At 62.6% G+C, this 57,671-nt stretch carries 49 protein-coding genes, 1 tRNA gene and 1 pseudogene (1 of these 51 only partly in view); 10 read left to right on the top strand and 41 right to left on the bottom strand.

Translation table 11 applies throughout. The features are described 5' to 3' along the window. Positions 1–283: 283 nt before the first annotated feature. From EIH27_RS03760 to dusB, 13 genes and pseudogenes are all read right to left on the bottom strand, one after another. On the bottom strand, positions 284–520 hold the full coding sequence (locus EIH27_RS03760; RefSeq protein WP_124039613.1) for a hypothetical protein: 237 nt from the start codon (positions 518–520) through the stop codon (positions 284–286). Between the two features lie 1,600 nt (positions 521–2,120). Then, positions 2,121–3,413 (bottom strand): hypothetical protein, encoded by a 1,293-nt coding sequence (locus EIH27_RS03765; RefSeq protein WP_124039614.1) that lies wholly within the window; start codon positions 3,411–3,413, stop codon positions 2,121–2,123. Positions 3,414–3,815: 402 nt separating this feature from the next. Further along, a pseudogene (locus EIH27_RS03770) lies at positions 3,816–5,015 on the bottom strand (IS110 family RNA-guided transposase). 246 nt (positions 5,016–5,261) lie between these two features. Then, a complete protein-coding gene (locus EIH27_RS08130; protein ID WP_420892145.1) occupies positions 5,262–5,531 on the bottom strand; it encodes a DNA methyltransferase in 270 nt (89 codons plus the stop codon). A gap of 418 nt (positions 5,532–5,949) precedes the next feature. Continuing rightward, complete coding sequence (locus tag EIH27_RS03775) at positions 5,950–6,552, bottom strand: type IIL restriction-modification enzyme MmeI (RefSeq protein ID WP_124039615.1); 603 nt, start codon at positions 6,550–6,552, stop codon at positions 5,950–5,952. Positions 6,553–6,946: 394 nt separating this feature from the next. Then, a tRNA-Ile gene (locus EIH27_RS03780) sits at positions 6,947–7,023 on the bottom strand. A 250-nt stretch (positions 7,024–7,273) separates the two neighbouring features. Then, a complete protein-coding gene (locus EIH27_RS03785; protein ID WP_124039616.1) occupies positions 7,274–8,959 on the bottom strand; it encodes a dipeptide ABC transporter ATP-binding protein in 1,686 nt (561 codons plus the stop codon). Between the two features lie 8 nt (positions 8,960–8,967). Further along, positions 8,968–9,933, bottom strand: a complete 966-nt coding sequence (locus EIH27_RS03790; protein ID WP_124039617.1) for an ABC transporter permease — start codon at positions 9,931–9,933, stop codon at positions 8,968–8,970. Next, positions 9,926–10,852: an ABC transporter permease gene (locus EIH27_RS03795; RefSeq protein ID WP_124040134.1), complete on the bottom strand. Its 927-nt coding sequence runs from the start codon at positions 10,850–10,852 to the stop codon at positions 9,926–9,928. The genes EIH27_RS03790 and EIH27_RS03795 overlap by 8 nt, the downstream gene beginning before the upstream one ends. A gap of 400 nt (positions 10,853–11,252) precedes the next feature. Beyond that, on the bottom strand, positions 11,253–12,863 hold the full coding sequence (locus tag EIH27_RS03800) for a peptide ABC transporter substrate-binding protein (RefSeq protein WP_124039618.1): 1,611 nt from the start codon (positions 12,861–12,863) through the stop codon (positions 11,253–11,255). A gap of 100 nt (positions 12,864–12,963) precedes the next feature. Further along, a complete protein-coding gene (gene dnaG, locus EIH27_RS03805) occupies positions 12,964–14,931 on the bottom strand; it encodes a DNA primase (protein WP_124039619.1) in 1,968 nt (655 codons plus the stop codon). 105 nt (positions 14,932–15,036) lie between these two features. Beyond that, positions 15,037–16,317, bottom strand: a complete 1,281-nt coding sequence (locus EIH27_RS03810) for a deoxyguanosinetriphosphate triphosphohydrolase (protein WP_124039620.1) — start codon at positions 16,315–16,317, stop codon at positions 15,037–15,039. A 31-nt stretch (positions 16,318–16,348) separates the two neighbouring features. After that, entirely contained in the window at positions 16,349–17,698 is a 1,350-nt protein-coding gene (gene dusB / locus EIH27_RS03815) for a tRNA dihydrouridine synthase DusB (RefSeq protein ID WP_124039621.1), read from the bottom strand. Positions 17,699–17,961: 263 nt separating this feature from the next. Between dusB and EIH27_RS03820 the strand changes: the two genes are divergently transcribed. Next, positions 17,962–18,330, top strand: a complete 369-nt coding sequence (locus EIH27_RS03820; protein ID WP_164461592.1) for a PRC-barrel domain-containing protein — start codon at positions 17,962–17,964, stop codon at positions 18,328–18,330. Positions 18,331–18,484: 154 nt separating this feature from the next. Here EIH27_RS03820 and EIH27_RS03825 read toward each other — a convergent pair whose 3' ends face one another. Then, positions 18,485–19,882 (bottom strand): glycine--tRNA ligase, encoded by a 1,398-nt coding sequence (locus tag EIH27_RS03825; RefSeq protein WP_124039623.1) that lies wholly within the window; start codon positions 19,880–19,882, stop codon positions 18,485–18,487. A 323-nt stretch (positions 19,883–20,205) separates the two neighbouring features. Between EIH27_RS03825 and EIH27_RS03830 the strand changes: the two genes are divergently transcribed. The 6 genes from EIH27_RS03830 to EIH27_RS03855 all read left to right on the top strand — a co-directional run bounded on the left by EIH27_RS03830 (position 20,206) and on the right by EIH27_RS03855 (position 24,399). Beyond that, positions 20,206–21,135, top strand: a complete 930-nt coding sequence (locus tag EIH27_RS03830; RefSeq protein ID WP_124039624.1) for a metal ABC transporter substrate-binding protein — start codon at positions 20,206–20,208, stop codon at positions 21,133–21,135. After that, on the top strand, positions 21,126–22,037 hold the full coding sequence (locus EIH27_RS03835) for a metal ABC transporter ATP-binding protein (RefSeq protein WP_124039625.1): 912 nt from the start codon (positions 21,126–21,128) through the stop codon (positions 22,035–22,037). The genes EIH27_RS03830 and EIH27_RS03835 overlap by 10 nt, the downstream gene beginning before the upstream one ends. Beyond that, on the top strand, positions 22,030–22,905 hold the full coding sequence (locus EIH27_RS03840; RefSeq protein WP_124039626.1) for a metal ABC transporter permease: 876 nt from the start codon (positions 22,030–22,032) through the stop codon (positions 22,903–22,905). The genes EIH27_RS03835 and EIH27_RS03840 overlap by 8 nt, the downstream gene beginning before the upstream one ends. Before the next feature lie 72 nt (positions 22,906–22,977). Beyond that, positions 22,978–23,391, top strand: a complete 414-nt coding sequence (locus EIH27_RS03845) for a Fur family transcriptional regulator (protein WP_241152955.1) — start codon at positions 22,978–22,980, stop codon at positions 23,389–23,391. Positions 23,392–23,641: 250 nt separating this feature from the next. After that, entirely contained in the window at positions 23,642–24,160 is a 519-nt protein-coding gene (locus tag EIH27_RS03850) for a DedA family protein (RefSeq protein ID WP_124039627.1), read from the top strand. Continuing rightward, complete coding sequence (locus EIH27_RS03855) at positions 24,157–24,399, top strand: RNA-binding S4 domain-containing protein (RefSeq protein ID WP_124039628.1); 243 nt, start codon at positions 24,157–24,159, stop codon at positions 24,397–24,399. The genes EIH27_RS03850 and EIH27_RS03855 overlap by 4 nt, the downstream gene beginning before the upstream one ends. On the opposite strand, the gene dnaE is transcribed toward EIH27_RS03855, so the two are convergent. From dnaE to dinB, 23 genes are all read right to left on the bottom strand, one after another. Then, positions 24,396–27,923 (bottom strand): DNA polymerase III subunit alpha, encoded by a 3,528-nt coding sequence (gene dnaE, locus EIH27_RS03860; RefSeq protein WP_124039629.1) that lies wholly within the window; start codon positions 27,921–27,923, stop codon positions 24,396–24,398. The two genes, EIH27_RS03855 and dnaE, sit on opposite strands and share 4 nt — an antisense overlap. Positions 27,924–28,109: 186 nt before the next feature. Further along, a complete protein-coding gene (locus EIH27_RS03865) occupies positions 28,110–28,550 on the bottom strand; it encodes a GNAT family N-acetyltransferase (protein WP_124039630.1) in 441 nt (146 codons plus the stop codon). Then, positions 28,547–29,473 (bottom strand): RluA family pseudouridine synthase, encoded by a 927-nt coding sequence (locus EIH27_RS03870; RefSeq protein ID WP_124039631.1) that lies wholly within the window; start codon positions 29,471–29,473, stop codon positions 28,547–28,549. The genes EIH27_RS03865 and EIH27_RS03870 overlap by 4 nt, the downstream gene beginning before the upstream one ends. After that, on the bottom strand, positions 29,466–29,942 hold the full coding sequence (lspA, locus tag EIH27_RS03875) for a signal peptidase II (protein ID WP_124039632.1): 477 nt from the start codon (positions 29,940–29,942) through the stop codon (positions 29,466–29,468). The genes EIH27_RS03870 and lspA overlap by 8 nt, the downstream gene beginning before the upstream one ends. A 157-nt stretch (positions 29,943–30,099) precedes the next feature. After that, complete coding sequence (locus EIH27_RS03880; protein ID WP_124039633.1) at positions 30,100–30,720, bottom strand: DivIVA domain-containing protein; 621 nt, start codon at positions 30,718–30,720, stop codon at positions 30,100–30,102. Positions 30,721–30,898: 178 nt separating this feature from the next. After that, positions 30,899–31,180, bottom strand: coding sequence for a YggT family protein (locus tag EIH27_RS03885; RefSeq protein WP_124039634.1), 282 nt, complete (start codon positions 31,178–31,180; stop codon positions 30,899–30,901). Beyond that, positions 31,177–31,590 (bottom strand): cell division protein SepF, encoded by a 414-nt coding sequence (locus EIH27_RS03890; protein WP_124039635.1) that lies wholly within the window; start codon positions 31,588–31,590, stop codon positions 31,177–31,179. Before EIH27_RS03890 ends, EIH27_RS03885 begins: the two co-directional genes overlap by 4 nt. A gap of 54 nt (positions 31,591–31,644) precedes the next feature. Then, positions 31,645–32,430 carry a purine nucleoside phosphorylase YfiH/LACC1 family protein gene (locus EIH27_RS03895; protein WP_124039636.1) on the bottom strand — a complete coding sequence of 262 codons (786 nt, stop codon included), beginning with the start codon at positions 32,428–32,430 and terminating at the stop codon, positions 31,645–31,647. 28 nt (positions 32,431–32,458) lie between these two features. Beyond that, a complete protein-coding gene (ftsZ, locus tag EIH27_RS03900; RefSeq protein WP_124039637.1) occupies positions 32,459–33,625 on the bottom strand; it encodes a cell division protein FtsZ in 1,167 nt (388 codons plus the stop codon). Positions 33,626–33,793: 168 nt separating this feature from the next. Beyond that, positions 33,794–34,822 (bottom strand): cell division protein FtsQ/DivIB, encoded by a 1,029-nt coding sequence (locus EIH27_RS03905; RefSeq protein WP_124039638.1) that lies wholly within the window; start codon positions 34,820–34,822, stop codon positions 33,794–33,796. After that, on the bottom strand, positions 34,819–36,171 hold the full coding sequence (gene murC, locus EIH27_RS03910) for a UDP-N-acetylmuramate--L-alanine ligase (RefSeq protein ID WP_124039639.1): 1,353 nt from the start codon (positions 36,169–36,171) through the stop codon (positions 34,819–34,821). Before murC ends, EIH27_RS03905 begins: the two co-directional genes overlap by 4 nt. Further along, a complete protein-coding gene (murG, locus tag EIH27_RS03915) occupies positions 36,168–37,286 on the bottom strand; it encodes an undecaprenyldiphospho-muramoylpentapeptide beta-N-acetylglucosaminyltransferase (protein ID WP_241152956.1) in 1,119 nt (372 codons plus the stop codon). Before murG ends, murC begins: the two co-directional genes overlap by 4 nt. Next, entirely contained in the window at positions 37,283–38,530 is a 1,248-nt protein-coding gene (locus EIH27_RS03920; protein WP_241152957.1) for an FtsW/RodA/SpoVE family cell cycle protein, read from the bottom strand. The genes murG and EIH27_RS03920 overlap by 4 nt, the downstream gene beginning before the upstream one ends. Then, entirely contained in the window at positions 38,527–39,969 is a 1,443-nt protein-coding gene (gene murD, locus EIH27_RS03925; protein ID WP_241152958.1) for a UDP-N-acetylmuramoyl-L-alanine--D-glutamate ligase, read from the bottom strand. Before murD ends, EIH27_RS03920 begins: the two co-directional genes overlap by 4 nt. Next, positions 39,966–41,054 (bottom strand): phospho-N-acetylmuramoyl-pentapeptide-transferase, encoded by a 1,089-nt coding sequence (gene mraY / locus EIH27_RS03930; protein ID WP_124039641.1) that lies wholly within the window; start codon positions 41,052–41,054, stop codon positions 39,966–39,968. The genes murD and mraY overlap by 4 nt, the downstream gene beginning before the upstream one ends. Continuing rightward, a complete protein-coding gene (locus tag EIH27_RS03935; RefSeq protein ID WP_124039642.1) occupies positions 41,054–42,457 on the bottom strand; it encodes a UDP-N-acetylmuramoyl-tripeptide--D-alanyl-D-alanine ligase in 1,404 nt (467 codons plus the stop codon). The genes mraY and EIH27_RS03935 overlap by 1 nt, the downstream gene beginning before the upstream one ends. Positions 42,458–42,460: 3 nt before the next feature. Then, positions 42,461–43,969, bottom strand: coding sequence for a UDP-N-acetylmuramoyl-L-alanyl-D-glutamate--2,6-diaminopimelate ligase (locus EIH27_RS03940; protein ID WP_124039643.1), 1,509 nt, complete (start codon positions 43,967–43,969; stop codon positions 42,461–42,463). Continuing rightward, entirely contained in the window at positions 43,962–45,965 is a 2,004-nt protein-coding gene (locus EIH27_RS03945) for a peptidoglycan D,D-transpeptidase FtsI family protein (RefSeq protein ID WP_241152959.1), read from the bottom strand. The genes EIH27_RS03940 and EIH27_RS03945 overlap by 8 nt, the downstream gene beginning before the upstream one ends. Beyond that, the gene (ftsL, locus tag EIH27_RS03950) at positions 45,966–46,370 is read right to left on the bottom strand and encodes a cell division protein FtsL (protein WP_124039644.1); all 405 of its coding nucleotides are present in this window, start codon (positions 46,368–46,370) and stop codon (positions 45,966–45,968) included. Beyond that, positions 46,367–47,347 carry a 16S rRNA (cytosine(1402)-N(4))-methyltransferase RsmH gene (gene rsmH / locus EIH27_RS03955; protein WP_124039645.1) on the bottom strand — a complete coding sequence of 327 codons (981 nt, stop codon included), beginning with the start codon at positions 47,345–47,347 and terminating at the stop codon, positions 46,367–46,369. Before rsmH ends, ftsL begins: the two co-directional genes overlap by 4 nt. A 114-nt stretch (positions 47,348–47,461) precedes the next feature. Then, complete coding sequence (mraZ, locus tag EIH27_RS03960) at positions 47,462–47,893, bottom strand: division/cell wall cluster transcriptional repressor MraZ (RefSeq protein ID WP_124040139.1); 432 nt, start codon at positions 47,891–47,893, stop codon at positions 47,462–47,464. 228 nt (positions 47,894–48,121) lie between these two features. Next, on the bottom strand, positions 48,122–48,505 hold the full coding sequence (locus tag EIH27_RS03965; RefSeq protein ID WP_124039646.1) for a DUF3040 domain-containing protein: 384 nt from the start codon (positions 48,503–48,505) through the stop codon (positions 48,122–48,124). Positions 48,506–48,681: 176 nt separating this feature from the next. After that, positions 48,682–49,914, bottom strand: coding sequence for a DNA polymerase IV (gene dinB / locus EIH27_RS03970; RefSeq protein ID WP_124039647.1), 1,233 nt, complete (start codon positions 49,912–49,914; stop codon positions 48,682–48,684). A 159-nt stretch (positions 49,915–50,073) separates the two neighbouring features. Between dinB and EIH27_RS03975 the strand changes: the two genes are divergently transcribed. Next, positions 50,074–50,877 carry a spermidine synthase gene (locus EIH27_RS03975; protein WP_124039648.1) on the top strand — a complete coding sequence of 268 codons (804 nt, stop codon included), beginning with the start codon at positions 50,074–50,076 and terminating at the stop codon, positions 50,875–50,877. On the opposite strand, the gene EIH27_RS03980 is transcribed toward EIH27_RS03975, so the two are convergent. Beyond that, positions 50,872–51,951, bottom strand: coding sequence for a PAC2 family protein (locus EIH27_RS03980; RefSeq protein WP_124039649.1), 1,080 nt, complete (start codon positions 51,949–51,951; stop codon positions 50,872–50,874). The two genes, EIH27_RS03975 and EIH27_RS03980, sit on opposite strands and share 6 nt — an antisense overlap. Before the next feature lie 206 nt (positions 51,952–52,157). Here EIH27_RS03980 and EIH27_RS03985 point away from each other — a divergent pair, with 206 nt between their 5' ends. Next, positions 52,158–54,401 carry a HelD family protein gene (locus EIH27_RS03985; RefSeq protein ID WP_124039650.1) on the top strand — a complete coding sequence of 748 codons (2,244 nt, stop codon included), beginning with the start codon at positions 52,158–52,160 and terminating at the stop codon, positions 54,399–54,401. A 146-nt stretch (positions 54,402–54,547) separates the two neighbouring features. Here the strand turns inward: EIH27_RS03985 and nrdR are convergent, their stop codons facing one another. Next, complete coding sequence (gene nrdR / locus EIH27_RS03990) at positions 54,548–55,111, bottom strand: transcriptional regulator NrdR (protein ID WP_420892137.1); 564 nt, start codon at positions 55,109–55,111, stop codon at positions 54,548–54,550. A gap of 162 nt (positions 55,112–55,273) precedes the next feature. Continuing rightward, on the bottom strand, positions 55,274–55,831 hold the full coding sequence (locus EIH27_RS03995) for a LysM peptidoglycan-binding domain-containing protein (RefSeq protein WP_124039651.1): 558 nt from the start codon (positions 55,829–55,831) through the stop codon (positions 55,274–55,276). A 184-nt stretch (positions 55,832–56,015) separates the two neighbouring features. Between EIH27_RS03995 and lexA the strand changes: the two genes are divergently transcribed. Further along, positions 56,016–56,735, top strand: a complete 720-nt coding sequence (lexA, locus tag EIH27_RS04000) for a transcriptional repressor LexA (protein WP_124039652.1) — start codon at positions 56,016–56,018, stop codon at positions 56,733–56,735. A gap of 62 nt (positions 56,736–56,797) precedes the next feature. Here the strand turns inward: lexA and EIH27_RS04005 are convergent, their stop codons facing one another. Continuing rightward, positions 56,798–57,671 carry the 3' end of an ATP-dependent DNA helicase gene (locus EIH27_RS04005; RefSeq protein WP_124039653.1) on the bottom strand. It continues 1,160 nt past the right edge of the window, so only the last 874 of its 2,034 coding nucleotides appear in the window; the start codon falls outside the window, past its right edge; it ends in the stop codon at positions 56,798–56,800.

The following is a 57,671-nucleotide window of genomic DNA, read 5'->3' on the forward strand; positions in this document are numbered from 1 at the left end:
TGAGTATGCAGAGGCCGACGCAACATGGGCCGGCCAACCAGACTCATTAGCCCTCTCTTCGACGTAGGCCTGTCATGGAAAGCATCTGTTTGACGACTACGCATCTTGAGAAGCTCCCGATATCGCCCGAATTGTACTCAGGAACAAACGCCAAACATTCTCACGCTCCATCAAGGCAGTCAAAGTGGTTGATCCACCATAAGACGTAAATCCTGCCTCAATAACGCCGAGGCGAAGCACTTCGGCCGTCCACCGTAATGACTCAACGACCAAGGTTAGCCCGTCATTGCCAGATTGACGCGGCGGCCTTTTCCGCCCGATCCAAGAAACCCGGGTCGTCCGCATTGAAGTACAAGCTTTGATTGACATCGATGGTGTACCCGAACCAGTTAGCTCGAGCCTCAACCTCAAGCTTCCCTGCCAAGATGGTGTTAAGCATCGCACGTCGCACATGACTTCGCGTCGTTTTCAGGACCGGAATATCGAGGTCGTTGGCAAGGAACAGGTAGTGCTTGTGCACCTGCGTCTGCGTAGTATCGCGATCCCATCTAGATCAGGACGACATCGGCAACCCAATTGCGAAGTGAGACGCAGGCGCAGTCCCTTGGTGCGCACGAATCCGACCAACTAATCCTCAGACCCTCGCCGATCCGCAGTTCGGTCGTCGCTTAAGGTAGCGTCAGGTTAATCGTGACCATCCGAACGACCGTCTGCTCTTCGCGTGACCACTTTTCTCGCTTCTGCTCGACTTGAACAAGCTCGTCCCCGTGTGCGAGCAAGCATTTGATGACACCCTGCCACTCCGCCGCGATCAGACTCTGAGCATGGTGAAAGGTCTTCGGTTCGACCCCAATAAGCCGAGCCAAGGTGACTCCCGGGAGAGGACTCGTGTCGATCAACTACTCCTGCGCGAGTTCATCGAATATAACTTCGATAGCAACGCCCTCGCCTGGCGCGCACTCGTGCAACCGTGTTCCTCCGCCGCCCCTCGAGATGCCTCGCAAGCAGTCGCGGACTGACTCGCGTGTCTAAATATCTAGACTACGGAGACTCCAGGACATCTTCGGGTCGAAGAGCTCACGGAGAAGAAGATCGTACGTCGCGAGCATGCTGTGCGCGAGACCAGCCCGCTAACTCAAGTCAGCACTCTCCTTGCGGACATAGTCCTCGAAAGTTGACGCCAGCCGCCAGCCCGCTGGACCAACGACTGCCGTGAGTGCATCTGCGGCCTGGTGGAGCCGGAGTCTGACATCACCGGCATTCTGACCGAGAGTGGTATGCCTGGTGACACCGCCGACCGGATCCGTGATCCTCCACACCAACCGATACTCCCCGCTGCTCACGCGAACAGGCGGGACCTGGTCGATCAAATTTTCGCCTAGATCGAGTTTGCTATTGCTGCTGCAACGCTTCGCCATACACGCAAATTTGTCCACTTGATACCACGAGTACAAGTTCTATTCTTCTGCTGGTATCTCGGCTAAACCTTAACCATCTAGTTCAAGTTAGCCAATGGCTCATGCTAGCTAACAGCGATCATGGCCGAGTCGGCACTTGACCTCTCGTATTGCACGTTTCCTAGAGTGACGGTGGTTGACGCTTAGTTGCTTCTGCTTGATACGGATACGCCGGGCTACCGCCACCACCAGGCGGATCGTTGCTGGAATTACCGGAGAATGCCCCTCGGAAAGGGCATCTGTTGTGGAGTACCGGGGTCATCCGCCTGCTATGGGTGACAAGTTGGCGTCCGACTAAGCGGACTTCAAAAAGGGTGCCACCACGACGGTGTACACCTCGGATGGCGACCAGGAACCACTGGTGACAATACTTCCGTTCACCACCGAGGCCACAATGCTTTCACTCCCCGACGATCAACTACCTGCTCACACGCCGTGAGGCCGCCGCCCTACCTGCCCCCGAGACTCTCTAACTGGGCGGCGCTAGGAATGGGCCCCGATTACGTCAATCTCGGGTCCGAGTCCAGAGCTCGAGTGCGGTACCGACTGAAGCACCTCGAGGACTTTCTCGCACAACTGGCCTCGCTCCAGGCCGCGTAGGCAGTCTAACGCGCGGAATACCGAATGACACCAGCCCTCGGCTTGGACAGACGAACGCTGGGACTACTCATCGTTTCTCGCGTCGGAACCCCTCCTCCCCTCGTCTGTGTCGGTGAAATCATCAGCCCCGGAAGCAACTTCGGTCACGTCTCCTCCGTTATCGCGCGAGAGAGGCCCCGCGGCAATGTGCTTCTTGACATTCATCGCCATCCGGTGAGGTGCTCGGCACCTGTCGAGCACAAATCCGCGGATGTTCTCAGCCTTCTCAGTACTGGCGTCGCGAAAAGCCTCACGCCACGACTTGGCGCTTGCGGGCGTCAGATCGCCTATGGGAATCTCCGCGGCTATCTCGAAACTCTGGAAAATCTCCAGCATGCTGTTGATTGCCCGGTCAATCCCAACGACCTTCTTAGGATGAAGTATACGGGTCGAGTCAGTCACGGACGCTTTGCTATGCACCCCTTCGTACACGGCTGTCACGACGCGCCCGATCTTGTCAATACGCTGCGTGCGTCGATCTTGAATGCTCTGCTGATATTCTGCAATCTTCTCGATCGACTCCGAGTTCACCCGCATGAGCTCCAGAGCATTTAAGCGGTCATCCAGGACGACCGTACGTGCCAACACGGTGAGCCAATAAGCGCTCTCGCGCTCAGTGTTCACAACCGCCTCAAGTATGTTGTCAGGCTTGTCATCGACAGCGTCAAGGGACGTCACAAGATCTTCAAGCGACCGTATCGACATTTCCATGTATGTACGGATGGTCTGATCCGTACCGGCAATCTTCGACCATGAAGTTTGCGGTAGTTCACCATGTGCCGAAACATGCGAGGCTGCATCGCCAAGTAGCGATGCGATGCCACCAAGCTCGGCGAAACGCTCGCGCTTCTTCTCCTCAATGATGCCGTCGATCTTCTTGTCGATGCTCTGAATGCAAACCCTCATCTCATCGATCGAACGCCACATCTGATGCAGCTGGGATTGCAAGGCCAATTGCGCAACGAAGTTCGGGCTTACAGTGACACCCGAGAACTTCAGATGCTTCACTATTTGAGATCCGCCACCCGAAGCGAGATCACGAAAACGAACGACGCCGGAGGTAACCGGAGCAACATGGTTCGCGCGGAGCCACGCGAAAGACTCATCATCGAGCCGGAGCCAACGGCCCCTCCCTTCCATGTAGGCCGCAGCGAGACCACCCAAGGCACCGAGCTTGGACACCGGCTTCTCTAGATCCCACACCCGAGACACAAGGGAGGGCTCCTCGTCAATCCCAGTCATAGCGCTCGACGAGCCGCAGACGAATATTCCAGATTCGAACAGAATGGCCTGTAGTTCCTTGCTCTTGTCACTCACGTGGCCATTATGACACGCACGCGGGTACGCCGCACCGGAACTGCGCCGAGGCCAGCTTTACGAGAACTCGCCAGCTCACCGGAGGGCTTCCCCAGGGCAGGAAGTTTAATAACGGTACTGCGTCACCGATGGAGGCCCCAGCGTCAACGGCGATCCCAAAGTTCCGGATCCTTCTCAACAGCGTGATCCACGAAGTCGCGTCTCTCATCCCCGATGCGAGTGAACCGATAGCTCGGCACAAAGTACTTCCCGCGGGCATCGACCTCATGCTCGTGAGCATGAGGTAAGCTCGGAATTGCCCCCCCCGCATCACGAAACCACCGGTTCCGACTCGCTCCGACGCATCTTGAATAACCGGGCCGTGTTCTATCGCCCGCGTGCCCGAGGGTGCCCCCTATTTGCCTAGGAGGCTAGTTTGATGGGCTGGGTGTCGTAGAATGTACCGTCGCGGACCATGGCGAACAGAACTATGACGCGTCGGTGTACGAGTGCGATGAGCGCTTGGTCGTGCCATTTGCCCGCAAGGCGTTTCTTGTCGTAGTAGTGCCGTGAGGTGGCGTCTGAGCGCAAGGACACGAACGCGGAGAGAAACAAGGCTCGTTTGAGACGTTTGTTGCCCGTGTCGAACACAGCTTCCAACTTGATCGATATTACCGATTGAGGTGTTCATGGTGTGAGCCCGGCATAGGACGCGATATGGGCGGCAGAGGCGAGGTCTTTACCTGCAAGTTCAGTAATGATCACAGTAGAGGTCCTAACCCCGACTCCTGGCATGGACGTAAGCACCAGATAAAGAGGGTGATGTGTCACCAGCGGCGCGATCTGTTCATCAACATCAGCCCGCGGACGATAAAGCCCGTCGAGAGCTGATGAGAGGTGTGGGATGACGATGGCGACCACGTTCGTCCCGGTCACCGTTACCGTCTGGGCGGCCAAAGCACCGATAATCTCCTCAGTCCGTGCTTGTGAGCGCATAGCCGCGTGTTTCTTGAGCTTGATGTCGATACGAGCGCGGCCGGCCTTCTTCAACGCTGCTGGGACAGGTCAAGTATGTAACATCGCCAAAATTGCCGAATGATCCAGGCGAGGCCCAATCGCACGCTCCATGCCGGGATGGATATGGATAAACAGACCGCGGATACGGTTGCGGTTTTGGGTGATCGGACGAGCCAAATCGTCATCAAACCCGGTGAGCATATATCCAACTCGGCCTCGCCCTCATCGGACATGCGAAGAGTGCGGCGCATGTGGAGCATTGTGCGAGTTACTTGGGCGATGATGAACGTATCTAGTTAATCAGTCTTCGCATTGCCCGGATACAAGTCCTCAACCCGACGCATCGCTAACCCTGGTAGATATGCGACCGGGACCCCATTAACTGAGCCACAGCGACCGCTAAAGCGCCTTCGGTTGCGGATTGACCGACCACGACCAACACGAGCCCCTACGCGGCTGGCTCTGTGGAGATCTGGCGTAATTTAGTCTCGTCGTTGGGCGCGGGTGAGAATAGTCCTACTCGCCGACTGAATTCACGACGGTGGCCCAACAATCAGTCTTTCCTACGTCGATCCGCAGCCAGATAGTGGCATCTTCCGATTCCATGATGTTCTCACCTTCGAGGTAGAAACGGTGAAGACTGCTGACCGGTGTGGCACACGCATCTGCCTTACACCCACGTTACGACAAGCATCCTGCGGCACTACACCCCTGATTAGCAATCAGGAACATACCTGTCCAATCCCGATGACAACACCTTGGATCATTAAATTGACGGGGGCAAGCAATCAATGCCGGGATCGTCCAGTCAACACACCGATCATTCCGCACAACCACCAGAATCAGGGCTCTTCAACAGAGTAACGGGATCGCTTCATGTAGAGGCTCACAAGGGCACACCACGCAGCCACGTAGTCGACACTTCCGCGGCTCTTGTTTGCGCCAACCTTCCAGAAGGCGGCGAAAGGTCAGTTTTTCTCTCGATCGTTCCCGAGCACCCTCGAAAGGAGGATCGCCGAGGACGTAGGAGCAACGATCTGCGAGCAGAGTGTCGTTCCAGTCGGTTCGTAGCGCGTTGCCCTCGTGGATCGAGACCGAACCATGTAGCGGGAGATCATCGATGGCGCGCTGGGTTACCTGTTACGACTCGAGGTTGGCTTGGAGTTGGGCGATCCACAACGTCGGGAGGACTACATTGACGGCAAAGCCGTTGATCTCATCAATGCCGTGCAGGCGGTCAAGCCTCACGAACACGCGCTCTTAGTCGCTGACGCCTGTCGTGTCGAGGGAGAAGAAGCCTTGCGTTCCCTCGTCACTCCGAGGAGCGTGTAGAGCTCGGAAAAACCTAGCGCTCGTGCCTACGCAACCAAATGTAGGTCTCGGCCAAGAAGCTCCCTGCCCCACAGCCGGATCTAGGAACGTCAGCGCCGACGGCTTCAAGTGGTACTGGTTGAACCGGTGGCTCCGGATCCACGGAGTGACAGCCCGCTCCTCTATGATGCCGCGAAGCTCGGCGCGCAGATCGTCCGGGAAGAGCGGGTCAATAACTGTATGAATGTTCTCGGGGCTTTGCAATGTATCCCGCCAGCCCTGCGGGTTCAGGATTGAGGGTGCTCTCAAAGATCCCACCGAAGATGGTCGGAGAGATTTCCGACCAGTTCGTTCCCTCCGGCATCGCCTCGAGAAGAACAGTTCTGATCTCGTTGGCAAAGTTCGCGCTCTCCACTTCCTCCGTGAACAGGGCACCGTTCATATACGGGAAAGTCCTGAGGAAATCCGAGATATACTGATCCCTCGCGTCGTCAGAGGCGTCGATCACTCGAAACAGCTCGCGCAGTGCGTTACGAAGCTGTGGCGCGGTGAAAGAACTCGGACACTGCCCGAATGTGCCCTTGTCGAAGAATCCCGCATCCTCCGCGTGCAGGAAGAACACGAGCCGCACCGACAGCACGTTGAGAGCGTGCGCAGCCTCATCGGAGTCAGAACAGCTGTACTGGGCACGCAGCAGATCGTAAAGTTTGCTAATAAGCGCACAGGCCCGGATAGACACGTCTTGTTCACGGGCTTGCCATGAAAAGCACGGGTTCATGAGGAAGTCAATGAGGCGAACCTGTTCAGGAAGCTCGACGAGGCCGAACCTCATGTAGTCGGTAGTGGCGTGAGCTTATTCAGGTCGCGGATGCAGAGCGTGCCGAAGTTGCAGACCACGATGAAACGCGGGCGCTGAAGATTCGTGAGCGAGTCCGCGTAGGCCTTGACCTAGCTTATATGGCGTAACCATGCGGCACTGGCGGAGCTCCGGCTCATACCAGTTGACGCCAAGCAGTTTCTACTCAATCAGAGTCCTCGCCCCTGGAATGATCGCGTCCATGAAGTCGGAACTCCCTGAATGCCCTTCGAAGTGAATCTAGTTGGCCACTCACGGATCGCTATCCATAGCCTACCCGAATGCACCACGGCTACTCTCCGGCGAATAAGTCCCCTGGTGATCCAAGCAGGCGCGTACGTCTCTTCCACCCCGTACAACTGTTATGTTCTGGTGCCCTCGGCAGGACTTGAACCCGCGACCGATGGATTATGAGTCCACTGCTCTAACCAGCTGAGCTACAAGGGCGCACCCGCAAATACTACCAGCGCACTACGCCCACGCGTCCACTCAACGTGACCACAACGTCGTCGTGAATGGACGCGCAGGCGGCCCGCTGGCGCCTACGTACACAGCGCGCCCATACCGGCGGACACGGGAACCGGCAAATTGACTCGCTCACGGCCAGCGGGACCCATCGCCGGTACCTACGCGCATAGTGCGCAGTACCCACGCACACTGCGCGCCCGCACACACCGAAACCCGTGTGCTACTCCCCCTACTGCGCGCTCGCCAACATGATCTCGCGGCCCGGGACGGCCTCAATGAGCTCACGCGTGTAGGGCTGCTGCGGATGGTCGAAGAGGGCGTCGGCGGCGTTGTGCTCCACCAGCTTGCCCTTCTCCATCACCACAACCTCGTCCGCGATCTGACGCACCACCGCCAGGTCATGCGTAATAAACAGGTAGGAAAGATTGAACTCCGCCTGCAGATCATTAATGAGATTGAGGATCTGGTTCTGCACTAGCACGTCCAGGGCGGACACGGCCTCGTCCAGCACCACTACCTCGGGGCCCAGCGCCAGCGCACGCGCGATTGCCACACGCTGTCGCTGGCCACCGGACAGCTCGTTCGGATACCGCCGGGCCGTGGAGCGTGGCAGGGCCACCAGGTCCAGGAGCTCGGCCACCCGCTTGTCGCGAGACTTACGCGTGCCCATGTGGTGCACACGCAGCGGCTCCCCAATCACATCCCGGATGGAGAACATGGGATCCAGCGAACCGTAGGGATCCTGGAACACCACCTGGAGCTGGCGCCGGAGCTTAAACAGGTCCGCCTTGGACATGGCCTCCACGTCGCGGTCCTTGTAGAACACCTTCCCGGAGGTGGGCTCCAGCAGCCGCAAAATCATATTCGCCACGGTGGACTTGCCCGAACCGGATTCGCCCACAATGGCCAGCGTGGTGCCGGCGCGCAGCGCGAAGCTCACGTCATCCACCGCGCGCAACTGCTTCGCTGTCCCCTTCGCCCCGCGCACGTCAAACACCTTGGAGAGGTGCTCCACCCGCACAATCTCCTGTGTGGAGTCATGGCCCTTATGGGCGCCAAGCAGCTCATCCGCGGTGTCCTCACTACCGCGGACACGCGCTGATTCAATACGCGCGGATGCCAACGACGGCGCCGCCGCCACCAGCCGCTGCGTGTACGGGTGCTGGGGGTGCTGCAGAATCTCCAGCGCCGGCCCGGACTCCACAATGCGGCCGCGATGCATCACCACCAGGTGTTCAGCGCGCTCAGCCGCCAGGCCCAAATCATGGGTAATGAACAGCACCGCCGTGCCGGATTCCGCTGTCATCTCCTGCAGATGGTCGAGGATGCGCCGCTGCACGGTCACGTCCAGGGCGGAGGTGGGTTCATCCGCAATGAGCAGGCGCGGATTGGCAGCTACCCCAATCGCGATGAGGGCACGCTGGCGCATACCACCGGAGAATTCGTGCGGGTACTGCTTGGCGCGGCGCTCCGCATCGGGCAGACCCGCCTCCTCCAGCAGGTCCGCCACCTTCCGGCCCATCTCCGACTTCGGCACCACGTTATTTGCCTTAAGCGCTTGCTTCACCTGGGTACCGATGCGCTCCACCGGATTGAGGTTGGTCATCGGGTCCTGGGGCACGTACCCGATCTGGGAGCCGCGAATCTCCACCCACTGCTTCTTGGTCAGGTGAGTAATGTCCCGCCCATCAAATTCGATGGTGCCACCCGTCACCTTTCCGGTGCCCGGGAGCAGACCGATCACGGCGGAGGCAGTGGTGGATTTACCCGAACCGGACTCCCCCACAATGGCCACGGACTGTCCCGGATAGATGGTCAGGTTTGCCCCGCGCACGGCCGGGATCTTGCCCGTGGACGTGTTGAAGGTGACGTGAAGGTCCGTGATCTTCAGTAGCGGTTTAGTTTCTTGCGTCATGTCTCTCACTACTTCCGAGCCTTCGGGTCAAGGGCGTCACGAACGGCGTCGCCCATCATGATGAACGAAAGCACCGTAATCGCCAGCGCTAGAGATGGATAGAACAGCACCATGGGGGCCTGCCGCAACTGGGTACGGGCGGCGGAAATATCCCCGCCCCAGGAAACCACAGAGGATGGCAGGCCTATGCCCATGAAGGACAACGTTGCCTCGGCCACGATGAACGTACCCAGTGCCACCGTGGCATACACGATGATGGGCGCCAAGGAGTTCGGAATGATATGGGAGGCGAGAATCCGCCACCGCGATGCTCCGGTAGCACGCGCGGCCGTCACGTACTCCTCATTCTTCGCGGAAAGCACGGCACCGCGGGTGATTCGCGCAATCTGCGTCCACCCAAACGCCGAGAGCACCAGGATCACCATCCAGATGGTGCGGCCCTGCTTGAACAGCTGCATCACCACGATGGCCGCCAGCATGAGCGGCACGGCGAAGAAGATATCCGTAATACGGGACAGCAGCGAATCCAGCCAGCCGCCAAAGTATCCGGCAAGCGAACCGATGAGCCCACCAAGAATCACCACGAGGACGGTGGAGAACACACCCACAGCTACGGATGGCCGGGCGCCGTACACCAGGCGCGCGTAAATATCGCAGCCCTGGAACGTGTAGCCCAGCGGGTGTCCGGGCTCCCCGCCTTTTAGCGAATTGGATAGTTCGCAGTGCATGGGATCCTGCGAAGTGAACAGGGAGGGAAACAGGCTCACCAGCACGGCCATGAGAATGATGAAGCCAGCCACCCAGAACAGTGGGCGGCGGCGCAGTGCCTTCCACGCCTCACCCCACATGGAGGACGGCGCCGATTCATCGCGCACGGCGTCAACGGCTCCCAGTCCGGTCTCATCAATATCCGATACGTAGTGCTCCTGGCCGGGGCGCCCGGAGGCTGCATTAGTCAAAATGTGCTTACTCATAACGAATCCTCGGATCCAACACGGCGTACAGGAGATCCACCAGCAGGTTAGCGATGATATAGACCAGCACCAGCACGGTGGTGAAGGAGACCACGGTGGACGGTTCGCCCTTAATAATGGCTTGCCACAGCGTGCCGCCCACACCGCTGATGTTAAAAATGCCCTCGGTCACGATAGCGCCGCCCATGAGTGCACCCAGATCCGCGCCCAGGAAAGTCACCACCGGAATCAACGAATTACGCAGGATGTGGTGCCGCATTACCCCGCCGTCGCTCATACCCTTCGCCCGGGCAGTTCGCACAAAATCTGCCGTAGTGTGCTCCGAAACGGACTGACGTGTCAAACGAATCACGTACGCGACGGACTGCGCGGCCAGCACAAAGGCCGGCATGGTGAGGCTGTACAGGTTCACGTGTACGCCCACGGTGGTGGGGAAAATCCCCCATTTCACGCCGAAGAGGAACTGCATGACGAAGCCGATCACGAACGTGGGGACCGAGATCAACAGCAGGGAGAGCACCAGAATGGTGGAATCAAACCAGCCGCCGCGCCGCATGCCAGCGATCACACCGAACAGGATGCCCAGGACGGCTTCAATGACCAGCGAATAGAGGGCCAGTTCAATCGTGATCGGGAAGGCGCGCGCCATGACGGCGGATACCGGTTGCCCGGAGAATGTGGTGCCAAAGTCCAGTGTGAAGACGCCCTTGAGGTAGAGCAGATACTGCAGCCACAGCGGCTTATCCAAGTTATATTCAGCGGTAATACGTGCCACTACCTCGGGAGAGAGACCGCGGTCCCCACCCAGCGCTGCCACCGGATCGCCCGGCATCATATAAACAAGCGCAAAGATGAGGAATGTTGCGCCGAAAAAGACGGGAATCGTCTGTAACAGACGCCGCCCCACGTATCTCCACATGCGCACAGTCTCCTAACGATCGGCAAACTGGGAACCAAGTGTTAACAATACGGCCAGCTCGCCGTCGTGGGCCGGGATGGCCACATGGTGGACATAAGCTTAATCGCTCGGTGATATTCCTCACGACGTCGTTGTACGCACGCGGTATCTCCCAGCGTAGTGAGCACCCGGTATTCCCCACCGTAGTGCGTGGTCACCCGCCCCAACGCCGTGCACACGTGCCCGCCCCGGTACGTTCCGCGGTGACCCACGACGTCGTCCAGCCCACTCGTCATAGCGTGCGGGCGCGAACAGCACCGCGTCACGGACAGCGTCGCAGCAAAACGCGGCGGCCCACGGCGTCGTCGCACGAAAAAGGGCCGGCACCAAGGCCGGCCCTTCCGGGTACTACCGCACCCAATTAGTTCTTAACGATGTCCTCGTAGATGGGCACCGAGTTCCACCCGAAGGCCACGTTGCTCACCGTATCCGCGTAGCCGCCGGTCACATTGGAGTACCAGAGCGGGATCGCGGGCAGATCCTGGAGCAGCAGCTCCTGGGCCTGGTCGAGGATCTTGTTGGACTCGTCAACGGAGGAGGCCGCGGAGGCCTTCGTCAGCAAGCCGTCGAATTCGGCCGAGGAGTACTGGGCGTCATTCGAGCCAGCACCCGTGCCGTACAGCGGCGCCAGGAAGTTGTACTTGCCCGGGTAGTCCGCCTGCCAGCCGGTCCGGAAGCCACTCTCCACCTTGCCGTTCGTGATGTCATCGCGCAGGGACTTGAAGTCCGGGTAGGGCTTGCCGGCGGCATCAATACCGAGCGTGTTCTTGATGGAGTTGCACACCGCATCCACCCAGGCCTGATGATCGCCGTCGGAGTTGTAGGCGATGGAGAACTGGCCGCTCCAGGGCGAGATCGCATCGGCCTTGGCCCACAGTTCCTTCGCCTTGTCCGCGTTGTAGCTGAGTACATCCGAGCCGGAGAGCGCATCGTTGTAGCCGTCAATCACCGGGGAGGTGAAGTCCTTGGCCGGGGTGCGCGTGCCGTAGAAGATCGTCTTCGTCACGGAATCGCGATCAATGGCCATGGAGATGGCCTGGCGCCGCAGCTTGCCCTCTTCACCGGAGAAGTGCGGGGCATTTTCAGAGATGGAGATGGACTGCCAGATGGCCGCGGGCTGGTTCACCGCGCGGTCACCCAGATCATCCTGGAAGGAGCCCAGCGAGGAGGCCGGAATTGCATCCAGCACGTCCAGGTTGCCGGCCAGCAGGTCAGAGTAGGCAGCATCCGTGGAGGAGTAGAAGATCACGGACACGCCGCCGTTCTTCGGCTGCCGGTCACCCTTGTAATCCGGGTTCGGCACCAGGTCAATACGAACGTTATGCTGCCAGGCATTGTCGGAGGCCAGCTTGTAGGGGCCGTTGCCCACCGGATGCTCGCCGCCCGTCTTGGAATCCTTGAGCGTGGAATCCGGGAGCGGGTAGAACGCCGCGTAGCCGAGCTGCAGCGGGAAGTCCGCCTCCGGATCCTTGAGCGCCACGGTGAACGTGTAATCGTCTACTTCCTTGACGCCGGTGAGATCCCCGGTGCCATCATCAGCGGCGCCCTGGATGTGCCCATAGAAGTAGGAGGAGAGCATGGCTTCCTTGGCGCCCGCCTTCCACGCATCCACAAAGTTATGCGCCTGGACCTCAGTGCCGTCGGTGAACTTCTGGCCCTTCTTCAGCTTGATGGTCCAATTCTGGTTATCGCTGGACTCAATGGATTCGGCCATGTCATTATGCGTAGCACCCTTGGCGTCATAGTAGACAAGGCCGGAGAAAATCAGATCCTCAATCTTTCCGCCGCCCACCTCATTGGTGTTCGCCGGAATCAGCGGGTTCTGAGGTTCCGAGCCGTTAACGGTGACAACGCCCGTGGACGTACCGTTGGAATCACTCGTCGCGCTCGACGCACCCGACCCGCCCGAGCATGCGCTCAGTGTCAGCGCCAGTGCCGCCGGAATGGCTAGCAGAGCCTTCTTCAGCTTCATGCCACTCACCTTTCTCGTGGAATAGTCACACGGTAAGCGCAGTATTAACTTCTACGGTAGGACTGTCCATATCGTGGTCACCCCGTGTTCGACGACGCCGTCACCCCAGTTGTGCGTCCACCTCACGGCGCTGAGCCTCTAGTTCCATCAGTCGAGCGAAAAGCTGGTTCGCTTCATCCGTGCCCTGCTCCGTACGCTGGAGCCGTGAGCGCACCTGGCCGATTTGCCGCACCACGCCCTGGCGAATGAGAGACATAACAATGCCCCACGCGTAGCGATCCAGCCGGCTTGCATCCGTTTCCGGCAGGTCCTCCACCGCTAGCTGGTTCACCACGCTTTCCAACGTGGGCCCCGCGTTTTCCGCGATTGTCTGTACGTAGTACTCGGATGCCGCCCGCGCGGCCGCATCCGCATCCTCTCCCTGCGCTATGAGGGCCTCACGGCGTTCAATATAGGTGTGAGCGCCGCCGGCGGCCCGAATGGCGTCATGAATGGCCTGATGAGTGGGATCCAAAAACGTACCGATGGGGAGGCGGTCCATTTCCGCCTTCCACGCCAGTTCGGGCAACTGGATGTACACATCCAGCGCCTCCCGCTCCACGCGTGCCACGGGATTGCGCACCTCTCGCCGCGGTGGGAGCTGCGGGCGCGGGGCCGCCTCCTGCTCCTTGGGCGGAAGAATCCGGTCCGGCTCCGGAAGCGGCGTGCGTGCTGCCTCCCGCACCGCAGCGCGCACCACGATCTCCTCCATCCCCAACCAGCCGGCCAGGCTGCGCGTGTACTCCCCGCGCAGCACACGGTCACGGATATGAGCCACGATCGGGGCGGCCATCCGCAGGCCGGCCGTGCGCCCCTCGGCCGTATCCAGTGGCACGCCCTTGAGCACGGACGTAATGGCGAACTCGAACAGGGGCCGGCGCGATTCGATCACGTTCCGCAGCGCCTCATCCCCCAGTTTCATCCGGACATCACACGGGTCCATACCGTTAGCGGCGACGGCCACAAACGTTTGCGCGGCAAACTGCTGGTCCTCCCCAAACGCGCGGAGGGCAGCTTTCTGGCCGGCGGCATCGCCGTCGAACGTAAAAATCACTTCCCCACCGTAGGACCGCCCGGAGGCAAGCTGGAGGCCCGCCGCGGAGGTAGCCGTATCCCCGATGAGCCGCCGCACAATCTTCACGTGTCCCTCACCAAAGGCGGTGCCGCACGTGGCCACGGCCGTGGTGACACCCGCCAATTGGGCCGCCATCACGTCCGTATACCCCTCCACCACCACCACTTTGGACTGCCGGGTGATGTCCTTCTTGGCAAGATTGAGCCCGTAGAGCACCTGGGATTTCTTGTAGATGGGCGTTTCCGGGGTGTTGAGGTACTTCGGGCCGGAATCATCATTTCCCAGCCGGCGTGCCCCGAAGCCGATCGGGTCATTCGTGATCGAGTAGATGGGCCACATGACGCGGCCCCGAAAACGGTCATAGGGGCCGCGGTTACCCTGGATGGCCAAACCGGACGCAAGGATTTCCGCATCCGTGAACTTGTGACGTCGCAACTCGGTGAGCAGCGCATCCCATGAATCCGGCGAATACCCGATCTGAAAGCGCTCGACGGCGGCCTCATCGAAGCCGCGCTCCCGGATCATGTCCCGGGCCGCCTTGCCCGCCGGACTATCGAATTGCTGCCGGTAGAACTGGACGGCCACCCGGTGGGCGTCGATGAGCCGAGCCTTGGTAGGTTCACCGGGCCGGTGTTCCCGCTGTGTGCCCTGTTCGTAGTGAATTTCAATGCCGGCTTTCTGCGCCAGCATCTCCACGGCCTCCACGAAGGTGATGTTCTCGATCTTCTCCACGAAGGAGATCACGTCCCCGCCCTCGCCGCAGCCAAAGCAGTGGTAGCGGCCCACGTGCGGACGCACGTGAAAAGACGGTGTTTTTTCATCGTGGAATGGGCATAGCCCCTTAAGGGAGTCCACCCCGGCCGGTTTCAACTGGACATACTCCGCCACCACGTCCGCGATGGGCACCTCGGTGCGCACGCGTTCGATGTCTTCACGTTTGATAAGCCCGGCCATAACCCCGATTCTAGGTGCTCCCGGCCGTGTCCTGGCTCTCGCCGCCGTAACAGTCGGTGCGTGCCCGCGGGTGCAGCGCGGACGCGCTTACCGCTCCATGCCCGCCTATCGCAGCATGCCCACCAGCCGGGCGTGCCACTGCCGGGCGCTCTGATCTGTCAGCGAGGCCACCTGATCCACCACCAGCCGAAGCTGCGTCGCCTCGTCGGCGCCCCGCCAGTGCTGGTAGATGTGTGGTTCCAAATTCTCCGGATGCGCCAGCAGTGCGTCCACCAGGTTAAAAATGAGGGTGCGCTGCTCAAGGTACTGGGGCGTGTGAGCACGCGGCTCCATCACATACTCCACCGCAATCCCCTTGAGAATCAGAATCTCCGCAGCGGTCCCCGCCGGCACCACCACATCCCCCGTGTACCGGGTAAGCGGCGCATCCCCGCGGGCCGCCTTTGTCGCGTCCACCACCGCGGAGATGAAGCGCCCGATTAAATCCGAGGTGAGATTCTTGACCTCGGCAAGGTCCTCGTAGGTGCCCGTAAAAGAACCGGGCCACTGCTCCTCACTCACCAGGCGATCGAAGGCGGCATCGAGCGCGGCGACGTCGTCGTACAAATACCACTTCTTCGTCATCTCCACGACTCGGTCACGCTCCTCCCCGTCCTGGAAGCGCCCCAAATCCACGTAACCGCGCACTACCGCATCTTCAACATCGTGCACGGAGTAGGCGATGTCGTCGGAGAGATCCATCATCTGCGCTTCGGCACTTTTCACCGGGCCGTGGCCGTCGCGAATCCACGTGTAGACGGGCCGGTCATCCTCGTACACGTTGAACTTGCGGGTGCGGCTACCGTCGCGGCGCAGCGGCCCCTCCCCCGCACCCCACGGGTACTTGATGGTGGCGTCCAGGGTGGCACGCGTGAGGTTGAGGCCCGCCACCCGGCCCTCTGTGCTCAGGCGCTTGGGTTCCAGACGCGTGAGGATGCGCAGCGTTTGGGCGTTGCCCTCAAATCCGCCGATGCCCTTCGCCACCTCCGCGAGCGCACTCTCGCCGTTATGTCCGAAGGGCGGGTGACCCAGATCGTGGGCGAGGCAGGCTGCCTCCACAATGTCCTGGTCCGCGTGGAAGTTCTTGGCGAGGGAGCGGCCAATTTGCGCCACTTCCAGGGAGTGGGTGAGACGGGTGCGAATAAAATCATCGGACTCTGGGCCCAGCACCTGCGTTTTCGCGCCCAGACGTCTCAGCGCGGAGGAATGCACCACCCGTGCGCGGTCGCGCTCAAAGGAGGTGCGGTTGGGGTTCTTCGCCGGTTCAGCAACCCAGCGTTCCTCATCACTGCCCGTGTAGTTTTCCACGGGGTCCACACTAGCGGGCGCGCCGTTAGGTTGCCGCATGGTTCCGTGACGACGACGCGCCGTCCCGGGCCTAGCCTCCCGAAATACCCAGTTCGGCCTCCCGAATATGCTCGCGCTGCTCTGGTGAGAGCGCGCGGGAATCGAGCCACCCCTCGGGCAGGTGGGCACGCTTGCGTCCACCGCTGCGGCTACGTTTCCCACGAGCACCGGGCGGGTAGGGTGCATCCGCATCAAACTCACCGAGCACAGTATCCAGATCCGCGAGTGTGGACACATGCGAAAGACGCTGCCGGGTATCGCTCCCCACCGGATAACCCTTCACGTACCACACGAGATGTTTGCGCAGTTCGCGCATGGCCCGGCCCTCGTTTCCGAAGTGGGCGACGGATAGTTCCGCATGCCGCCGGATAATTGCCGCTACCTCTCCCAGGGTGGGTTCACGCCGGGCCGTCCCGCCGTGGAGCATGGCGGCCAGGTCATAGAACAGCCACGGACGCCCCTGGCAACCGCGGCCCACGGCAATGCCCGCGCAGCCGGTCTGAGCCATCATGTCCGCGGCATCCTCGGCCTCGAATACGTCCCCGTTGCCGAAAACGGGCAGGTCCGTTTCCTCCACCAGTTCCGCGATGCGCTCCCAGTTTGCGTGACCGGCGTAGTGTTCCTCGAGCGTGCGGCCGTGGAGGGTGAGGCCCGCTACCCCGGCATCCTCGGCAATGCGGGCCGTGTCATGGAAGGTCGTGTGGTCCCCATCTACGCCGATACGGAATTTCACGGTGATGGGCACCGGCGTATCACGGTCCCGGGAGGCCTCTTGTGCGGCCGAGACGGCCGCGTTCACCAGGTCCCGAAACAGATCCAGTTTCCAGGGCAGCGCCGCGCCCCCGCCTTTCTTTGTTACCTTCGGCGCCGGGCAACCAAAGTTCAGGTCAATGTGGTCCGCCCAGCCCTCGCGGACGAGAATCCGCACACCCTCGGCCACCACCTTCGGTTCCACACCGTACAGCTGGATGGAGCGCACCGGATCGAAGGGGTCCGGCTGGATCATGGTCATGGTGAGCGGGACGCGCTCAATCAGCGCCCGAGACGTAATCATTTCGCACACCCACAGTCCTGCCGGCGCCTCGTTCCCCGCACCCCGGTTGGTAGTGTGCCCGGCTGTACCCGCCCCGCTAGCCGAAGGAACGCGCGGGCGCTCGGCGTCGTTCGTTACCGCGTCATTCCCCCGGCCGCGGCGGGCCATGAATCCCGCGCTGGCCGCACCCGCTTCCGCCTGCTCGCGGCACAGCTGCCGGAATGGCGGGTTCGTTACGCCTGCCATGGGCGCAAGCATGACGGGCGTATCGAGGCGAAGTGCACCCAGTTGCACGCCGGGGTAGGCGCGTGCGGGGCTGCCGGGATGCTGTGGGATCGACGTCGTCATGTCCCGAATGGTACCCGGCCGGGAAGCACACCTTTCCCCGGGCGCAGTACTCCACATTTCGGCAGACATCAGAAGCGATGCAACCCGGTGTAGCTTCCGCGCAGCAGTGCCCCGCGAGATACCCGCACCGTCCGCATCGGATTCGCCTGTACAGGCCAGCTGCCGCAACGAGGCACCGTACTCCGGGAACTAGTTCCAGTTTGCAGCGGATGCCCCCGTGCACAATAGAATCGCATAGCAGCTCAAGTTTTCGGAGGGGACCGATGGCAAGCAAGAAGACGGTGCAGGACCTATTTGCCGCTACCGCTGTGGATACCGACGGCGAAAAGCTTGGCGTCATCAAGGAGGTGTTCCTCGACGCGGAATCAGGGGACGCCACGTTTATTGCCCTCGGTGCGGGCCTATTCAATCACAAGTCTCTGTTGGTCCCGCTGCGCGGTGCGCACCTCGAGGATCGCTCGCTACACCTAGCCTTCCCCAAGCACAGTATCGAGGAGGCCCCGCCCCTGGATGTGAGCGCGGGGGTCACCGAGGAGCAGCGCACCCGCATTTTCGAGCACTACGGGCTCACGACCCCGCCCGCCGATGATCGCGTAACGGGCGGATCCACTACAAACGGCGCGCTCGGGTAGTGCCCACTGCTCGTGCCTGGCGCTCGATTGGAGGCCTCATCGGTGGCGAAAATCGACCACTAGGCACTCCCCTAGGTGCTGAGCGTTCCCTCGACTGATCGGGCCCGGCAGAATCCCGGCCACCCGGCCGAAACCGGGTGAGCGGGGCACCGCGTTATGCGCCGATGAGCTTCTCAGCGAGGAAGCCTGCCACCTTCTCCTCCGGGAGGCGCACCTGCTCCATCGTGTCGCGATTGCGGACCGTCACGGCGTGGTCATCGAGCGAATCGAAGTCAACGGTGACGCAGAACGGCGTACCGATCTCGTCCTGCCGACGGTAGCGGCGGCCGATCGCGCCGGCGTCGTCGTACTCAATGTTCCAGCGCTGACGCAGCTTGGCCGCGATCTCCTTGGCGGCGGGCGCCAGCTTCTCATTGCGCGAGAGCGGGAGCACCGCAACCTTGACGGGTGCCAGGCGCGGATCCAACTTGAGGACCGTGCGCTTGTCCACACCACCCTTCGCGTTCGGCGCCTCGTCCTCCACGTAGGCGTCCACCAGGAACGCCATGAGAGACCGGGTGAGGCCCGCCGACGGCTCGATCACGTACGGATAGTAGCGGCGGTTATTCGGCTGGTCGAAGTAGGACAGGTCCTTGCCGGAGTGCTCGGCGTGTGCCTTGAGGTCGAAGTCTGTGCGGTTGGCAATGCCCTCCAGCTCACCCCAATCCGAGCCCTGGAAACCGAACTTGTACTCGATGTCCACCGTGCGCTTCGAGTAGTGGGCCAGCTTCTCCTTCGGATGTTCGTAAAGGCGCAGATTCTCCGGGTTAATGCCCAGATCCACGTACCAGTTCTTGCGTAGATCAATCCAGTACTGATGCCAGTCCGCATCCGTGCCCGGCTCCACGAAGAACTCCATCTCCATCTGCTCGAACTCGCGCGTACGGAAAATGAAGTTGCCCGGCGTGATCTCATTGCGGAACGACTTGCCGATCTGGCCGATGCCAAACGGGATCTTCTTGCGGGAGGTGGTCATCACCTGCTGGAAGTCCACGAAAATGCCCTGCGCGGTTTCGGGGCGCAGGTAGTGGAGGCCGGATTCGTCCTTCACCGGGCCCAGATAGGTTTCCAGCATCATGTTGAATTCTTTGGGCTGCGTCCACTGGCCCGTCACGCCGCAGCTGGGGCACTGGAGATCGGCGAGCTCGATAGAGTCCGGATCGTCAATACCCTTCTTGTGAGCCTGCTCCTCCTGGAGCTGATCCATACGCAGGCGCTTGTGGCAGTTGGTGCACTCGATGAGCGGATCATTGAATGCGGACACGTGCCCGGAACCCACCCATACCTCACGTGGGAGAATGACCGAGGAATCAAGGCCCACTACATCGTCACGGCTATCCACCATGGTGTGCCACCACTGCCGCTTAATGTTGTTCTTCAGGGCGACGCCGTAGGGGCCGTAGTCCCAGGCGGAGCGCGTACCTCCGTAGATTTCCCCCGCGGGGAACACAAACCCGCGCCGCTTGGCGAGGGAAATGACGTTGTCGAGGCGTGATGGTGCCGGCTTGGCCATGAAAATCCTTTCGCTTGCTCCCGCCTGGCTGGAGGGTGCCACACAATCCTAGCCGCGTGGGGCGCCGCGGGGTGGCGGGAGGAGGGTGCCCACTCCCATACGACGGCGTGGTGGTCGCGTACTGGAATTGGCGGTAGGCGGCCCTGCAGGCGCGATGCAATCAGAATCATGCCGTAACTGTGCATCACACCGGTAGCTGCGCCGCGGATGCCGATACCATTCACCCACCCAGCCGAACATGACCTTCTCGGCACCCAAACAGTGCGTCAGCACACAGCCATACAAATTGACAACGATTCTCAAAAAGGCTGAGAATCATTCTCATGAGAAAGCATATGATCAGCGCACTGGCCGCGCTCGCAACACTGACCATTGGCTTGTCCGCCTGTGCGGGTACCGGATCCAGCGCTACAAGCAACGGAGCTGCAACGGCGTCGAACGAAAAAACCTTGAACGTGACCGCCTCCTTCTACCCGATCGCCTGGCTCACCGAGCAGGTGGGCGGTAATCGCGTGACGGTTGCTAGTGCCACGCCTAATAATGTAGAGCCGCATGACTTCGAGCTCGCACCCAAGGCAATCGCCTCGATCGATGCCACCAGCGCCCTGTTCTACGTGGCCGGATTCCAACCGTCCGTGGACGAGGCCGCGGGGTCACTCGCGAAGGCCAAGCCGGTGGATCTCTCCGGTTCAGTTAACCTTGTCAAGCACGCCTCCGCCGGTGGCGCGCACACGGATACCACCCTGGATCCCCACTTCTGGCTGGACCCGCAGCGTATGACGTCCGCGGCGAAGACCATTGCGGCCACCCTGGAAAAGATGGATCCCGCGGGCACCCAGACATACCAGACAAACCTGGCCGCGGTGACCACCAAACTCGAGGCGCTCTCGGCCAAGTTCTCCGCCGGACTCAACCAGTGCGAGCGTAAGGACGTCGTCACCTCGCACGCGGCATTCGGCTATCTCACCGACCGCTACGGCCTGACGCAGGTATCCATTTCCGGCATTGATCCGGATTCGGATCCTTCTCCCGCCGATCTCAAGCGGGTGGCAGCCGCCATGAAGGAAACCGGCGCCACCACCGTGTTCACCGAGGAACTCCTCTCCCCCAAGACGGCGGAGGCACTCGCCTCGCAGGCCGGTGCGCAAACGGATGTCCTGGCCACTCTGGAAGCTAAGCCGGAACACGGGGACTATCTTGACGCTATGGAATCGAATTTGACCGCGCTAAGGAAGGCGCTCGCATGCAAGTAGTCCAGCCTGTGCTGGAAGCGGAGAATCTCGGTGTACGCATGGGCGGCACCGAGATTCTGCGCGATATCAGCCTTTCTGTACAACCCGGCGAAACCGTGGGCATTTTCGGGGCCAACGGTTCGGGAAAGTCCACCCTGGTGAAGGCACTGACCGGCGTGTATCCGTATACGGGACACGCGCGTCTCTTCGGCGCCGAGGTGTCTCGCCCCCGCACGGTCGCGTGGTCCCGGCTAGGCTACGTTCCCCAGCAGATGGCGCACGGCGGCAGCATGCCCGCCTCCGCGCTCGAAGTAGTCCGCTCCGGCCTCATCTCCGGCGGGCACCCCTTCGGCGCCTACGGTCACGCAGCTAAGCGGAAGGCCCTCGCCGCGCTCGACGCCGTTGGGCTCCGGCATCGTGCCAAAGATCCCGTCGCCGTATTCTCTGGCGGGCAACAGCACCGAGTCCTCATTGCCCGGGCCCTGGTTCGCCACCCGGACCTCCTGATCCTCGATGAGCCACTTGCCGGCATTGATCGTGAGTCCCGCGAAGCCCTGGCCAGCGCACTCCACGCCGCCAAGCAGGAGGGCATCACCCTGATCATGGTGCTCCACGAAATCGAGGAACTGGAGCATCTCATCGACCGCAATATTCACATCGAGGACGGCCGCAAGGTGGCGGACGGAGCCTTCCGTGAAGGCACCCACGAAATCGACCACGTTATGCGCCGAATCGCGGGTACAAACGCCACACCGCCAGCCTCAGGCGCAGCGATCACACCACCAGCCTCGAAAACGGCGGACGTAACCGCCACACCGCCAACTTCCGGCACCACAAACACAACCGCCACCCCGCAATCCGCGTACGTAACCGGCGTCGTACAGGGTGGCACACCCAACCGTGCGGAGGAAAACAATGATTAGTGCACTGGCGCAAATGCTCTCCGTGGAGCTCATGCAGCGCTCCCTCGCCGTAGCGCTACTGGTGGGTATCACCGCGCCGATCGTGGGCAGCTATCTGGTGCAGCGCGGTATGGCGCTCATGGGTGATGGTATCGGCCACGTGGCGTTGACGGGCGTGGCCCTCGGCTGGCTGGCGGCCAGCTGGGTGGGCGTGGCCCCCGACGATTTCGCCGTGAGCGGCGCCTTCCTCATCGCCGTGGTGGGTGCGCTGTTGATCGAATGGATGCGCTCGGCGGGCCATAACTCCTCAGACACGGCGCTGGCCATCCTGTTTTATGGCGGCATCGCTCTCGGCGTGTTGCTTATTACGCTGGGTGGCGGTACGGCCGCGAACCTCAACTACTACCTATTCGGCTCGATCTCCACCGTATCTAACCTGGACGTTATCTACACCGTGGTCCTCGCCGTCGTGGTGGGCGTAGTGGGACTGGGACTGCGCGGCCCCATGTTTTCCGTAACCAACGACGAAGGCTTCGCCCGCTCCTCCGGCCTGGCGGCGCGCCACTGGAACGTGCTCATCGCGGTCCTCGCCGCTCTGACCGTCGCCGTCTCCATGCGCGTGGTTGGGGTGCTGTTGGTCTCCGCCATTATGATCGTCCCGAACGCCACCGCGCAGCTGTTTACTCGCTCATTCACGGCCACGCAGCGATGGGCCATGGGGATCGGCGCGGTTACCTCGCTGGTGGGCCTCACCATCACGTGGTTCGTGGCGATCTCTCCGGGCGCCACCATCGTGGTACTGCTTATCGCCGTCTACGTGCTCACGGCTACCTGCCTCGCACTTGTACGACGCCGTAGCACGCCGCGAGTAAGCACGGCCAGACCGTAAGAACCGGCCCGTAACCGGTGGCAATCAGCCAGCCATCCGTATCGCAACCAGCACCAAAAAGAAAGGAAACCCTTGGTCAACCTTCGCCGCACCTCGCAGCGCACCGCCATCGCGACCGCCATGACCACCATTGACGAATTTACCTCCGCCCAGCACCTGAAAGCGGTCCTGGATACCCAGGGCCACCGGATTGGTCTGGCTACCGTGTACCGCAATCTGCAGGCGCTCGCCGAATCAGGCAAGCTTGACACCATCCAAGACGAGAGCGGCCAGGTGCTCTATCGGCACTGTGCCACCCCGGTTCACCATCACCACCTGGTGTGCTGGCATTGCGGACGCACCGTCGAGTTCGAGGCGCCCGAGGCCGAAAAGCTACTAGCCCGGATTGCCACCGATTCCGGGTTCACGGGTGTTCAGCACACCATTGAGGTGCGCGGGCTCTGTTCCTCCTGCCGCGCTGCCGGTGTCAGCGCCGACGACGAGTAACTGGCCGTCCTGGACAACGATCAGTAGCGCCGAGTAATCACTCACCACCGGCGCTGCATCGCACTATTCGCCCGTCCTACGCCGGCCGCCATCCTATGCTGACCGTCCTATGCTGACCGTCCACCGCGCTACCCGGCCGCTCAGCGCGCCCCACCTGCGACACCCGATATCATAAGGACAGTTCCGTCCGCGAATCTCCGCCGATTCACGGGCACTAATTTCGCGACAGGGTGTCCCCTGGGAGGGTGTTATGATTCCGTTCCTTGCCGACAAACCATTCACGTTAGTGTTCCTTTTTCTTATGTGCGGGGTAGCACTCCGCTCCACCACCACGTTCTGGATCGGCCGATACGGCCACTACCTCGTTGCTCATCAGCGTGAACCGAAGAACGGAGTGGCTCAGCGGGCGTGGATCGCCATACACGCGCCGTCCACACAACACGCGGTAGATAAGTTGAATCAACGAGGATGGCCGCTGGTGACACTATGTTTCTTCACCGTAGGCGTGCAGACCGCCGTGATTCTCGCGGCCGGATTACTAGGAATGCGCGGCTGGCGTTTCATCGCCGCCGCACTGCCGGGATGGCTGGGATGGGCAACCATTTATTCAACGATCGGGTTTGCCGCCTGGGCAGCGATCATCGGCACCGCGATGCGCTCACCATGGGGCGCTGCCGGCATCGCGCTACTCGTGGCGGCTGGAATCGCCTACATTGTGTACCGGAGACGGCGACTGGCCGTACCAGCACAGGAGGAGATCACAGCATGACCACAGGTCCACGCACCATCGATGTTCCCGTTCGGCTTCCTATCAAGCTGGGCCAGTTCGTCAAGCTCTCAGGATTGGCGGAAACCGGCGGCATGGCGCGCGAAGCGATCGACGCCGGCGAGGTGACGGTCAATGGCACGACGCTCGCACACCGCGGCCACCGTCTCGCTGCCGGTGACGTGGTCCAATTGGCCGGCGCCGCCCCGGCCATGCGCGTGGTGGACGCGGCCGGCCTCTAACCAAGCACGCAGTTACGGCCGAGCAGCACGCGCAGGTCAGAGAACAACCCGGCGTCGGGCTTGACATAGAAGTCCTTGCCCACCTGAACCACCACCGTGCGCCGGGGACTCTGAATATGAATACGCACGGGCGCGCCACCCGGATAATCACGCAGCGTTTCGGCCAGGCGATCCATAAGTCCGGGGGTGGCCATGCGCTCGTTCATACTGAGATCAATCGGCGCGTCCGGCATGAGTGAGCCGGAGGGCAGCTTGAGATCCTGCGCGGAAAGCTGGATGGAATCATCACGCTCCTGAACGCGAGCACGCACAATGGCCAGTTGGTCCCGCTCCAGCATGGTGGACACCGTCTGGTAGGTAGCCGGGAAGAAGTTGATCTCAATGGAACCGGTGAGATCCTCCAGCGTGACCGTTGCCCACATTTTTCCGTTTTTCTTGGAAACACGCGTTTGCACATTGGTAATGAGGCCCGCAAGCGTCACCACGCTGCGGTCCGCCGGCGCCTCATCATCGAGCAAGTCAATGATGTGAGCATCCGCCGCGCGGTTAAGCACATTCTCCATGCCGGAGAGTGGATGGTCCGACACGTAGAGGCCCAGCATGTCGCGCTCGTTGTTGAGCTTCTCCCGCTTGTCCCACTCCGGCAGCTCCGGTACCTCGATCTGTACGCTCACGGACTCACTGGCCCCGCCGAACAGGTCAAATTGACCCACGGCTTCGTTGCGCTTGAGAGACACGGTGGAATCCACCGCCTCATCCACGCGGGTCAGCAGGGCGCGCCGCGTGTACCCGAAGGAGTCAAATGCGCCCGCCTTGACCAGGCACTCCAGGGCACGCTTATTGAGCACGGGCAGTTCCACCTTGTCCAGGAAGTCCTGGAAGGAGGTGAACTTACCTTTTTCCTCCCGGGCCTTGATAATGCCCTCCACCACCGGCTGACCCACATTCTTCACGGCAGAGAGACCGAAGCGAATATCAGAGCCCACGGCGGAGAAGTTTGCCTGTGATTCGTTGACGTCCGGGACCAGCACCGTAATGCCCATGCGGCGCACCTCACCGAGGTAGACAGCCAGCTTGGTGCGGTTGTCCTTCCGGGAGGTGAGCACGGCCGCCATGTATTCGGTGGGATAGTGCGCCTTGAGGTAGGCCGTCCAATAGGAGACCACGCCGTAGCAGGCCGAGTGGGACTTGTTAAACGCGTACTGGGCGAAAGGCAGCAGCACGCCCCAGAGGGTTTCCACGGCGTCTTTCGAGTAGCCGTTCTCCAGCATGCCGCTTTCAAACTTGCCGTACATCTTGTTTAGTACGGCCAGTTTCTTCTTACCCATGGCCTTACGGAGGGCGTCGGCCTCACCCATGGTGAAGTTCGCGACCTTGCGGGCGATCATCATCACCTGCTCCTGGTAGACGATGAGACCGTAGGTGGGGGCCAGAATATCGTGGAGCGCTTCCTCCAGCTCCGGGTGAATCGGGGTGATTTCCTGGCGTCCGTTCTTGCGGAGCGCATAGTTCGTGTGAGATCCCACCCCCATGGGGCCCGGGCGATACAGCGCGGAAACAGCGGAAATATCCTCAAAGTTGGTGGGCTTCATCTGCTTGAGGAGCGTGCGCATACCCGAGCCATCCAGCTGGAACACGCCAAGCGTTTCTGCCCGCCCAATCAGCTCGAACGTCTTTTTGTCATCCATGGGGACGTCCTCGATGACCAGCGGTTCCTTGCCGTTGTTCACGATGTTTTCGAGGGCGTCATCAATGGTGGTCAGGTTTGACAGGCCAAGGAAGTCCATCTTGAGGATGCCCAGGTTCTCGCACTCCGGGTACTCGAACTGCGTGATGACCGCGCCATCCGCTGGGCGCTTCATGACAGGAATCACGTCCGTGAGCGGAGCGGAACTCATGAGCACGGCGCAGGCGTGTACGCCCCACTGGCGGGAGAGGCCCTCAATACCGGTGGCCAGATCAAATACTTTTTTGGCGTCCGGATCCGAATCCACCAGTTCGCGGAATTCCCCCGCCTCCGCGAAGCGTGCGGCATCCTTGTTGTACACGTCCGCCAGCTTGATGTCCTTGCCCTGGACCGAGGGTGGCAGCGCCTTCGTCATCCGCTCGCCCATCTCAAACGGATAGCCCTGAATGCGGGACGAATCCTTGAGCGCCTGCTTGGTTTTGATGGTGCCGAACGTGACCACCTGGGACACTTTGTCCGCCCCGTAGCGGTGCTGGACGTAGTCCAGTACCTCCATGCGCCGCCGTTCATCAAAGTCCACGTCAATATCGGGCATGGAGATGCGCTCGGGGTTGAGGAAGCGCTCGAACAGGAGGCCATTCTTGATCGGATCAAGTTCCGTGATATGAAGTGCGTAGGCCACCATGGAGCCGGCCGCGGAACCACGCCCCGGTCCCACCCGGATGCCATTGTGGCGGGCCCACTGGATGTAGTCCTGGACTACCAGGAAGTATCCCGGGAAGCCCATCTGGACAATCACACCCACCTCGTAGTCCGCGCGCTCGCGCACGTCCTGCGGAATAGATTCGCCATAGCGGGAGTGAAGGCCCACCTCTACCTGCTTCATGAACCAGGAGGTCAAGGTTTCCCCCTCCGGCACGGGGAAGATGGGCATGTAATTGGCACCCTCGGCCGCGGTTTGGAATTCCACGTGCACGCGTTCGCCAATTTCCACCGTATTTGTGAGCGCCCCGGGGATATCCCCAAACAGGCGCTCCATTTCCTCCCCGGACTTCAGATAGTAGCCGGACCCGTCAAAATGGAAGCGGTCCGGATCATTGAGGGTGGAGCCGGAATTGATGCACAGCATGGCGTCCTGGATACGCGCATCCTGTTTGGTCACGTAGTGGGAATCATTGGTGGCAATGATAGGCGCATCAATCTTCTTGGCTAGTTCCAGCAGTTGGTTGTGGGTACGGCGCTCCACATCGATGCCGTGATCCATCACTTCCACGTAGTAGTTTTCCCTGCCGAAGATCTCCTGCATGTGGCCCGCGTATTCCAGCGCCTCCTTCTCCTGGCCCAGGCGCAGGTGGGTTTGCACGGCACCGGACGGGCAGCCCGCCGTCCCAATGAGCCCGGTGTGGTAGCGCTCCAGCAGTTCTTCGTCCGCCCGAGCCCACTTCCCCATCTGCCCATCCAACGAGGCCTGCGAGGCAAGTCGGAAGAGGTTGTGCATACCTTCCGTGGAGTAGGACAGCAGTGTCATGTGCGTGTAGGCTCCGCGCGCTGACACATCATCCGAGCGCTGCGCCTCCGTACCCCACAGCACGCGATCATGCCCGAATCGGGACGTACCCGGGGTCATGTAGGCTTCCATGCCGATGATCGGATTAATGCCCTGCGCTTTGCATTCGTTGTAGAACTTGAACGCACCAAAGCAGTTGCCGTGATCCGTGATGGCCAGCGACTTCTGCCCCAGCCGTTTGGCTTCCGCCACCAGGTCCTTGATCTTGGCGGCGCCGTCAAGCAGCGAGTACTCGGTATGCACGTGCAGGTGGACGAAATCGGTTGCCATGTGCCCGATTCTATAGACCGCCTCCCACGTATGCCGTTCTCGGTTTCACTGCCCGTTCGACGACGCCGCCCTACGCCGCCCCGTGTCCGGTCACCGGCGTTCTTGCGTAGTAGACGCGTCATACCGACGATAGAGCCGTGTGTGGCCGCGTCTTTCCGTTACCGCACCCGCGGGTTTAGCAACCCGCTACCGGGTGATAGTTTGCGCCATTTCCCGGTGCCAGATCCCCGCATCGAGGAAACGCTCCCTTTCGGTGAGTGTGTAGCCGGCCCGCTCGTAGAACCCGATGGCGTACTCCTGCGCATCCAGCGTGATCGTGAGTGTTCCGTCCACCGCGAAATGGCGCAGGGCCACATCCCGTGCGCCGTTCACGAGGTCCATGCCAATACCCTGCCCGCGGAACGGGCGACGCACGGCCACGCGGCCGAGATGTACGCGGGCGGCGGCGTCGTACAAAATACGCGCGCACCCGCAATCCACACCGTCCACCACCGCAAGCACCTGGACCGTGGGCGCCCCATCGCGGCCGTCCATCTCTTCCGCCTCGGTGACGTTCTGCTCCCCCATGAACACCTCACGGCGAATTGCCAGGCAGCGCTCCAGTTCACCCTCGACGATCTCAATCATTTGAATACTCCGTCGCGTAACAGCTCCAGGGCACGCTCCAGATCCTCCGGGTAGGTGGAATCAAACGTACGCCACGAACCATCCGGGTGCGTGAACCCCAGGTGAACCGCATGCAGCCACTGCCGCGTGAGGCCCAGCCGCGCGGAAAGGGTAGGATCCGCACCGTACATCTCGTCCCCCGCGCACGGATGTCCCACGGCGCTCATATGCACACGAATCTGATGGGTGCGTCCCGTCTCCAGGTGAACGCGCAGCAGGGTACCGCCCGCCATTGCCTCCAGGGTGGAATAGTGCGTCACCGCATGGCGCCCACCCTCCCGAATGGCCATCTTCCACTGGTGCCGGTAATCCCGGCCGATAGGAGCGTCGATAGTGCCCGCCAACGGATCCGGGTGCCCCTGCACCACCGCGTGGTAGATCTTCTCCACCGTCCGGTCCCGGAACTGCTGTTTGAGACTGATATAAGCGCGGCGCGACTTCGCCACCACCATGCAGCCGGAGGTGCCCACATCCAGCCGGTGAACAATTCCACGGCGCTCGGGCGGCCCATAGTCCGACAGCTGGCGCCCAGCGGCCATGAGCGCCCCAAGCACATCGGGACCCTCAAAATTCAACGATGGATGCGCCGTCATGCCGGCCGGCTTATTAACCACCACCAGGTCCGCATCCTCGTAAAGAATGGGCAGATCCGCGGGGGTAGGTACCGGCCCAATGGGACGTGGATCCGGTACATCCACCTCCAGCACCTGGCCCGAGGACACGCGCACAGACTTTGCCGCCTTGGCTCCGTCCACGGTCACGGCGCCTGCCTCCACCAGCGCGGCGGCCTTCGAACGGGACATGCCCGTCATCTTGGCCACCACAACATCCACCCGGGTTTCCTCGAACTGGTTAGGCACCGGGTAATACCGGTGTTCACTCATGTGAGCCCTCGGTAAACGCGGATATGACAAGCATCACGACGCCGAGCACCAGCGCAATATCCGCAACGTTGCCCACGAACCAGCTCCCGTAGCCAATAAAATCCACCACTTCACCCCGAAGTACGCCGGGGGTATTGGTCAGTCGGTCAATCAGGTTGCCGGCGGCACCCGCCCAAATGAGCGCGACGGAAGCCCGGGTAAGGCCGCGCGTGCGAACGGCCGCAAAGGGCAGCACCACCACGGCAGCGATAGCGATGATGGATATCAGGAGCGTGGAATTCGACCCCAGCGAGAGCGCCGTACCAGGGTTATACACCAGTTTGAGATACAGCGCGTGGCCAAGTAGAGGACGCATGGCACCGCCGGCCAGGCTGGACTCCGCCCACGCCTTCGTGAGCTGATCCGCCACTACAACCAGCACCGCCACTGCCGCGTACGGCCAGAACGGGCGCCGAATCCTCTTTGCCATATTCCTCCGTTCGCTGTATCAGGTGTCTGTCCAAGCCGCCGGAACCACCCGTGTCCGGTGCCCGCTAGAACCGAAGCAGACGGCGTCGAACTAACGCCTGCGCACCCTCACCCGGTACAAAATGCGGGCGAGGAATCCCCCACCCGCACTCAGCGTACTAGTTAGCCTGCTCCTGAGAACCACCCTCCACGTTCTCAATAAGAGACGTGAGGTAGCTGCGCAGCCGAGTACGGTAATCGCGCTCGAAGTCGCGTAGCTCGGAGATCTTGCGCTCCTGCAGACCACGCTGCTGCTCCAGCTGCGCAAGCGTGCGGTTGTGGGTGGCCTCAGCCTCCGCCACCATCTTGTCGCTCTTGTCCTTAGCTTCGGTCACCAGCTTGTCATGCTCCTGCTGACCATCGGAGACGAGCTTGTCATGCTCCTGCTGACCTTCAGCCACCAGCTTGTCATGAACCTGCTGCGCCAACACCAGCACGGAAGCCGCCGACTGCGCATTCTCAGATTCGGAAGCGGCAGCCGTATTAGCGAAGGTGGTGGTACCCGTAGCTGAATCCGGTGCGGGCGCCTCGCCCTGGCCGGCGCCCTGCAGCTCCGTCACCTTTGCTTCCGCCACCTCAGCGCGATGGTTGGCATCATCGCGCTGCTTGGTGAGCTGCTCCACGGTTTCGGCCACCTGATCGAGGAACCAATCCACCTCGTCGTTGTCGTACCCGTGCTCCACGCTCTCGGGTTGCTTGAAGCGAATGTTGAGCACATCTTGGTATGTCAGCAACGCCATCCCCCTCACCTCGGAAATCTTGAGTCAACGAACACCACGTGCCCGCCCGGGGCCACTTCACCCCACTAGTAACGAAATTATAACTTCGCTATGTTTCCGAGGCAAAACAGCCATTCCTTCGTTCACTGTACAGGATTCAGCTAATTTGCGCCCGGATCCGACACTTTGTTGAGCTCCCCTAGAACAAACGCACCACCACAGAGGAGAGAATCTGCAGGCCAATAAACAGCACCAGGAATCCCATATCCAGTGCCACACCACCGAACCGCAGGGGCGGAATGAACTTACGGAGCCAGCGCAGCGGCGGATCTGTGAGCTTGAATATCACATTGCCGACCACGAGCAGGAACCCGCGTGGCGTCCAATCCCGCGCCGTCATGAGCACCAGGTCATAGATGGCCCTCCCTACCAGGACAAGTAGGTAGAGCTGAATCAGCCCGGAGAGAATATAGCCAATCAGAGCGAATCACCATCCGGACGCTGAGATTCCAGGTGCACGGAATGCGGGGTCATGAGGATAACCTCTCCGGAAATCTTGTTGAGATCCCCGTGCAGCCCAAAGCACAGGCCGGTGGCAAAGTCCACGATCCGGTGCCGTGCCGCATCATCTGCGGCCGCGAGATTGAGGATCACCGGGAGCCCGGAGCGGAACTTTTCCGCAAAACCGCGCACATCCGCAAAGGAGGCCGGCTTCGCCGTCACGATGCGCGCAATATCCACGGCGGGGGCTACCGCGCGGATCGGGGACACATCCGTGTCCGTCCCCTCAGGCTCGGCATATTCCTCGCCGTCCTCGAAGTAGTCCTCGTCCTCGGCAAAGTCATCGTCGTTGAGCGTGGCCTTTGAAACGAACCGCTGAAACATTCCCATGGGATTCCTTCCGTTGCTATGTCCAAGTATGAAGTGTGCGCGCCGGGCGGGCAGCTATTCGGCGTGTCGCACGGGGTGAGTGGGGGCGCCGGGCGGAGCCGGATACAGCGCGAGTACGCCAGCAAAGCGGCCCGTCTGCGCGGAGCGGCGATAGGAGTAGAAAGCAGGATCCTGAAACGTCGAGCGTCCGTCCCGGTGAATGGACGTAACGCCGGCTCGCCGTAATTGCGCTGCCAGCCCACCCGGCACGTCAATACCCGGCGTTCCCCAGCGGGTGATGCACGCGGCCTCCGGAATGAGTGCTGCGGCGGCGTCACGCATTGCGGCCGGTACCTCATAGTCCGCCCCCGCGATGGATGGACCGATGAACGCCTCCAGCCCCTCCGGGCCGCCAAGCGTACGCACCGCTTTCGGCGCAATTCCCGCCAGCAGTCCCTTCCGGCCCACATGGACGACGGCGCCGCGGGGATAGGCAGTGGAGACGAGGAGCAGCGGAACGCAATCGGCCACCATGACCGCAGCCGCAATCGCGCTTCCTGATTCGGTCAGATCCAGGATGAGACCATCCGTTTCCGCGATATCTCCGTGAGGCGTGCGGACCGCATCCTGCTGGGTGGCGCTACGAATGGTGGCGCCGTGCACCTGCTCCATGGAAACAGGCGTAACGCCCAGGTAATCCGCCAGAAGCTGACGGTTACGGGTGACCACCGCCGGGTCATCACCCGTGTGATAGCCCAGGTTGAACGCGTGGTAGGGGCCGTTGGAGAAGCCGCCGGCACGCGTGGTGAACCCGGCGTACACGCGCCAGGCGCCCTTCGTTGCTACTTCGGCCAGTTTCATCAGACACAGCCTCCAACGGCCCTACCGGCTAGTTGTCCTCAAAGAGGAAGTCCGGGATATCCAGTTCCGAACGATGCGGACGCGGATTCTCTGGACGATAAGCAGCACGCGGCGATTCCGCGTGCTGCGGGGCAGAGGGCTGGGCAGGCGCGGCGGGCTCCGGTGCCGGCTCCTCTACCTCGGGCTCCGGCTCATCCTCCACCTGCGCGGGCATATCAGCCGGCATATGGTCCAGCGAAAGGAGTGGATCCTCCTTTTCATCGAAACCGGCCGCGATCACGGTGACCCGCACATCGTCACCCAGCGACTCATCCACAATGAGGCCAATGATGATATTCGCCTTGGAATCCACCGATTCCTTCACCAGCTGCGAGGCGCGCTGGAACTCCTTCATGCCAAAGTCCGGCCCGGCCTGGTAGCCCACCAGCACGCCGTGGGCGCCCTCAATCGATGCCTCCAGTAGCGGCGAGGAGATGGCGCTCTCGGTGGCCCGCATGGCGCGGTCCTCACCGTTGGCCTCACCGATGCCCATGAGTGCCGTGCCGGCGTCCTTCATGATCGTCTTCACGTCCGCGAAGTCCACATTAACCACACCCGGGATGGTGATGAGATCAGAGATGCCCTTGACACCGTTGCGAAGTACCTCATCGGCCAGGTGGAACGATTCCAGCACGGACAGATCCTCCTCACTGATCTCAATGAGACGATCGTTCGGGATCACAATGAGCGTGTCGACGGCGTCCCGTAGTTCCGCGATCCCCTCACGTGCATTCTTTGCACGCTGTGCGCCCTCGAAGTCAAAGGGACGGGTCACCACACCCACGGTGAGCGCGCCGGCTTCACGCGCGGCCTTGGCCACAATAGGTGCGGCGCCGGTACCCGTACCGCCGCCCTCCCCCGCGGTCACGAACACCATGTCGGCGCCGTCTACGGCCTGCGCGATGAATTCCTGGTTTTCCTCGGCCGCGCGCTTACCCACCGTCGGGTCCGCGCCAGCACCCAGGCCTTTGGAGACGTCGCGCCCGATATCCAGCTTGGTTTCCGCGGAAGACTTCATGAGTGATTGCGCATCCGTGTTCACCGCGATGAATTCCACCCCCGCTAGGCCGTCCTCAATCATGCGATCCACCGCGTTGACGCCACCGCCGCCCACGCCGATCACCTTGATTGAGGCCGCGTTATTCAACTCCGCCATGTCCTCTACCTCCACCCCTCAACCACAACTTGAGGGTTTCTGTGTCCGATGCCGGGCACAAGATATTGGGTTAATTACAAACCTGCAATTCCTGTTCGCCGCGTGTCGCGAACCTTACGCGGACCCATCCCGCAACTGCCGCCCGATATTTGTCCGGCACTCGCCAAGCTATTTGACAAAGGGCGCCGTGGGCTCGGAAACGTCGAATACGGTACCGGTGGTCTGCGTAAGAAGAACACGCAGCACCTGCGCCTTAAGATCCGCGTTCGAGGCGTCGCCCCATACCACGGAGCGCCCTTTGGATAGATTGAGCTGAATGCGCGAGTTCTCCAGAATAGTGGCCGATTCCACCTCAGCACGTACGTCTGCTCTGAGACTGGCAAGCACATCCAGCAGCGTTGTCATATTCGCCTCCGAGCCCGTCACCTTAATGTGCGTGAGCCCTCCAGCCACATCCTTTGTCACCGGGAACGTGGTCCCCGAGGCATCAACAGCCACGCAACTGCTCCCCTTCTCCACGCATCCGATGGGCGTACGCAACGCCGCGGTCACCGTGAGCCCATGAAGCGGCGCCCGGGACACCCGCACGTCCCGCAGTTGCGGGTAGTGTTCCTCCACCTGCTTGGCGAGGGCACCGGTGTTAACGCGCAGAAGCGGCGTACCCACCGCGGTGCTTAGAACGTTCGTTACATCTTCGTGGGACACCGTGGCGTCGCTAGCAACGCCCGCAACATTCAGGTTTTCCGCGCGAACAGCCGTCAGGGGCGAGAAAAACACGGCCCAGGCGGCCGCAACCGCCAGCACCACCCCGCCCAGCACCAGTGACATGCGCCGAATGCGCGCGCGATTCCGGTACGCCCGCCGCTCGGCCTTCCGCGCATCAAGGTCTGCTGGCGCGCGGCGGCTGGATAGATCCGGTAGTTCGGGACGAGAAAGCACAATGCCACCGCCCCAGTGACTCGGATCGGTTGGTGAGATTGACGTCCCGGTCGCTTCGGGTTCGGAGGTGGCGCGTTCATCCGCAGCATCAGCCCTACCGACGCCGAAGCGGTGCCGGACCATGGGGACCGTCGTATCCGCCCCGGAGTTCCGACGCCGATGCCCACGGCCTGCCTGCGCACCACCCAGTTCCGCACTACCCGGTTCCGCACCACCCGGCTGATCCTCGGGTAGACGGGGCATATGCGGCTTTCTCATGCCGAAAGATCCTTGAGGATCACCGGCCCCAGTTCTGTCACGTTGCCCGCACCCATCGTGATGATCATGTCCCCAGGCTGTGCCTCGGCGGCCATCTCATGGGCGGCCTCACAGCGATCCTGGACAAACCGTCCCCGCCTCATGAGGCGCGTAATCATGTTCCCCTCAATACCGTCAAAGGGCTGCTCGCGGGCGCCATAGACACCCGTCACAATGACGTCGTCTGCCCCGTCCAGAGCGGCCGCAAATTGGGGTGCGAAATTGCGTGTGCGCGAATACAGGTGCGGCTGGAAGAGAACCAGCAGCCGGCCTCTCACGCGCTCCCTGGCAGCGCTGACCGTTGCGCCCACCTCGGTGGGGTGATGCGCGTAGTCGTCAATCACGGTTACACCGCCGGCCTCACCACGCTTCTCAAAGCGACGTTTGGCGCCGCCGAACCCCGCTAGGCCGGCGGCCATCGCCACCGGATCCACGCCGAGTTCCAGTCCAGCCGCCCAGGCACCGGCCGCATTTAGCTCATTGTGAGCGCCCGGAACCGCCAAACGAAGGCGGGCGTGCCTATCGCCCTGCCGCAGCGTCACCTCCCCGTGTCCGGAAAGTGCCACGTGCGCCTCCGCCCCCAGGATTGCTTCCCCGCGTCCATAGCTCACTACCCGAATACCCTCGCGTGCCGCGCTGGTACCAAGCCGTGCCGCTCCGGCGTCGTCCCCGCAGGCAATAAGAAGCCCACCCTTCACGATCCGGCGCGCAAACTCCGCGAACGCCTCCTCAAAGGCAGCCGCGGTGCCGTAGTGATCAAGATGATCCGGTTCCACATTGGTCACCACGGCGAAGCGTGGCGCGTAGTTAAGGAAGGAACCGTCAGATTCATCGGCCTCGGCCACGATCACAGAACCGCCACCCAGGTGTCCACCGGCGCCGAGATCACGCAGACTCCCGCCGATCGCCCAGGAGGGGTCCTCGCCGGCCGCACGCAGCGCCTCCGCAATCATGCCTGAAGTGGTGGTTTTGCCGTGTGCACCGGCCACCGCCACGAATTCGCGTCCGGCAGAAACGAGGGCGAGGGCCTGGGAACGATGGATGACCGTCTGGCCCCGACGGCGTGCCTCCGCCAACTCCGGATTCGCATCCTTAATGGCCGAGGACACCACCACGATGGCGCCTTCCGGCACCGCATCCGCCCGCTGGGGCACATTAACGGGGATGCCACCCGCCCGTAGCGCGGCCGTCACGGCGGACTCAGCCGCGTCCGAACCGGTGACGGTAGCACCCTCAGCCTGGAGCAGTTCCGCAACCACGGACATGCCCGCACCACCGATACCAATGAGATGGAATGTACGATCGATCATTTTTCCTCACTCACGGATTCCACAAGATCCGCCAACCGGGCGGCCCCGTCCACCGGACTAACGGCCGGTCCCGCCGCGGCCATCGCGTGCAGGCGGGAGGTGTCCCCAAGCATGTTCACCGCCGTATCCAACGTGGCCTGGGAGAATTGGGCGTTCTTGACCACCAGGGCAGCGCCGGCGCTCACCGCATCCTGCGCATTGAGCGCCTGCTCCCCGTTGCCGATCGGAAGCGGCACGTATATGGCAGGAAGACCAAGCGCGCTCACCTCTGCCACCGTGCCGGCCCCGCTGCGGCAGATCACCAGATCCGCGGCCGCATAGGCCAGCTCCATTCGCGTCTCGTAGTCCTGTACGTGGTAGGTAGGCAGCCCCTGCGCCGCCACCCGCACCGGCGCATCCTTGCCACGCCCGGTCACGTGGTACACCTGTATGCCCGCCGCGGCGAGTTGCTTCGCGCCGGCGGCCACCACCTCATTGAGTTTCTGCGCACCAAGCGATCCACCCGTCACCAGCAGTGTGGGGAGAGAGGCATCCAGTCCGAGTGCTTCCGCCGCCCTCGCCCGCTCCCCGGCCCGGTCCCGGGACTGCGCAAGTCCCGCGATCTGGGCGCGCAGCGGCAGGCCGACGACGAACGTGGTGCCGTGCGTGGCGCGTAACGGAGTGGAGGGGAACGTCAGTCCCACCGCCGTAGCCCACCGCGCCCCGAGCCGGTTAGCCAGGCCCGGACGTACGTTCTGCTCGTGAATAACGAAGGGGATCCCCAGCCGGCGGGCGGCAACATAGATGGGCGTGGAGGCATAGCCACCAAAGCCCACAGCCACGCGAGCCTCACTTGCCTCCAGAATGGCGCGGGCCTCACGCACGGCGCGGTGAAAATCGCGCGGGAAGCGCACGGCCGCCAGGTTGGGACGGCGAGGGAAGGGTGCACGCGCCACGGTAGCCAGCGGAACATGCGCCGCTGGCACCAGGTCCTCCTCTAGACCGCCCGGCGTGCCCACGGCCTGTACGTTCCACCCGCGCCCCTTTAGTTCGCTGGCCAGCGCGAGAAGCGGATTGACGTGGCCGGCGGTGCCCCCACCGGCCAGTACCGCGGTGTGCGTTTCGTTGCTCATCATGCCTCCTCAGGTACCACAGAGCGTACCCGGCTGGCCAGGCGTGGCGAACGCCGGAAGGATTCGCGCACGCCGGGTACAGAAAGTGCGCAGGAAAGCGCCACGCCCACCGCCACCAGGCAGGCGATCACAGAACTGCCGCCCTGGCTCATGAAGGGAAGTGGCACGCCAAATACGGGCAGCAGTCCGGTCACCACCAGCATGTTCACCAGCGCCTGGCCGCACAACCACACGGCTACACCGCCGCACAGCAACCGTGCGAAACGGTGCGGATGAGCGCGGGCGATGCGCAACAGCGCCCACCCGATGCCCAGCACCATGAGCACCACCACCAGGCAGCCAAAGAAGCCCAATTCTTCTCCCACCACGGCAAAGATGAAGTCCGTTTGCGCTTCCGCCATGTTTCCTGGCCACTTTTGGACGCCGGTGCCCAGCCCACTGCCGCCTAGACCCCCGGACCCGAAGGCCCACAGTGCGTAGTCCGCCTGGGAGGGATCGGGACCCTTGGGCATGGTGAACAGCGTGGAGAAGTAATCCCCAATGCGAGCAAGGCGAGAGGGGCTCATCGCCACAAGCAGCGCACCCGCCAGAACGGCGAGGAGCGTGATAACGCCGAAGAAACGCCCGGATAGTCCGCCCAGCCAGAGCACGGCAACCGCGATCATGGCCACAATGATGGCCGTACCCATGTCAAAACCTGCCAGCACCGATCCGAGTGCCAGGAGGGTGATGAAGAATGGCCACCGCCACTCGTGCACAATTTCACGCCACTCGGTGGCACGCGGTTTCTTCACGGTGACCACCGTGGCCGCAAGCCCCACGATGAGAGCCAGTTTCAGGAACTCGGAGGGCTGAAAACGTACCGGCCCCAGCGCCACCCAGTTTCGATTGCCCGCCACGGCCACGCCCAGCGGGGTAAACACCAGCACCTGGAGGAGCACCCCCGCCGCCAGAATCCACTTCCAGTAGCGCCGGTAAAACTGCAGGGGAAAAATGGCGGTCACCACACCCGCAATCACGCCCAGCACCGCGTACACCGTTTGGAATCCGGCGCTACGGAACGAACCGCCATTCCCCGCGTCCTGGTAGGCACCCGGCGTAATGGCCGAATACACCATGATCACGCCGAGCACGGTGAGGCCCAGGGCGCACGCCGCCAGCACAATGATCGACTGGTGCATCACGGCCTGAACACGTGCGTCCCGATCCGCCACCGCCGGGTCAGGCCCGTTCGCCTGCTCCGTCACTGCAACTCCCTCACGGCCTCAGCAAAGCGCTCGCCGCGCACCGCGTAGGAGGTGAACTGGTCCATGGAGGCGCTAGCCGGCGCCAATAGCACCGTATCCCCGTCCTCGGCCATCTGCTGGGCAGCCCGCACGGCTTCCCGCATGGGATCGTCCGAATCGGGTGCAATGAACTGGGTGGGCACCGGTTCACCATCCAGTGCCGCGTGCCAGGGCGCCTGATCCTTCCCGATCACCACGACACCCCGCAGCGCCGCCTCGACGTCGTGCACCAAACCGGAGAACTCCGCTCCCTTAGGCAGTCCGCCCACAATCCACACCACCGAATGGTCGCGCTGGGCGGCTAGGGCGGCGCGGGCGGCGTGCGCATTCGTGGCCTTGGAATCATCCACGTAGCGCACCCCGCGCACGGTGCTCACCAACTCGATACGGTGCCGGCCAATATGAGCACCAGCCAGGCCCTCTCGAATGTGCGCCGGAGACGCCCCGAGCGCGCGCGTCAGGGCGACGGCGGCCAGGACGTCGTCGAGCATGTAGGGCGGCAATTCCGTCCCGTCCGGTCCCAGGTGCGCCAGATCCGCGAGTGCCACGACGGGCACGGCCTCCTCCCAGCGCTGGGGCCCGAAGGCGCGATCCACGATAAGTCCATCCACCACGCCGATCTCGCCCACGGCCGGAATACCGTGGGTGATGCCGATGGCGCGGGCACCCTCCTGGACGTCCGCGTTATCCACCATGCGCTGCACATCCGCATCCCCCACCGGGTAAATGGCTGCCTGCTGCACGTGTTCATACACGCGGGCTTTGGCTGCCCAGTACGCCTCGCGGCTACCGTGCCACTCCAGGTGATCGTCGGCAATATTGAGGCACACGCTGGCCAAGGGCGCCATCGAGTGGGTGGTGCGCAGCTGGAAGGAGGAAAGCTCCAGCACAAACGCCTTGGCCGCAGAGGTTGCCACCTCCACCACGGCCGGATTCCCGAAGTTGCCCAGCGGCTTATCCCCCATGCCAGCCGCGGCAAGAATCGAGGCCGCGAGCCCCACCGCCGTCGTTTTCCCGTTCGTACCCGTCACCGTGAGCCAGGGGGCGGCATGACCCTCGGCGTCGCGCTTACGCAGGTGCCAGGCCAACTCGATTTCGCTCCACAGCGGAATGTTTTCCTCCGCCGCCGCGCGGAACAGCGCCCCCACCTCGGGGATTGCCGGTGCCGGCATAATGATGTCCGGCCGCCACGCCATGACCTTTGCGGCAAGCTCCTCGGAATCCGCGTCACTCCCCGCCGTGTCCAGCGGGAACCGGACCGCGCCGGCCAGCTTGGCCATATCCGCATCCCAGGCGGACACGGTGGCCCCTGTAAACCGAGTCAGGGCTTCGATCGAGGCGAGGCCGGACTTCCCCAGGCCCACCACGGCAACACGTTTTCCGGCTAGAAATTCGCTCATTGAACCTTTGACAACCATTCCATATAGAACATGCCCACGCCCGCCGCCGCGAACAGGGCCTCAATAATCCAGAACCGCACCACCACGGTGATTTCCTTCCAGCCCGCCAGCTCAAAATGGTGGTGGATGGGGGCCATGCGGAACACGCGCCGCCCGGTGAGTTTGAAATGACCCACCTGGATCACGTCCGAAAGTACCTCGATGAGGTAGAGCCCGCCCAGGAAGAGAGCCAGCAACTCCGTGTGCGTCACAATCGACACGCCGGCGAACAGGCCGCCGATGGCGAGCGATCCGGTATCCCCCATGAAAATTTGTGCGGGAGACGTATTCCACCACAGGAATCCGAAGCAGGCCCCCACCATGGCCGCGCAGATCATGGTGACATCCCACGGATCGCGCACCTGGTAGCAACCCGGTAGCGCGTCCAGCACTCCCGTGCACTGGTGATTGTTTTGCCAGAACGCCACCAGCGTGTAGGCGCCAAAGGCCAGCATGGTGGTGCCGGTTGACAGTCCGTCTAGCCCGTCGGTGAGGTTTACGGCATTGGACCAGGCGGAGATCAGGAAATTGGACCACAGGATGAACAGGATGACACCCAGCGGTACCCCGGCAAAGGCAAGGGTAAGCGGGAGGTCCCGCACAAAGGAGAGGTTGAAGGAGGCCGGAGTGAGGTTGCGTTCACTGGGGAATCCCAGCACGGCGGCCGAAAACACTATGCCCACAAGCGCCAGTCCGGCCATTTTCGCCCATGGGGTGAGGCCGAGAGACTGCTTCTTGGAGATCTTAATGAAATCGTCCGCGAACCCCACGGCGCCCATACCCAGCATGAGGAAGATGAGCAGCAGTCCGGAGGCGCTTGGCCAGCGGCCCGCCACCGCGCAACCCGCCGCGAAACCAAGCACGACGGCGGCCATGATAATCAGCCCGCCCATGGTGGGGGTGCCGCGCTTGACCAGGTGAGAGGTGGGGCCGTCCTGGCGGATGAACTGGCCAGCATGCTGACGCACCAGCACCCGGATCAGGAGGGGTGTCCCGGCCCCGGCCACCAGCAGGGCCACGGCCCCCGAGATAAGAATTCCCAGCATCAGGCCTCCCTCAGCGCATCAGCCACACGCCACACGTTCGATCCATTGGAGCCCTTGATGAGCACCGTATCGCCATCCTTGAGCATATCCGTCACGGCATCCTGCGTCCCCGCGACGCTGTCCAGGTATCTCACAGCAATGCCGGCGCGGCATGCCGCCTCCGCCAGTGGTTGTGCTTCTTTACCGACGACGACGAGTGCGCTGACGCCGGCTTCCTGCAGAGGCGCGACAAGGCTTGCGTGCTCGCGCGCCGAGGCATCACCGAGCTCCAGCATGGCGCCCAGCACGGCCACGCGGCGGCCCGTCCGGCCAATCCTGCCGAGCGACCGGATGCCGGCGCGCATTGAGTCCGGGTTCGCGTTGTAGGCGTCGTCAATGACGGTGACCGAAAGGTGCTTCGGGGTGAAGACGTCCATACGGTGCGGCGAGGCCGCGTGAGCACCCAGGTGGCCCGCCACCGCGTCCAGGTCCAGTCCGAGCGCGAGAGCCGCGCTCGCCGCCGCCAGCGCATTGGCCACGTGGTGGGCGCCCACGAGTCCCAGACTGATGTGGCGTGTACCGCCTGGCGTCACCAGATCAAACACCGCCCGGTCCGCCTCATCCATGTGCACATTCTCCGCGTACACGTCCGCGGTTCGGTTGCCGGCCGGCGAGAAGGTTAGTACCGGGCCGGTGGCGAATTGCCGCATGTTCATCACGCGCTCATCATCAAGATTGAGCACCGAGGTGCCGCCTCTCACCTCGCCCTGGATGAGTTCAGATTTAGCGCGAGCCACGTTCTCGATACCACCAAATTCGCCCAGGTGTGCGCGAGCCACAATGAGTTCAACAGCCACGTCCGGCGGCGCAATAGACGTGAGGTAGGCGATGTTCCCGATATGGTCCGCCCCCATTTCCGCCACCAGCGTGGCCGTGGTGGGGCCCACGCGGAGCACCGTGAGAGGTAGCCCGATTTCATTATTGAGGGATCCCGGCGGTGCCACTACCTCGCCGCGCTCGATAGCTATTCCCGCCAGAAGATCCTTCGTGGTGGTTTTCCCTACGGAGCCGGTAATGGCCACCACGCGCAGGTCCCTATTGTGTTGCCGCGCCAGGGCCAGGTTAGCGGTGGCTAGCTTCCCCATCGCCTCCGGTACCGAGCGGACAGCAATAATCCGGGCCGGATCGGCCCCGCTCGCCAATGCAGCCGCCGGATTCTCGGTGAGCACGGCCAGAGCCCCGCCCGCCAATGCCTGCCCGGCTAGGGTGGCCCCATCCACGCGGGCACCATGGATAGCGCAGAACAGTGCACCCGGCGTGATCTGACGGGTGTCCGTCACCGCCGCGGTCAGCATGCCCGCCGCGGGGGACGTAATGGTGCCCTCCGCGTACCGGGCCGCGTCCCCGAGGCTCATGGGGATCATGTGTTACTCCTTCTCCCGCGCGGACAGTGCTGCCCGCGCTTCCACTCGATCGTCAAGTTCAACCGCACCGTGTGCGAGGGGCTGCATGGTTTCGTGTCCGCGGCCGGCCAGCAGCACCGTATCTTCAGGCGCGGCCATATGGATCGCCGTGCGGATAGCCTCCCTGCGGTCGGGAATTTCTATTACGCGGGCCCTACCGTGCGCACCTCGCATGAGATCGGCCCGGATCCGAGCCGGATCCTCGCCGTGCGGATCATCATCCGTGATGTAGAGAATGTCTGCCCGCTCGGCCATAGCCCGCGCCATGGCCGGCCGCTTATCCGCATCCCGTTCCCCCGCAGAACCGGTCAGCACAATGAGGCGGCCACGCGTGGTGGGTAGTAGTGATTCGACGGCGGTGGTGAGGGCCGCCTCGTTATGCGCGAAATCGACGATAACGCGGGGCGCCTCACTGATCTGTTCCATACGCCCGGGTACCCGCGGGGCGAGACCCCCCGCGAGCGCATCAGCAAGCTGGGCGGGGGCGGCGAGGCGGGATTCCAGTACCATGGCGAGCGCGAGGGCCGCGTTCGCGATATTGAATGTGCCGGGCATCCGGAGGGCGACGCGAATCTGAGCACCCGTGCGCCAATCGCCCGCCTCGCCCACCCAGGCAAGCGTGAAGGTGGCACCGGCTGCGCTTTCCACGGCGTCGGTCACCTGCCAGCCGCGATCCACCGCGCTTGTCACGCCCAGCGCCACCACGGGTACCTCAGCCTCGTCCAGCAGACGGCGCCCCCAGGCGTCGTCGACCGTAACCACCCCACGCTGTGCCCGTCCGGGCATGAAAAGGGAGCGCTTGGCCCGGTAGTAATTCTCCATGGTCTTATGGAAATCCAGGTGATCCTGCGTGAGGTTCGTAAAGCCGGCCACCGCAAAGCGCAGCGGGTCCGTGCGGCCCTGCACCAGGGCGTGAGAGGACACCTCCATGGCCAGCGTGTCCGCCCCCGCGGCCCTAAAAGCGGCCAGAAGTGCCTGCAACTCGGCCGGTACCGGCGTGGTCATGACCGCCGGCATCTCCACGCCCGCCGCGCGAACGGCCACCGTACCAATGAGCCCGGGCGTGTGACCCAGCTGAGTGAGGATCTCCTCCACCATAAAGGCAACCGTGGTTTTCCCATTCGTCCCGGTCACGGCGAATGCGGTCAGCGCTCGGCCAGGATCCCCGTACAGTTTGGCGGCAATCGGCCCCAGCTGCGCGGCCGGCTCGCTAAGCGCAATCACCGGAACGCGAAGATCCGCGAGCTCTCGCGCACCATCCTCATCCGTGAGCACGGCCAGAGCACCGCGTGCAACGGCGTCGGGAGCGTAGGCCGCACCGTGCACGTGCGTTCCCGGCAGCGCAGCAAACAGATCCCCCGCGCGCACCTTGGCTGATTCGGAGGTGATACCCGTGATGTCCACCTCGGGAGCACCCGGAATAAGCCGGGACAGCGGCGTCGGCGTCGCGACGGGACGCTCAAAGTTAGCCATTAGATCCTCCGATCTCCGATGCGAACCACGGATACTTGTAGAGCGGCACCTGCGACGGCGTCACACCGCGTTCCCTCATGGCAAAGGACGCGATGTCAGAAAACACGGGCGCCGCCACCGTGCCACCGTAGCCCGCTCCGGCACCGTTGTAGACCACCACCGCCACCGCGATCTGAGGATCCTCAGCGGGAATGAGCCCCACAAAGGTACCCACGCGCTTGGTGAGGTTACCCGAGGCATCCGGCACCTGGGCAGTACCGGTTTTGCCCGCCACGTTGTAGCCATCCACCTTCGCGGCCCACCCCGTTGATCCGCTCTGCGTGACACCCTGCAGCATCTGGATCATCGTCTGCGCCGACTTCTCGCTAATCACCCGATGTGAGGTTCCAGCCACCGTGGGTACCATCGCACCCGTGCTGTCCTCCGTGGCGTCAATGATGCGCGGCGGAACCCAAACGCCCTTGTTACCCACAACAGCGATCATCTGGGCGAGTTGGAGCGTAGTAGCCGCCCAACCCTGACCGAACATGGTGGTGTAGTGCGTGCGCGGTGCCCACTGGCTGGGAGGATAGAGCAGACCCGCGGATTCGGCCGGCAACTCGATACCCGTCTTCTGGCCCAAGCCAAACTTCTTCATGTAGTCGTAGCGCACGTCATCCGAATACGTGTCACCGATCTGGATGATGCCCGTGTTATAGGACTTGGCCATGATGCCGGCCACCGTCATTTTGGCGGTGGAGTGTGAGTCATTATCGGAAATGGTTTGGCCGTTCGGCATGGTGAGCGAACTGGGCACCGTAAAGGTGGTAAGCGGGGACACCGAGCCGGTATCAATGCCCGCCGAGAAGGTGACCACCTTGCCGGAGGAACCCGGTTCCACCGGTGCCTGGACCGCGCGCGATCCCCAGTCCGAGGGGCTTGTCTCGGAGAGGTTCCCAGGATCCGGGGAGCCCGAATCAGCGATAGCGAGCACACGCCCGGTGCCGATCTCCTCCACCACCGCCGCGCCCCACTCCGCGGAGTTTTCCTTAACGGACTTATTGACGGCGTCCAGCGCGGCTGCCTGGAGATCCCGATCGATGGTTAGCTGAACATCGCGGCCGTCTTTCGCCGGCGTGATGGTGGATTGCCCGTTGGGTACCACCGCGCCCTGACCGGCTAGCTCCACCGTCTGGCTTCCGTCCGTGCCCGCCAGTATCTTCTCCTGGGTACGCTCCACCCCGGCCTGTCCCACAGGTGTACTATCCGACGCCGTCTCCCCCACGTAGCCGAGGATGTTGCCGGCCACGGCACCGTTCGGGTACTCGCGCTTCATGTACGATTCCGGTTCGATCCCGGGGATACCCAGCGCGTTGATTTTGCGCCACAGTTCCGGGGAGATATCTCGCGCAATGTATTTGAAGGTGGACTTCTTCTCCCCGCCGAGTAGCAGGCCACCCAGTTCGGCGCGGTCCATGTCTAGGAGCGGAGCGAGCGCTTTGGCGGCCGCGGCGGCACCGGTGCCCTCCACCACGTAGTGACCATCGGACCCGAGCACATATTTGCCGTCGCTGTCCTTCTTGTAGGCCACGTAGTCCCCAATGAGGTTCTGGTTGACGCCCACGTTGTAGCGCTGCACCGACGCCGCCAGCACGGCACCGTTCGAGTCCAGGATTTCGCCGCGCTTGGCTTGGATAACGCTGGTACGGGTACGGAAGGCGTCCGCCGCCTCCGAGAGTTCGCCGGCCCGGATCACCTGAAGATCGAGCAGGCGAATGCCCAGCAATCCGGCCATCACCAGCAGGGCGACGACCAGCGCGCTGAATCGGCGCGCCATTCCCGTCTTACCGCTACCTGCCTCGCCGGTCCGACGCCGCGCGGAGACTCGATGGGTATGCGGACGATCCGCACGCCCCACGCGCCGCCACCTCAGAGGGTGCGGGCCGGAACCATGCCCGTCATTCGCATCCGCACGATTGCGCCCCATCCGGGGCGGATCCCCGGCCTGGTCCGCCATCTACTTTCCTTCGTTCCCAGAAATAATCTTTCCGGTGGCCAAATCTACGTGGTCAATCTGGGAGGCTGGCACCATGCCCAGGCCGGTCGCGCGCGTCAGAAGCTCCTCCGGGGTGGAGGCAGCCATGACCCTGTCCGAGAGCGTGGCCTCCTTGGCCTGCGCTACAGATATTTCCCGCTGTACGTCGCGGATCTGGTAGGCGGTGGAGACCATCGAGGTATTGAGCACGAATGCCGTGAGGATGGAGCCAAGAAACAGCGCCACGCAGGTGATAACGGTGCCCAGGAAGCCACGCTTGCGCGCCGGCGCCGCCACCAGGTGAAGTTGCGGGATACCGGTAATGACAGGACGCGGCTCCGCGGTACGAACGCGTTCCTCGGCTGCGCTTTCTGGAATAGCGGTCATTTCAGCTCTCCTGGGACGGGGGCCAGCTTCTGGGCGGCACGCAGCCGCACGGACGCTGAGCGCGGGTTCGATTCACGTTCTTCGCCATCGGCACGCTGGGCGCCGTGGGTAAGCAATTTGAGGTAGGGGGCAGCTTCGGGTAGCGGCACCGGTAGGCCCGGGGGCGTCCGGTCTTCCGCACCGTATGCGAAGGCCTGCTTAACGATGCGGTCCTCAAGGGACTGATATGCCTCGACGACGACGCGGCCGCCCACCCGTAATGCATCAATCGCGGCGGGGACTGCTTTTTCCAGCACGGCCAATTCGTTGTTGACAGCAATTCGCAGCGCCTGGAAGGTCCGTTTCGCCGGATTTCCACCCGTGCGGCGCGCGGCCGCGGGAATCGCCTCTTTCACCAGCGCGGCTAGTTCGCTCGTTCGGGCGAGCGGTGCTACCGCACGCCGCTGCACGACCAGCCGGGCAATACGCGGAGCAAATTTTTCTTCCCCGTAACGCCGCAGGATGTGCGTGAGCTCTGCCTCGGATGCCGTAGCCAGGATGTCCGCGGCGGTGGGTCCGGTATCCCCCATGCGCATGTCCAGCGGCGCATCGTGGGCGTAGGAGAAGCCACGCTCCGCCTCATCCAGCTGCAGGGAGGAGACCCCCAGGTCCATGAGCACGCCATCCACCGGTCCGCCGACAACGCGCTGGGCAACCTCCGCCACGTCGTCGTACGTGGTATTGACGGAAGTAAAGCGGTCACCGAAGGGAGCCAGCCGTTCTCCGGCCAGCCGTAGCGCCTCCGGGTCCCGGTCAATCCCCACCACATGCAGCCGTGGGAAGCGACGTAACGCCGCCTCGGTATGACCGCCCATACCCAGCGTGCAATCAATGAGCGTGGGGGTGGGAACCTCAAACGCGGGGGCGAGAAGATCCAGTACGGCGTCCACCAGCACTGGCTTGTGCAAGGCGTTATGCGCTGCGCGCGGTGTCTCCATGGCTCCTCTCCTGACCGTTACGTTTCAATCCACCGTCTGCGCCTGCCAAGCGTTCCTCCCCGAAATCTGGAGCTGGGGAAGTGCCTCAGAGTCCGGGAAAGACCGCCACGCAGGCTAGAACAGGCCGGGGATCACCTCTTCCTCACGGTCGGCGAAGGACGCCTCCTGCTCGGCGAGGTACTCATTCCAGGACGCCCGGTTCCAGATCTCCACCCGGTTGCCGGTACCAATCACTGTGAGATCCCGGTCCAATCCCGCATACGAGCGGAGCATGGGAGGAATGGAGATTCTTCCCTGCTTGTCCGGGACCTCATCCACCGCCCCGGAGAGAAGCACGCGTGTGTAGGAGCGCGCCTCCTTCGAGGTGAGCGGAGCCTGGGCCAGCGTTTCCTGCAATCCCTCGAAATCACCCTTGGTGAATACGTAGATGCAGTGCTCCTGACCGCGGGTCATGATGAGTCCGCCCTGAAGCTGCTCACGGAATTTCGCGGGGAGGATGATGCGCCCCTTCTCATCGAGCTTGGGCTCATAGGTACCGAGGAACATCTCCACCCCCTTCCATACCGCTGCTCTCCACTTTACTCCACTTTGCACCACCAACTCTCGTGGAGCGAGCCATAGACGTCCACAACCTAGCAGAATGACGCCAAAAAGTACGGTGGAGGAAAAAATTTGATTCCGCCGGCGTGTGGGCCGCTGCGGGCACAAATACGGGCGCTGCGGGTACAAAAAAGCCCCCGCAGCTCATCTGAGCGCGGGGGCCTGGGAGTGGGGCTACTGCTGGTTGCGGCGCTGCTCCCATTCGCGAGCCTGCCGGTCCATGAATCCGCCGGCCGGCTTAGCCTTGCGAGCCGAGCGTTGAGCGGGTTCCACCGGGGTGGACGTGTAGCCGCGATCGATGTACCAACCGCCGGCGAACATGATGATCACACCCACCACGCCCAGCCAAATCCAGTTCTGGGAAATGCCCCACACCAGCACCGCAATACCCACGACCGCAGCCAGTAGGCCGAGTACCAGGTGGTGAATGGAGAGTTGCCGGCTCACGGAGACCGGCGCCGGTTCGGGTTTCATTGAGCGCGCAAACGTAGGATCCTCGTCCTGCAACTGAGCTTCGAGTTCCTCAAGCATCTGGCGTTCGTAGTCAGACAATGCCATCGCGCGGCCTCCTTCTTTCTCCCCGCATCCTATCGTGAACCGGCGGACAGAACACCCCACCTTCGTACATGAATGTTTTGTTCGACGCCGTAGGCGCACGTTGTCGGTCTCATGGGCGCACGTTAGCGTCGCGTCAGTTTGTCGACGCCATAGGGGCCTCTGCTTCGGTCACGCCACTATCCGTCCGGTCTACCGCGCACGTTATGCCCGAGGAGACTGGCGGGTCCAAGCGAGGCCGTGCCAAAACGATCGCGTACGGCGTCCATCGCCGCCTCCGCTTCACTCCGGCGCGGATCATCGTCGAAAGTGAGCTGGACGTCCGAGTCCGCGGGCGTAAGGTTCTCTACCCGCACACCAAGCAGACGAAGTCCATCCGCCGGGATGGTGACCTGCCGCAGCAAGCTAGTGGCCGCCGCGTAAATATCAGCCGCCACCTGGGTGGGACGGCCCAGCGTTTGCGAACGCGTAATGGTGGTGAAGTCACCAAAACGGACCTTGATGGATACGGTACGGCCCATCAGCCGGCGCGCACGCAGCCGCCGCGCGGCGTCATGCGACTGCGCCAGCATGATGCGCTCGAGCTCCGTACGGTCTGCTACGTGGTCAAAGAATGTTTCCTCACGCCCAACGGACTTTTCCTCCGCGCGAGCACACACCGGGCGCGGATCTACGCCGCATGCGAGCGCATACAGGTGCCGGCCAGCCGCCTGACCGAGCAGACGGATCATGCGGGTCTCCCCCAGTGCCGTGATTTCACCCACCGTATCCACACCGGCCCGTTTGAGTCGCTCCTCGGTTCTGCCACCCACGCCCCACAGTGCGCCCACCGGCAGCCCACCAAGGAAGTCAAGCGTGCGATCCTTGGGGATAAGAAGTAGACCATCCGGTTTGGCGTGGGCAGAGGCGATTTTCGCGACGTGTTTCGTGGCAGCAATCCCCACCGAAGCCGGCACCCCCTCCTGCTCCCGGATACGGTGCCGGAGTGCTGCTCCAATGTGAACCGGCGAGCCGAACAGACGCGTGGCACCCGACACGTCCAGGAATGCCTCATCAACAGACACCTGCTCAACGTTCGGTGTGACGCTGGCCAGGATGCCCATGATCCGCCGGGATACTTCCGCGTACCGGTGATGATGCGGTGGGATCATGATGAGCTCGGGGCAGCGGCGGCGCGCGAGCCCCACCGGCATGGCGGAGTTAACGCCGAATGCGCGGGCCTCATAGGATGCGGTGGACACCACCCCGCGCGTCTGCCCGCCCACGGCCACGGGTTTTCCACGCAGCTCCGGATGGGAGAGCAGCTCAATGGACACGAAAAATGCATCCATGTCCACATGAAGAATGGGCGTGGCGGAATCATCGGTGCCCCACGAGTGACGCGCCGCAGCAGACCTTGGTGCACGTGACATCCTTTACCTCCATGTTCATGCTACCGACAGGCACCGACGCCGGGTCCACGGGCAAGAAGCAGCGCATGACACCACGGGCGACAGCTGCCCGGCTGGCCAACCGAGACGCCCCGACTTACCGGCACCGGCAGGCTGTATCTGCACCGGTATGCTGGGCGGGTGTTTTCAACCTCCGCCACCTACCACACCGATTTCTCCGTCGCGCAACTCGTTCGCTACCCCGACCGCCCCTCGCTGGTCACGCTTCTGCTTGACGGCGTGGAGTCCTCGGCGCTGGACCTGGATGATCCGGCATTTTTGGAGTTCGAGTACATGCAGCAGATGGCGGCGGCCATTGAGCTGGCCTTCCCGGGCGGGATACCACTGCGCGCCCTTCATCTCGGCGCGGCCGGGTGCGCGCTACCGCGGGCCATCAATGCTCTCCACCCCGGTTCCCGCCAACTAGCGTGCGAGCTGGATAGCAAACTGGCACGCTACGTTCGCGATTGGTTTGACCTACCACGCTCCCCCGCGCTGCGCATCCGCGTCGAGGACGGCCGGCAGGCCCTCGATACCACGCAGGCCACCTGGGACATCGTGGTACGGGACGCGTTTTTGGATGCGGATGTGCCGGCGCCCCTGCGAACCGTTGAGTGCGCCCAGCGTGCGGCAACGGTGCTGAGCGCCCGCGGACTGTATCTGCTGAACTCTGTGGCCTCCGCCGGATTGGATCGGTTGGGCCAGGAGTGCGCCGCGCTGCTCACCGCATTTGAGCACGTGTGCGCCATCGCCGATCCCGCGGTCATGCATGGGCGCCGCTGGGGCAACATCGTGCTTATAGCTTCCACCGCGCCGCTTCCCGACGGCCTGGACCGCGCAATCCGTCGTCTCCCCATGCCTACGCGAGTGGTCGGTGAGGCTGATATACGGCGTCGAGCGCAAGGCTCCTCACCCCTGCACGACACCGCGGCTGGCTGGCTATAGCGCGTGCCGGCCGTGCCCACGCGGGCGCCGTGGCCCAGTTGTGCCCTCCACGCTATTGTCCGTGTCCCCGCACTGTGCTTCCTCGCGAGCGCGACGATGTGCCCGGCGTGCGGACTCCTGACGCAGGTGCGCCACCTTCTCCGTGAGATCGTTGAACTCCAAGCTGGTGGACGGGTCCTTCTGCTTGACCTGGCTGTCCACTTGCGCGAGGAAGCGCTCCGCCGCATCACCAATCTCTTCGGCCGAGGGGATGGACGTGGAGGTTTCCGGGGCGCGCACCAGGCCGGGGTCACCCTCGTGGGCGTCATAGTCCTGTTCGAACGAGGTGACCAGCTGGTTAAACTCCTCATTCTGGGCGCGCATGGCGTTAAACTGATTCTCCTCCTCGGAGGCCGCATGCTCCAGATCGCCCATGGGGAAGGAAAGCCCGGACATCTTTGAGAGTTGGGCGAGGATGGCGACGGATCCGGCAGAAAAATTGTGCTGCACGAGGTAGACGGGTACACGCACGGTGAGATTGACGGTGGATTTGCCCGCCGCGTTGGCAATGTACTCGAAGAACGTAGCGAAGGATGCCGGGAACCACGCCTCCGCCTCCAGCATGGGAATATCCGAGGGGTGCCCCACGGCACGCACAATCATGTCGGGCTGACGTGTATGAGGAATTGCCGCGGGAATACCGGCCATGGAGAATACGGTAGACACGGAGAAACGATCCACCACGTCCAGCAGATCCGCCGCCAGTTCCTCCCAGCGGAAGTCCGGCTCCGCACCGTACAGGTAGAGGAAGGGCTGTCCGTTGATATCTTTCATGAGCCGTAACGACGCCGTCGGGCGCGCCACGTCCTCGAGCTTCCCGTTGAGATAGTGGGCACGGGGACGCTGGGCCCGGTAGTCCACCAGCGGATCAAAATCCACCCGTGCCACGGGCACCCCGGTTTCAAGCGTGGTGAGCGCAAGACGCACCTCCAGGGCAACCGAACCGGCGTCGGCCAGCGGGTCCACAAAGTTCATGACCAGGTAGTCCACGTGCTCCGGAAAATCTCCATCCAGCAGACTGATGTAGCGCCCCATACCTCTCCTCACTTCGTCTCACCATCTTTACACACCGGCCCGGCTCTTCCGGTGGTTCTCACGCGAGGTGAACGCAAAATCAACGCCCGGCCGCCCCTTTCTCATTCCACCGCACCCTGGGAGGCGAGCACACCGGCGTCGTGCAACACGACATGGCGCCACATGGAAAGGTAGCGGATAATTGACTGACACTTTGAGGAGGGTGCGTGAACCAGGAATCTCCCCGCGCCAGGGCCATTGCCGAAGAACAAGCATTCGTGGATGCGGCCTACGGCGCACTCGATTACCATCGTAAGCGCTACGAGCAGCGGCTGGCGGCCGTGCGCTCCCAATCCGGGCTGGAAAGCGCCGGTGAGCGTTCAGAGCGAGATTCCTTCGCCCAGCACTACGAGGAGAACCTCACCCGTCTCAAGAACGTGGAGAATCGGCTGGTACTGGGCCGGCTTGATTTTCACGGCGGGCGCACCGATCACATCGGACGGATCGGACTCAAAAATGCCAATCAGGAAATCCTGCTGTTGGACTGGCGTGCCCCTCAGTCCGAGCCGTTCTACCGGGCCACGGCCGCCCACCCCGGCAACGTGCGGCGCCGGCGGCACATCCAGACACGTTTCCGCGAGGTAACCGCGGTGGACGATGAGCTCATGGACGGCTCGGCGGCAGCAAATTCGGACCTTACGTTCACCGGCGAGGGCGCCCTTATGGCCGCAATGGGTGCGGCGCGTGACGGCAAGATGAATGACATCGTGGCCACAATCCAGGCCGAGCAGGACCAAATCATTCGGTCGGACGCCCAGGGTGTGCTGGTGGTGCAGGGTGGCCCGGGTACCGGTAAGACGGCCGTTGCGCTGCATCGCGCCGCCTATCTGCTCTACACGATGCGCGATCGTCTCTCCCGCTCCGGTGTGCTAATCATCGGTCCCTCACCCGTTTTTCTGCGCTACATCGACCAGGTGCTGCCGGCACTCGGCGAATCCGATGTTGTTTCGACGACGATCGGCGGGCTCCTTCCCGGGGTGGAGGCCACGGGGGTGGATAGTCCCGACGTTGCCGAACTCAAGGGCCGGCTCATCTGGCGCACCATCGCGCGCCGTGCGGTCAAGGAGGTCCTGGAAAAGCCACTGCCCCGGCCGGTCCGGTTCCGCGTGGGTGGTAACACCGTGGTGCTGAAACCAGCCGACGTAGACGGGGCCCAACGGAAGGCGCGGCGAGGCGGTCGGTCCCATAATGAATCTCGGGACGTGTACGCGAAGGCGCTGGTACGAGCACTCGCCCAGCAGATCGCCAGCGCCGAACAGCTGGATCTTACGGACAACCCCTGGATCATTTCGGACGTGGCCGCCTCCGTGGACGCGCGCCGGGAGATCAATCTGCACTGGTTGCCATCCTCCGCCCAGAGTCTGCTTGAGCGCCTGTGGGCACACCCGCACCTGCTCGCACGGGTGGCGCCGGAGCTGACGGCAGCCGAACGCGCACTGTTACGGCGCCCCAAAGGTGTACCACTCACGCCCGGCGATGTTGCCATCATGGATGAGATGGCCGAATACCTGGGCCCCTTCTATTCCACCGCCGAACTGGTACGGCGCCGCCGAGAGAAGGAAGCCAATGCCGAAGTGGACCGGTATGCCAGGGAGGCCGTAGAAAAGATGCACCTGGGCGGGGGCATTGTGTCCGCCGAGATGCTGGCCGACCGCATGCGCGATACTGGCGGCTCCATGTCCCTTGCGGACCGGGCGGCCGGTGACCGCACCTGGACCTACGGTCATGTGGTGGTGGACGAAGCCCAGGAGCTCACGCCCATGCAATGGCAGATGCTCATTCGCCGTAACCCATCCCGCTCAATAACAGTGGTGGGGGACGTGGACCAGCGGCCCGCCGGTGCACCGGACGGTGGCTGGGAAAAGCTGATAGGGCCGCTGGCGCGGGGCGCCCGGGTTCAGGAGCTCACGGTGAGTTACCGCACCCCAGCCGCCATTTTGGCCACAGCCGAGCGCACGCTCAGGGCCGCCGGTTACTCCGTGCGCCCCGTGCACGCCGCTCGCGATGTACCAGGCACGCAGGATTTTGTTCCCACGGCCGCTTTGCTGCCAAGTCTCATTGAGGCCGTGGTGGCGGGCGGCGCAGATATGGACGGCGCCTACGGCACCGGCCTCGGAACGCTGGCCCTTATTGTGCCGGCCACGATCCGGGATGCGGTGGCTGACGCCGTCATGGGCGCCCCCGAGTTAGCTGGCTGGACCCGCGATGTAACGGGCCGCCAGGTAACCGCCCGGGTTCAGGTGCTTACCGCGCGTCAGGCGAAGGGCTTGGAATATGACTGGGTGGTGCTGGCGGAGCCCGATGCAATCCTTCGCGAGGGCCCCGGAGATCTCTACGTGGCGCTGACGCGCCCCACACGTCACCTTCGGGTAGTGCACACGCGTCCGCTTCCCTCCGGTATGGAGAGCTAAACCGAGTGCCCACGGCCCGTTGTGGTAGGCAGAGCGCGGGTTCCGCTTCCAGCCAAGCCCGCGCAGGCCTGCTACTTGCGCGTGTTACTCATTACTCGCGGGTGACTTCCTCAGGACACTCTGGCGTGCCGCGTCATTACGGCAGGTTACTCCCCACCTGTGGGTGACTTCCCTACCGGAGGCGAGGCCTTTCCTACTGTTTCGCCAGGGGTCGCATTCGCAGCGGCCTGCTCCGCCATGTCCTCGGCGCGCAACCGGCCAATTTCGCGCTCGAAATCATTAAGCGAATCAAAGTTTGAGTACACGGAGGCAAAACGTAGATACGCCACCTCATCCAGTTTGCGAAGCGGCGGGAGGATGGCCAGGCCAATATCATGAGCGGCTATCTGCGAGGCACCCGTAGCACGCAGGGACTCTTCCACCTGCGAGGCGAGGAGTGCAACATCATCAACGCTCACCGGCCGCCCCTGGCATGCCTTGCGTACACCGTTCATGATCTTCTTTCGCGAGAACGGTTCCGTGGCACCAGAGTGTTTCACCACGGTGAGGCTGGCGGTTTCCATGGTGGAAAAACGCCGGTGGCAATTGGGGCACGCGCGCCGACGACGGATAGCGGTGCCGTCATCTGTAGTACGGGAATCAATTACCCGCGAATCCGGAAAATGACAGAAGGGGCAGTGCACAAGACACACAATACCGTGTTCATGCACAAATCGGCTCTCACGTGACGCTAAACTGCGCTACCGCAGCCGAAAAGGCTAACCGGCACCCGGCACGCGCCTGCAGATCATCCTCTATCCAGCTCCTGAGGGATGCTCGTGAGATCCGCATCCATGCGGTGCGCCATTTAAGCTGAGAGCAGCACACCCACGCTAATAGCGAGGCACGCGGAGCTGCTGCCCGGGCCTAATGGCATCCGTGCTCAGCCCATTGAGCTCCTTAATATCCGCAACACCCGTAGCCTGCGAAGGTACGCCTGGAATCGAGGCGGCAATCGAGGAGAGCGTATCGCCGCTATTGACCGTCAAGGTATCCGTGGGCGAAGCAAACGCCGAGCCCACAATCAGGCCGATCGTGGCCAATACCAGTGCCGCGCCCACTAGCACCAGGGCGCGCAAGCCAGCGAGTAAGGTTCCGGTGAGCTCATGGGAATCTAGCACCGACCGCTGCTCCACCGCTCGCTCGAGGGTCGCATTGCGTGGCGAATGCGCACGATCAGCCGCCACCGGCCGCACTTTCCCGTACGCCATATCATGCCGGGACGGCGCAGCAGCTACCCCACCGACAACGCGCAGCCGTGCCGCGCCCGTGTGACCACCGGCTACCGCCGAATTTGCCGTGCGCATATCCCGGCCCGGCATGTTTCGAGAAGGCACCGCCCGAAGTACCGGATGGCCGGATTCTTCAAACTTCACTGCGGGGACGCTCATGACGTTTCCTCCTCTATCGAACACTTGTTCGGTTCACCTGTAGATTATCTGGATTCGAGCGAGATGTCTAGAACACTTGTTCGATCCTCCCGAACAAATGTTTGAATGCTCCCTACATTCCGCATACCCTGTAGCTAAGCGGAGGGCTCCGACAAAATACGGAGCCATGAACGCAGGAGGAAATATGGCCCCATTGCCCGGATTGACCCAGCGGCAGGAAGCCGTACTCTCCTATGTCATCTCTCAGATCACCGCACACCACGTACCTCCCACCGTTCGGGAAATCTGTGGCGCGGTGGGCCTCGCGTCCCCTTCCTCGGCGAAGTACCAGCTGGATGCTCTCGAAAAGAAGGGGTATATATCCCGCGATCCGCGCCGTCCTCGCACCATCAACGTGACCGAGGCAGGAGCTAGATTCGCTGAGAGCAGAGCCGAGCTCCATGAGTTCGCACAGTCCCCCGCCAACCCGCTGCGGGCCGTTACCGCGCAGCCACACTTCATGGGTGGCGAAGAGGAATTTAACGGTGATTCCTACGTCAACGTTCCGGTGGTGGGGCGTATTGCCGCCGGTGCGCCGATTCTCGCCGAGCAGATGGTCGAAGATGTTTTCGCCCTTCCGCGGCAGCTCACAGGCGAAGGCGAACTGTTCACACTTCGAGTCCACGGCGATTCCATGATTGAAGCCGCCATTGCTGACGGAGATTGGGTTGTGGTGCGGCGTCAACCTGTAGCGGAAAACGGAGAGATCGTGGCCGCCATGATCGATGGCGAAGCTACGGTCAAGGTGTTGGAGCGGCGCAACGGGCACATCACGCTCTTGCCCCGCAATGCCACCTACGCTCCCATCCCTGCGGACAATGCCGAGGTACTGGGGCGCGTCGTCATGGTGATGCGTTCACTCTAGGCACGCGCCGTGCACCCCACGCGGAGATTCGACCCGGGTTTGCGCCCGGGTACCGCCTAGATTTACTCCCCCGCGCCGGTCTGCGCGAGCCGCCGTAACGCATCCCGCACAATCTCCGGCGATTCGGTTCGCCACATATTCGGCAGGGATGCCAGGAGATAGCCGGCATATCGCGCCGTTCGAAGACGCCGATCCAGCACCGCCACCACGCCGCGGTCCGAGGTGCGGCGCAGGAGACGCCCAGCCCCCTGCGCCAGCAGCAGGGCCGCCTGCGTGGCGTACACCTCCATAAATGCATTACGGTGTGCCTTCTTCGCCGCCACCTCGCGTGCTTCAGTGAGGGCCTCATTTGGTCGCGGGAACGGAATCCGGTCAATCGTCACCAATCGGCACGTATGCCCGGGTACGTCAACGCCCTGCCAGAGCGAGATGGTGCCGAATAGCGATGCGGCGTCGTCGGAGGCAAACTTCTGAATGAGCGTGGAAAGCTGATCTTCACCCTGGAGGAAAATAGGCAGATCAAGTTCGTCGCGAGCAAATTCTGCGGCTTCTTCGGCAGCCCGTCGCGAGGTAAACAGACAGAGGGCACCGCCGTGAGAGGCCTCAATGAGTTCGACGAGCTCCCGGAATTGCCTCTCCCCGCCGCCGTCCCGCGTGGGGCCGGGCAGGTGCGTGGCAACGTAGAGGATGCCCTGCTTGGGATAATTGAACGGTGTGCCGACGTCGATGCCGCGCCACGGTCCCTGCGAGGGGTAGTCCAACCCCGTTGCGCGTGCCACGTGATCAAACTTGCCGCCCAGCTTGAGCGTAGCGGACGTGAGCACCACAGGACGATCCTCAAATAAGGCATCGGCCATGGGCGCGGATACGTCCAGCGGCGCCAGGTAGAGCACTGTGCGGTCATCCTGGTCCCGCCGGATCCACGGCACGAGCGCA

It is taken from the genome of Neoactinobaculum massilliense (assembly GCF_900604955.1).
Classification (GTDB): Bacteria; Actinomycetota; Actinomycetes; order Actinomycetales; family Actinomycetaceae; genus Neoactinobaculum; species Neoactinobaculum massilliense.

Bases quoted from the DNA above. Each gene is read 5' to 3' on its own strand.
- dnaE (WP_124039629.1), bottom strand. From the start codon at position 27,923: ATGGCAACCGATTTCGTCCACCTGCACGTGCATACCGAGTACTCGCTG.
- lexA (WP_124039652.1), top strand. From the start codon at position 56,016: ATGGCCCCATTGCCCGGATTGACCCAGCGGCAGGAAGCCGTACTCTCC.
- EIH27_RS03840 (WP_124039626.1), top strand. From the start codon at position 22,030: ATGATTAGTGCACTGGCGCAAATGCTCTCCGTGGAGCTCATGCAGCGC.
- mraY (WP_124039641.1), bottom strand. From the start codon at position 41,054: ATGCTGGGAATTCTTATCTCGGGGGCCGTGGCCCTGCTGGTGGCCGGG.
- EIH27_RS03775 (WP_124039615.1), bottom strand. From the start codon at position 6,552: ATGAGGTTCGGCCTCGTCGAGCTTCCTGAACAGGTTCGCCTCATTGAC.
- EIH27_RS03795 (WP_124040134.1), bottom strand. From the start codon at position 10,852: ATGTGGAGATACGTGGGGCGGCGTCTGTTACAGACGATTCCCGTCTTT.
- EIH27_RS03870 (WP_124039631.1), bottom strand. From the start codon at position 29,473: ATGAGTGAACACCGGTATTACCCGGTGCCTAACCAGTTCGAGGAAACC.
- murD (WP_241152958.1), bottom strand. From the start codon at position 39,969: ATGAGCGAATTTCTAGCCGGAAAACGTGTTGCCGTGGTGGGCCTGGGG.
- EIH27_RS03855 (WP_124039628.1), top strand. From the start codon at position 24,157: ATGACCACAGGTCCACGCACCATCGATGTTCCCGTTCGGCTTCCTATC.
- EIH27_RS03965 (WP_124039646.1), bottom strand. From the start codon at position 48,505: ATGGCATTGTCTGACTACGAACGCCAGATGCTTGAGGAACTCGAAGCT.
- EIH27_RS03825 (WP_124039623.1), bottom strand. From the start codon at position 19,882: ATGGCCAAGCCGGCACCATCACGCCTCGACAACGTCATTTCCCTCGCC.
- EIH27_RS03895 (WP_124039636.1), bottom strand. From the start codon at position 32,430: ATGAAACTGGCCGAAGTAGCAACGAAGGGCGCCTGGCGCGTGTACGCC.
- dnaG (WP_124039619.1), bottom strand. From the start codon at position 14,931: ATGGCCGGGCTTATCAAACGTGAAGACATCGAACGCGTGCGCACCGAG.
- rsmH (WP_124039645.1), bottom strand. From the start codon at position 47,347: ATGGAGACACCGCGCGCAGCGCATAACGCCTTGCACAAGCCAGTGCTG.
- mraZ (WP_124040139.1), bottom strand. From the start codon at position 47,893: ATGTTCCTCGGTACCTATGAGCCCAAGCTCGATGAGAAGGGGCGCATC.
- murG (WP_241152956.1), bottom strand. From the start codon at position 37,286: ATGATGAGCAACGAAACGCACACCGCGGTACTGGCCGGTGGGGGCACC.
- EIH27_RS03850 (WP_124039627.1), top strand. From the start codon at position 23,642: ATGATTCCGTTCCTTGCCGACAAACCATTCACGTTAGTGTTCCTTTTT.
- EIH27_RS03790 (WP_124039617.1), bottom strand. From the start codon at position 9,933: ATGAGTAAGCACATTTTGACTAATGCAGCCTCCGGGCGCCCCGGCCAG.
- EIH27_RS03940 (WP_124039643.1), bottom strand. From the start codon at position 43,969: ATGGCTAACTTTGAGCGTCCCGTCGCGACGCCGACGCCGCTGTCCCGG.
- ftsZ (WP_124039637.1), bottom strand. From the start codon at position 33,625: ATGGCGGAGTTGAATAACGCGGCCTCAATCAAGGTGATCGGCGTGGGC.
- dusB (WP_124039621.1), bottom strand. From the start codon at position 17,698: ATGACGACGTCGATCCCACAGCATCCCGGCAGCCCCGCACGCGCCTAC.
- EIH27_RS03835 (WP_124039625.1), top strand. From the start codon at position 21,126: ATGCAAGTAGTCCAGCCTGTGCTGGAAGCGGAGAATCTCGGTGTACGC.
- ftsL (WP_124039644.1), bottom strand. From the start codon at position 46,370: ATGACCGCTATTCCAGAAAGCGCAGCCGAGGAACGCGTTCGTACCGCG.
- murC (WP_124039639.1), bottom strand. From the start codon at position 36,171: ATGATCGATCGTACATTCCATCTCATTGGTATCGGTGGTGCGGGCATG.
- EIH27_RS03905 (WP_124039638.1), bottom strand. From the start codon at position 34,822: ATGAGAAAGCCGCATATGCCCCGTCTACCCGAGGATCAGCCGGGTGGT.
- EIH27_RS03935 (WP_124039642.1), bottom strand. From the start codon at position 42,457: ATGATCCCCATGAGCCTCGGGGACGCGGCCCGGTACGCGGAGGGCACC.
- EIH27_RS03830 (WP_124039624.1), top strand. From the start codon at position 20,206: ATGAGAAAGCATATGATCAGCGCACTGGCCGCGCTCGCAACACTGACC.
- EIH27_RS03890 (WP_124039635.1), bottom strand. From the start codon at position 31,590: ATGGGAATGTTTCAGCGGTTCGTTTCAAAGGCCACGCTCAACGACGAT.
- EIH27_RS03785 (WP_124039616.1), bottom strand. From the start codon at position 8,959: ATGACGCAAGAAACTAAACCGCTACTGAAGATCACGGACCTTCACGTC.
- EIH27_RS03945 (WP_241152959.1), bottom strand. From the start codon at position 45,965: ATGGCGGACCAGGCCGGGGATCCGCCCCGGATGGGGCGCAATCGTGCG.
- dinB (WP_124039647.1), bottom strand. From the start codon at position 49,914: ATGTCACGTGCACCAAGGTCTGCTGCGGCGCGTCACTCGTGGGGCACC.
- EIH27_RS03880 (WP_124039633.1), bottom strand. From the start codon at position 30,720: ATGGCGTTGCTGACATACCAAGATGTGCTCAACATTCGCTTCAAGCAA.
- EIH27_RS03995 (WP_124039651.1), bottom strand. From the start codon at position 55,831: ATGAGCGTCCCCGCAGTGAAGTTTGAAGAATCCGGCCATCCGGTACTT.
- lspA (WP_124039632.1), bottom strand. From the start codon at position 29,942: ATGGCAAAGAGGATTCGGCGCCCGTTCTGGCCGTACGCGGCAGTGGCG.
- EIH27_RS03820 (WP_164461592.1), top strand. From the start codon at position 17,962: ATGGCAAGCAAGAAGACGGTGCAGGACCTATTTGCCGCTACCGCTGTG.
- EIH27_RS03980 (WP_124039649.1), bottom strand. From the start codon at position 51,951: ATGGGGCGCTACATCAGTCTGCTGGATGGAGATTTTCCGGAGCACGTG.
- EIH27_RS03810 (WP_124039620.1), bottom strand. From the start codon at position 16,317: ATGCGGCAACCTAACGGCGCGCCCGCTAGTGTGGACCCCGTGGAAAAC.
- EIH27_RS03800 (WP_124039618.1), bottom strand. From the start codon at position 12,863: ATGAAGCTGAAGAAGGCTCTGCTAGCCATTCCGGCGGCACTGGCGCTG.
- EIH27_RS03865 (WP_124039630.1), bottom strand. From the start codon at position 28,550: ATGATTGAGATCGTCGAGGGTGAACTGGAGCGCTGCCTGGCAATTCGC.